This window comes from Bacillus sp. SH5-2 (assembly GCF_008368905.1).
Lineage (GTDB): Bacteria > Bacillota > Bacilli > Bacillales > Bacillaceae_G > Bacillus_A > Bacillus_A luti.
The window spans coordinates 115,343-173,013 of record NZ_QOSD01000001.1; the positions used below are offsets into that span (position 1 = coordinate 115,343).

Genomic DNA, 57,671 nt, shown 5'->3' on the forward strand with positions numbered 1-57,671 from the left:
CCTGCTTATAATATCGTACCTGCTTTTTCAGCACCTAACATTTCAATAATTTGGTTCTGATCGTCTAACACTGCAATTTTTGGTTCTTGTTTATGAACCTCTTCTTCCGTCACTAGGCCATAACAAATAATAATTACTTTGTCTCCTGGTTGTACAAGCCTTGCTGCAGCACCGTTTAAACAAACAACACCACTACCACGTTCCCCTTTAATAACGTATGTCTCTAAACGAGCACCATTATTATTATTTACAATTTGTACTTTTTCGTTTTCTACAATATTTACCGCATCCATTAAATCTTCATCAATTGTAATACTACCTACATAATTTAAATTTGCCTCCGTTACAGTTGCACGATGTAACTTCGCTCTCATCATTGTGCGAAACATAGATGCTCCCCCTTATTTAACCGTTAATGTTATATTGTCAATTAATCGTACATTTTCAAACTTAACTGCAATCGCTAAAATGATTCGTCCTTCAAGTTTTTCTATTATTTCCAATGAAGGATATGCATATAAATCTGCATAATCTACAGTGCCTTTCGTATGCGTCTCAATATGCTCTTTTACTAGATTTGTAATGATTTCCGGATTACGTTCCCCTTCCTCGATTCGTTCTCTCGCTATACATAGACTGCGATATAAATGAGGAACCTCTGCACGTTCTTCTTGTGATAAATACACGTTACGAGAACTTTTCGCTAATCCGTCTTCTTCTCTTACGATATCGACTGGCACGATCGTAACTGGAATATTAAAATCAGTTACAAACCCTTCAATTACAGCGACTTGCTGTGCATCTTTCATACCAAAATAAGCACGACTTGGCATTACAATATTAAAGAGTTTCATGAGTACAGTCGCAACTCCTGCAAAATGACCTGGTCTTTGTTTGCCACATAATACATCAGTACGTTTTACGACTTCTACTGTTGTTGTTTGTTCTGCTGGATACATTTCTTCTACACTTGGATAAAATAAATAATCAACACCGTTTTCTTTTGCTACACTTTCATCTCTATCAATATCACGAGGATATCGATCTAAATCTTCATTCGGTCCAAACTGTAGCGGATTTACAAATACACTTAAAACTACAATTTCATTTTTTTCTCTTGCCGTACGTAATAAAGTAGCATGCCCTTCATGTAAATATCCCATCGTTGGAACAAAACCAATACTTTTTCCACTTGTACGAAGTTCGCTCGTAACTTGCTGCATCTCTTGCACTGTAGTTATGATTTTCATTATTGTTTTCCTCCATATAACGCTAAGCATTCTTCTTCTTTCATTGTGAACGAATGTTTTTCTTCAGGAAACTGCTTTGCCTTTACTTCCGCAACATATTGCGAAATTCCTCGCACAATCTCCTCCTGAACAGACGTATATTGTTTCACAAACTTCGGAACACGCTTTACGCCATATGATATAAGATCGTGGTATACAAGAACTTGCCCATCTACTTTCTGTCCTGCTCCAATGCCAATTGTAGGAATTGTTAGTTGCTTCGAAATTAGTTCTGCTAACTGCATAGGCACACATTCTAATACAAGCGCTATCGCACCAGCTTCCTCACATTTCTTCGCATCTTCAATTAATTTCCTTGCACTTTCAGCATCTTTTCCTTGCACTTTATACCCACCTAATACTCCTACAGATTGAGGGGTTAAACCTAAATGTGCTACAACAGGAATTCCCGCATTCGTCAAATAGTGAATCGTTGATATAACTTCTCCAGCACCTTCTACTTTCAGTGCATGTGCCCCACTCTCTTGAACGATGCGGCGTGCATTCACCATCGTTTCTTGTAAGGATACGTGATAAGACATAAACGGCATATCAGTTACAATAAATGTTTCTTTTGCTCCGCGGCGTACAGCTTTCGTATGATGAATCATATCCTCTACTGTTACAGGTACTGTTGAATCGTATCCGAGTACAACCATCCCAAGAGAATCTCCAACTAAAATCATATCAACTTCAGCTTCTTCTGCTAATTGAGCAGAAGGATAATCATACGCCGTTAGCATTGTAATCGGCTCACCTTGCTCTTTCATCTTCAAAAAATCTGTTTTTGTTTTCAAAAACTACTCCTCCTTTATACAGGAGAGAGGAGATGGCCGAAATCATATAAAAAACCCCTCTGGCCATAAAAGGGCAGAAGGGTTGTGTGTTAGTCGGCATTATTCATCCCTCTGTCCCAGTCCGTTATTGGATCAAGGCAGAATCCAAATTATTATTTTTTCATACTGCATAAAATAATGGTGCAGTTCGCTTTGATACTGCCCATATTCGAACTAATTATAGCAAACTCCAAAAAGGAATTACTACATTTTTTTGAAAAAATAATTTTTTATTCCTATTACGGTATGTGAAATTTAACTTATGAGTATATATGCTATTAAGTTTTTATCGTTAACTCAATCATGGAAAGATAAGTGGTTTGGTTTTCCATGCACACTAAAAAATCCAAGTTAATTTCTTCTGAACCTCGTTTAAAATGTGAAAAGTTGATTTAAAGATAATGATATTTTATTTGAATGTAAAGTATAACTCTTAACCTAATGATGCAGGTTAATTGAGGAAAAGTACTTAGCAAAGGAGAAGTGCAGATGTCTATGAATAGGTGGTTATTTCGGTTCACCAGTTTGCTTATGATGATTGTATGGTGGGTGCCTTTAGGATCCTCCCATGTATTTGCCTCAGTTAACGGCGTAACACAACCTATTGATTCAACACAAGTGATTGAGGTCGAGCTGAATGATGATTACTTTCATCCAAATGTCATCACGGTTCCGATTGAAGAATCAACAACATTGCTATTGAAAAATAAAGGTAAAAACGAGCACACCTTTACAGTAAAAAAACTCGGCATTGACGTCGTAGTCGAGCCAGGAAAAGAAAAAAACATTACCGTAAAACCTAAAAATGCTGGTACATATGAACTAATATGTCGGTACCACCTCCTTAAAGGAATGGAGGGCAAAGTAATCGTCAAATAACATGCACGGCCAACTAGACGAATGATAATAAGAATTTATTATCAATTTACAAATTCAACTCAAAAATATTGAAATAAAAAGAAGTTCCAAAAGAGGAACTTCTTTTACTTAATTTCGATATCCGCAGAATGAATATGATGTACTTTTCCTTCATGATCCTCCAGAAGCAATACACCATCCTCTGTAATCCCTTTTGCTACCCCCGTAATCGTCTCTCTCATCGTTCGAGCGGTAATTTCTTTCCCGATGCTCACAGCGTAACTTTCCCAAAGAATTTTAATAACAGAGAAACCATTTTGTAAATACTCTTCATATAATTTTTCTAGTTGTAAAAAGATTTGTTGCATAAGCTCTGCACGAACAATTGGCTTACCAGATTCAATCGCTAAAGAAGTAGCAATATGCTGAATTTCTTCGTCAAAATGTTCCTGCTTTTGATTCGCATTAATACCAATACCCATAATGACAGCATTAATTTTATCAGGATCCGCTTGCATTTCTGTTAATATGCCTACAGCTTTTTTACCTTGGATTAAAATATCATTTGGCCATTTTATTCCTACAGCTACACCCGCACATTTTTCAATTGCTTGTGCAACACTAACAGCCGCTAATAAAGTAAGCTGCGGTGCATGATGAACCGGGATCGATGGACGCAAAATAATACTCATCCAAATTCCCGTTCCTTTTGGTGAATGCCATCTTCTGCTTAAACGACCTCTTCCTGCTGTTTGCTCTTCTGCCACAACAATCGTTCCTTCTTCTGCACCTTCATAAGCAAGTTTTGCCGCAATATGCTGCGTAGATTCAACAGTTTCTTCAAAATACACTGTTCTACCAATTCGCTTCGTTTGTAGCCCTAACTGAATTTCATTAGCGGTCACTTTGTCAGGCTTACTCGCAATGCGATAACCTAATCGACGCACAGCTTCAAGTTCATACCCCTCATTTCGAAGGTCCTCCATATGTTTCCATACAGCGGTTCTCGAACAACCAAGTTTATCACTAATCGTTTGGCCAGATACAAACTCTCCATCCGCTTCCGAAAAAACTTGCAATAACTGCTTTCTTATAGTAGATTGCATTCTTGCAGCCACTCCCTTATACACTCTTTCTCATTAACTACGTTTCCTTGTACGATTGCTTCTTCAATTTTTTGAATCATTTCTGCAACCCATGGACCGGGCTTTTTACTTGCCCAGTTTAACAAATCATTCCCAGTCACATTCATCTCTTGTCGACTCTTGATTGGCAATGCTTGAAACAACGTTTGTACCCGGTTAACAGATGTATTATCATAGCTTTCAATCATCGCTTCATATACTCTTTCTGCCATTTCAGCTATATGAATTCCCGTTTTATAAAGAAGAACTGTATCCCAATCCTTCTCCTTTCTCTTACGGATTGTTAATAAAACTGCGACGATATCTTTTATTTTTTTATTCGAAAACTTCCATTGACGTAAAAAGACAGATGGATGTTCTTCCCCAATACAATATAAGAAAAACGCCCATGCCTCAATGTCTGTTTCAAAAGAATCCCAGTTATACTGCGTAGCTTTTAATAATCTCTCTTCTGACATTTGTAAATATGGTAAATGAGAAAATAGCTTCGTCTCTACTAACTCTTGGAGACCCTTCACACAATATGTGCCAGTTAACAGTTTTTCAAACTCCACTGTAATTCTCTCAATTGCTATATGTTCCAGCAAATGTCCATACGTTTCAATTGCTTGTTTCGTTTTTGTTTCTAAAGCAAATCCTAACGTACTTACGAATCGAATACCGCGCATCATTCGTAAGGCATCTTCTTGAAAACGATCTGCCGCATTTCCAACTGTTACAATTTCTCTTTTTTGAATCGCTTCCTGCCCAGCAAATAAATCAACCATTTCGCCTTCTTCTGTCATGGCAATCGCATTCATTGTAAAATCACGACGCTTTAAATCCTCTTCTAATGAACGAACAAATTGAACACTACTAGGTCTTCGAAAATCTTCATATTCGCTTTCTGTTCGAAAAGTGGTTACCTCATAAGGTTCACCATTTTCTACAACAATTACAGTTCCATGCTCAAGACCAACAGGAACATGCCTTGGAAATATTCCCATCACTTCTTCTGGTAAAGCAGATGTCGCAATATCAATATCTCCAATCGGTCTGTCGATAATAAGATCTCGTACGCTCCCGCCAACAAAGTAAGCCTCATGCCCTTGTTGCTTTAATGTCTCAATAATAGAACTAGCTTTTTTAAATCTTTCCATTTTTGTCATCCCTTAGTACGTCATAGTAAATCGTTTCATATTGTGAGACGATTTTTTCTGAGCGAAACTGCTCGTAAACACTTTCTCTCGCTCGTTCTCCCATATTACGGTGAAGTTCCTCATCCTTTAATAGCTGAATAGCTTGATTTGCCACTCCTGTTATATCGCCAACTTCACATAAATACCCTGTTTCACCATGTTGAATGACCTCTGGAATACCTCCAACCCTTGTTCCGATACAAGGTACACCACACGCCATCGCTTCTAATAAAACAAGGCCAAAACTTTCCTTCTCTGATAGAAGCAACATTAAGTCACTCATCGCAAGTAACTCTGCAACATTATCCTGTTTTCCTAGGAATAAAACGCGATCTTCAATATGTAAATTCTTCACTAACTGTAAGATCGTACAAAATTCTGGTCCGTCCCCAACAAGAAGCAACTTTGCATCTACTTCTTTAGCCACTTTAGCAAATGCCTGAACAACGTCCTGTACACGTTTCACTTTACGGAAATTTGAAATGTGAATCAGTATCTTTTCACTCTCACTTATACCGTATTCTTTCTTTAATTGAGACATATCACGCTTGAAATATACGCGTTCATCTATAAAGTTATATACCGTTTGAATGTCTTTATTTGGTTTTACAAGCTCATGCGTTTCATCAATTAATGAATGTGAGACAGCGGTAACAACATCCGACTGCTCAATACCAAACCGAATTAAATTATTTAACGAAGGGTCGGAACCTAACACAGTAATATCTGTTCCATGCAAGGTTGTAACAATTTTAATGCGCTCTCCAATCATTTGTTTTGCTAAATACGCACAAATCGCATGTGGTATTGCGTAATGCACATGTAAAATATCTAAGTTTTCTCTTTGGGCAACCTCTGCCATTTTACTCGCTAACGCTAAATCATATGGTGGATATTGAAATACAGAGTATTGATTTACCGTCACTTCATGAAAATAAATGTTTGGATACACTTTATTTAACCGGAATGGTAAACCCGATGTAATAAAATGAATTTCATGCCCGCGCTCCGCCAATTGCTTTCCTAATTCTGTTCCAACAACTCCAGAACCACCTACAGAAGGATAACATGTAATACCTATTTTCAATTTCATTTACATCCCCCTATTAAATCAGCATGTAATAAAACCGGTTTCTTACTCATAAATCCTTCGGCGTACAAGACTCCCACTTCTTTTCCAAACATCTTCTCACGAGCGACCACAGTTTCAACGTAACCTTCTGTTAACGGCGTCTTAACACCATCACTCCCTGTTGAAAACTGACTTTCATACGCTTCTAATGCTTCCACTTTTTGCGATAGGTACTCACTAATATCTATACAAAAATTCGGTTTATGAAAACCATTAATCATATAATTATAAAATGACTCTACACGATGCGGTGGAAGTTCTGGCATATATTTTCGGATTCCTGCCGAAAATATAGCTTCTTCCACAAGCTTTGCACAATTTGCATGATCTGGATGACGATCTTCATAATACGGTGCAAAAACTAGTTTTGGCTTATATGTACGGATCACCTTTACAATTTCACGTATATATTCTTCTTTCATATACAAACCACGGTCTGGCATCGCTAAATTCAGTCTCGTCTTTACTCCCATTATACGAGCAGCGGCCTTTGCTTCTTCTTTTCTCAACTCTACCGTTCCATTTGAAGAAAGATCAGCTTCTGTTAAATCACAAATACCTACTTCATACCCTTGCTTTGTATATTTAGCAATGGTACCAGCCATGCCTATTTCAACATCATCGGCATGAGCACCAAACGCTAATATATGTAATCCACTCATAATTGTTCCCCTCATTTTCTAAACTTGCGGTAATCTAAATCTCCTCGCTCTAATGCGTGCATTAGCATTTCAGCACTTGCCATATTCGTTGCAAGTGGAATCGCATATACATCGCATAAACGAAGCAACGCATTCACATCAGGTTCATGCGGCTGTGCTGTTAATGGATCACGGAAGAAAATCACCATATCCATATCATTTTTTGCAATCATCGCACCAATTTCTTGGTCACCACCAAGTGGACCCGATTGATATCTTGTTACAACTAAGCCAGTCGCTTCCATAATACGAAGTCCTGTCGTTCCTGTTGCAAATAATTCATGTTGTTCAAAAATTGGTTTATATGCGTATGCGAACGAAACCATATCATTTTTCTTTTTGTCATGTGCGATTAAGGCAATTTTCATCCGTTGTCTCCCCTTTAGTCGATAATATTTTCTAAACCGTACACAAGATGATCCAGGTTCATTACTGTCTCAATTGATAGTTTGACACCTGACATAAATGATGCACGATTAAATGAATCATGACGAACTGTTAACATTTGCCCATCCCCACCGAACATTACTTCTTGGTGTGCAATAAGTCCTGGTAAACGCACACTATGAATGTGAATACCGTCTACATTTGCACCACGTGCTCCTGCTAATTGTTCCGTTTCATTAGGATGTCCTTGTTCTTTTGGCACACGATTTTGACGGATTAACTCTACCGTTTTTACAGCTGTACCCGATGGTGCATCTAATTTTTGATCGTGATGCAATTCAATTACTTCAACATCTTGGAAGTACTTCGCTGCCATTTGTGAGAATTTCATCATAAGAACTGCACCAATTGCAAAGTTTGGAGCGATAATTGTTCCTACTTCTTTTTCTTTTGCATTTTCTGTTAATTGCTTTAGTTCTTCTTCAGTAAATCCAGTTGTACCAATAACAGATCGAAGTCCACGTTCAACTGCAAGTGTCACATGTTTCTTTCCAACTTCTGGTGTTGTTAAATCTAATAATACATCTGCTTCTACCTCATCTAAACAAGTATGTAAATCTGCGTAAACTGGTGTATCTAACTTCGGCATACCAGGTAAATCAGAAATCTTCTCTCCGCCATGCTTATAGTCCACTGCTGCTACTAAATTGAAATGTTCTGTTCTTTCCATAAGAAGGACTGCTTCATGTCCCATACGTCCTCTTGGTCCAGCGATAATTACTTTAATTTCTTTCATTATTCTTTCTCTCCCTCATCAATACGTGTCCAACGATCTTTATCACGTGTATTAAATTTCTCCATTACAATGTTATGCGCTGTTTCTAAATCAATATTTAAACTATTTGCCATACAAATCATAACAAACAATACATCTCCAAGCTCTTCTTCAATACTTCGTTCTTTTTCAGTTGTTTTCTTCGGTTTCTCACCATAATAATGGTTTACTTCCCTCGCAAGTTCTCCCATTTCTTCTGTTAAACGAGCCATCATTGCAAGCGGGCTGAAGTAACCTTCTTTAAACTGACCAATATATGCATCTACTTCTTTCTGCATATCCTTCATCGTTTTTGCTTCCATACAATTCACCTCTAATCCTTCCTCTTTCATGTTAGCCAATTCATCGCGATTTGACAAATATTATTCCCTGTCAAACACCTATTTGCGACCCTTTTTTGGATAGACTATAATAAAGTGAAACTTTCTTTTGCGGTTTTTGCAAAAGATTAGTTGAACCAATCGGGTTCCTACGGCTGGTTCGCCTTTCTTCAGAGCTTTATCTCCTACCAGCCGTTGGAACGGGGTAAAGTGAAACTTTCTTTTGCGGTTTTTGCAAAAGATCAGCCCGCACCAATCGGGTTCCTACGGAATTTCACTATTTTCACCAACAACTAGAAATAACTTTTTATTATGTTTTATCGTTTCAGCGGAGCACTGCCAATCATTACATAATTAGGGGGATTTCTATATGAAAGCAAACTTGAAGATTCGAAATATCATTTTCATTTTAATCGGTTCCGCTATTTTCTCTTTCGGTATTGTGAATATCAATATTGAAAACCACCTTGCAGAGGGTGGATTTACTGGTATTACGCTATTATTATATTTTCTATTTTCTCTTGACCCTTCCTATACAAACTTAATTTTAAATATTCCTATATTTTTTATCGGTTGGAAGTTACTCGGTCGAACGACATTTTTGTACACATTAATAGGTACCTTTAGCGTATCTTTATTCCTATGGATTTTTCAGCGTTACGAAGTACTCAACTTACATTTAAACTTGCAAAATGATATGACACTGGCTGCTTTATTCGCTGGGGCATTTATCGGTATCGGACTTGGAATTATATTTAAGTACGGCGGTACTACTGGCGGTGTTGATATTATCGCAAGACTAGCTCACAAATATTTTGGATGGAGTATGGGAAAAACGATGTTTATGTTTGATGCCGTCGTTATTGTCGTCTCTATTCTTACCTATTTATCATATCGCGAAGGCATGTATACGTTAGTTGCTGTTTTTATCGGAGCAAAAGTCATTGACTTTATGCAAGAAGGTGCTTATGCAGCTAAAGGAGCGACTATTATCTCGGATAAAAACGATGAAATTGCTGCAAAAATTTTATCCGAAATGGAGCGCGGTGCAACCTTTTTAAAAGCTGTTGGATCCTATACAAAAATAGAACGTAACGTATTGTATTGCGTCGTTGCAAAAAATGAAATCGTGAAATTAAAAAATATCATTACTTCTGTAGACCCTCACGCCTTTGTCGCTGTAAGCGATGTACATGATGTAGTTGGCGAAGGATTTACATTAGATGAAAATAAAAAACCGTTACATAATTAATATAACTAGAAAAGCTGCTTAGCTTTTCTAGTTTTTTATTGATATATGTTGCTTCAGCTTCTCTAAATCCTCATAAATCAACTCCAATAAACTCCGGTTATAAAAAATTGAAGCTGGATGAAAGGTCGGAAAAATATGATATTCTTTCTCTGACCATGTAAACTCTGCACTTTGCATATCCTTTAATTTTTGAATGGGCTGTTTTAGTAATTGTCCATGTACATTTGTTATTTTTTTATTTTTTCCTGTTAAACGTTGAAGGCCGATATTTCCAAGTGTGACGATAAGCTTCGGGTTTATTTGCTCTAATTCATAATCTAACAACGGTGCATGCGCAATTATTTCCCCTTGATTTGGCGTTCTATTATACTTTTTCTGTATGATTTCACCATTGCGTTCTTTTTTCTCTCGCCATTTATAAGGTCTACTCCGAACAGCGCTCGTAATATATACTTCTTCCCTTGTAACTTGAATCCGTTCTAAAAAACCCATCAATTGTTTTCCCGCCCTCCCGCTAAACGGTATCCCATTATGAATTTCTGTTTCACCAGGCGCTTCTCCTAACAACATAAATTTTGGATTTTCAGGACCTTGTCCACTTAAAAAACCTTCTAATTGATAAGAATTACTACGCTCTTTCACTTGTTTTACTAGATCGTCTGGATATTGCACCATCTCCACCTGCCTTTCTCATACGCTGTTTATATGTATTTTGACTTTCTTACAATGTTTCTTTCATTTTATCCTATCCATTTATTACAAATAATAAAAAAAGACTATCATAATTGATAGTCTTTAGTCGTCGCTACGCTGCATACCAGTATACATTAATACGAGACGTAATAATTCAAATACCGCTACAGCTGCAGCTGCTACATATGTTAATGCTGCCGCATTTAATACTTTGCGAGCTTGGCCATATTCATCTGTTGATACGATACCTAGCGCTTCGATTTGTTGCATTGCACGTTTTGATGCATCAAACTCAACTGGTAATGTAACGAGTTGGAACACAACACCTGCTGCCATTAAAATAATTCCTAATAACAATAGTTTTGACATTGTCGCAAATATACCAATCATAATAAATACCCATGATATATTCGAGCCAAAATTGGCTACAGGAACTAATGAATGACGAATACGCATAAAGTTATAATCTTGTGCATCTTGAATCGCGTGTCCTACTTCATGTGCTGCAACTGCTGTACCAGCAACTGAATGACCGTAATAGTTATCTGTTGATAATCGAACCGTTTTGGCAGTTGGATCATAATGGTCTGATAAATGACCTGGTGTTTCTTCCACAGCTACGTTGTATAATCCATTTTCATCTAAAATTTTTCGAGCCACTTCCGCTCCTGTCATACCTGATGTTGAATAAACTTGTGAATACTTGCTATAGGCACTACGTACTCTTGACTGTGCATACAACGGTATGATCATTATGATCGCGAAGTAAATTAAATAAAACATCATGAACCTCCATTGAAGTTTTAATTATAGTACTTCTCATTCTATTTTCTTCTGCCATTATTGTCAATGAATAAACCTTACAATCCGTATCTTTATTTATCCATATTATCTATTTTTAGAATGCATATTACTTTTTCGTTTCTCTCTCTCTCCTTTATACTTTCTCCATCCAACATAAGTTAATGTGAATAAAATAAGCCCTCCAGTAATTGTCATAAACCAAATGAGAGAAGAGGAAATTTCATCCTTTTTTACTGTGTGAAATATCTTTTGCAAATCCCCTTTAATAATTCCTAATTGCATTTGACCGCCTTTCGTTTTTAACATAACGTTACGAAATTCGTCCAAATAAGATAAATGAACATTTACACGTTGCACCTCGTTTTCCGGCAGGGCAATCATTAGACTTGGGTAAATAATATTAAATTCCTTTAAAAATGTATTCAAAGTTTGTTGAAACTGCCCAGCATCTTCTTTTTTCATCGCTTTTTCCATTTGAGAAAAGGCATCCATTACTTTCCCTTCCCTTTCCATCCAAAGTGGTTGATATTTCGATACTTGCGCATCAACAGCAAGTTGCAGGGCTAACACATTATCAATTTTTACTTGCTTACTTAAACCCTCTTCCGAGAGAGATTGTTTCGCCTTGTCATAAGCTAAAGAAATAACTCTAAATTGATCTGGTGTTACCTCTTGCTTTTTTTCATTTCCCTTTATTACAAACTGCTCCGAGAAATTTTGTAATACTTGTACTGCTTTTGCATCTTCATTACGCTTCACCAACTGCAATGAGTCGTCTAACAACCCTGTTAGTTCATTCCACTCTTCAGCATATATACGTAACGGAAACATTATAATTAGAAATGCGATCAATCCAATTAATGTTCTCTTCATCCCGGTCCCCCCTATAACTACTAGTACAAAATATGTTGAATTGGACAAGAATAGAACAGAACTGGGCTGAAAAATATATTATCGTTTTCAAAACAAAAAAATTCTCTTTAAACAGAGAATTTTTTCTTTGAACCCCTTTTCTTTTTTACGAAATACCTATATAAACTGAAACAAAGTATACTACCGCTTAAAATGAATAATAAAATAGCACATGCAGCATGCATAAAGAACTCTTCCGGTAGCATTAATATAATTGGATCCGTTTCAATATCAAACATCCAATAATCATTACTGAATAAAAGCTTATGGAATAATACAAAACTCTTTTCAAAATTAATAGCAATTGGTAACATCAGTGCTATCGGAAATATAATCGTTAAAATCGATCCGTGCAGTAAAAACTTTTCGTTTTTTCTTTTTAATAAATAAACGCCGCCTATCACTGCTATCATAATTGTCGCATACATCACATATTGAATCTTTACTAAAATATTTTTAACATCAACAAAATGTATACGCCCATTTGTAGACATATCTAATGTTGGTAATTGTAATGCCCCATCATAAAACGGAGATAAATATGTAATAAGCACATCATAATTTCTCTTAATTTCATCCTTCGTCATATCCGCTAAATCTGGAATATTTAAAAAATCAATTTCAAAATAATACAGCCATTTTCCATATACAACCGCCATTGTTGCAAGTGCAAAAATAGAAAATGCTATGCTATATGAAACAGCTATCGTAATTAATCGATCCAATATTTTTGTACCACTCTTATTTTTCTTCATTTTCTCCCCCTAAATGTTCTCACTACCATAAAGAAAACTGTTTTCGACGCTCACGTAGGCAATAATAATATGTGATGCACAACACAGCAATACTTAACCAAAATGTAAAATAACCAATTTTCTCTACAAACAAATGCATAATGCCATATCTCGGCATTTGCCAAAATAAATAATCAATTGCGTCATTATGTAATGTCCATATACCCGCCACTACAAAATGCCATTTTTTTATACGGTAAAACGGCGCATATAACACTCCCTGCACTGCCATTGCAAAATGCGATAGCATTAACATATATCCCATAAGACCAATAGGACCTTTTACATAAATCATAATCCCATTTACAACAACAGCCCATATACCATATTTTATTAAAGTAACAATTGCTAGCGCCTCTATTAATCCCCAGTTTCTCTTTATTAAGAAACCAATTAAAACAAAGACAAAAAAGAGACTCGCCATAGGACTATCTGGTACAAACGGCCAAAATATAGGTGAAGTTTCTTTTAATTGATTTCCATACCATATAAATCCGTAAATTGTACCTAATATATTAACAACCAACAAAAATAATAATACCGAGCGTTGCCTTAACATTGCATACAAGTAAACCAAGCTGTACATCCAACACCTTTCATTCTTTCATCAAACTCTACTCTATTATATAGTAAACTTTCTATCATCAAAATAAAAAGCTGACTACAAATTTTGTAGTCAGCTTTTTATTATTTTTTATTATACTTTGCAACGAATTCCGAAAGCTTTTTCAGTTCCTCATCTGTACCTTTAAATACCCCTTTAGGCATTGAACCTTTTCCTTCTTTCGCAATTTTAGCGATTTCTTCTGGTTTTAAAGTTAAGTTTTGTAAAGCAGGTGCTGCCGCCCCGCCCTGTAAATTGTCACCATGACATGTTAAACAAGTATTTTTTTGCATTAACTTGTATCCATCATCATTTTTATCAACTGGTGCCGTTTTTACAATTGCTCCTTGTTTTTTTGCAGCTTCCCAGTCGTGGTGTGCTACAGATTCCCAAGTTAAAAAGATAATCGATGCAATTGCTAAAAGCATAAACCCAGTTGCCACAGGTCGCTTCAATGGGCGTCTTTCTGGGCCTCGATCAAGAAATGGGGCTAACAATAATGCTCCAAACGCAATCCCTGGCATAATAAATGCTCCAATTACAGTAAATGAACCAGAAGCATAAGAATACTTTAATAACTGATACAAGAATAAGAAATACCAATCTGGAAGTGGTATATATCCTGCATCTGTTGGATCCGCCATTCTCTCAAGCGGTGATGGATGCGCCACTGTTAAACATAAATAACCGATTAAAAAAACTGCACCAACCATCCATTCTTTTAACAAAAAGTTCGGCCAAAATGCTTCTGTTTTTCCTGGGTATTCAGAATAGTCTTTTGGAATATTTGGTTTCCGAGCTACTGGTACCCGAGAATCTCCTACAAACTTCATCCCTTTGCCGCGATGCATAATCTCCCTCCTTTAGTTCTTTCCCCTTTAATTTAGCAATCTCTTATAGCGGACCGGAAATACCTTGTTTGCGAATCATGATGAAGTGGAAGGCCATTAAACCTAGAAGTGCTGCTGGTAAGAAGAAAACGTGAATAGCAAAGAAGCGAGTTAATGTTTGAGCGCCAACAATTTCGGAATGACCAGCGAGTAATGTTTTTATATAAGGACCAATGAGCGGCGTTTGCTCTGCAATTTGAATCCCTACTTTCGTAGCAAATAACGCTTTCATATCCCATGGTAATAAATATCCGGTAAAACCAAGACCTAACATAACAAAGAAAATAAGAACACCAACAATCCAGTTTAACTCACGAGGCTTTTTATACGCACCTTGGAAGAAAACTCTGAGTGTATGTAAAAACATCATTACAATTACGAGACTAGCACCCCAGTGGTGCATACCACGAACAATTTGTCCGTATGCAACTTCATTTTGCAAATAATACACCGATTCCCAAGCATTTTTAATATCAGGTACATAATACATTGTCAAAAACATTCCAGATAAAATTTGAATTACAGTAACGAAAAAGGTAAGTCCTCCAAAACAATACACGAATGCAGAAAAGTGATGTGCTGGGTTTACATGTTCAGGCACTTCATGATCAGCGATATCGCGCCATATTGGTGTAATATCTAACCGTTCATCTACCCAATCATAAATTTTATTTAGCATCTACTTTGCACCCCCTTTTGGCTTCGCTTTTCCTAAATAAAGCGTTCCATCTTTCACTTTAGATTCGTATACATCGAGTGGAGCAAGGGGCGGCGTGCCTTTAATGTTCATTCCATCTTTTGTATAACGGCCCCCGTGACATGGGCAAAAGAATTGATTCGGATGTGCTTTGTCCGAATTCCAGTTAACTGTACATCCTAAATGTTTACATACTGGAGAGAATGCAACAATGTCTCCGCTTTCATCTTTATGAACCCAAGCTGATTTTGGCTCTTCAGACTTGTACCAACCATCAACCTGCTTCACCTTAAAGTCGAAACGTTTTGGTTCTGTTGTAATATCCTTTACTTGTGCAACAGCAACCATATCTGTTCCTGCTTCTTTTCTTAACACCGGATCAAGCGCAAATCGCGTCATCGGCATTAGAATACCTGCTGCCATAAAGCCTCCTACCCCTGTAAGTGTGTAATTTAAAAATTGTCTTCTTGACACACGATGTTCTTTCTCGCTCACGAAAATTTCCCCCCTCTATCAGAAATTGTCCCCTCGTGATAAATTATATAAAAAATAAAAACTAGGACACTATCATGATATAATACGCTCATGCACAGGTCAATATCATACTACTCATAATAATAAGAACTTTCTGTTTATTATTATTTTCCCCATTTTTCTTCTAACATCACCATTATATTTTTTATATGTGCATGAATCAGCTCTCTTTTTGCTTGATCACTAAATTGTTCTAGCGCTAATGACGGAAACCAAAATAAATCTCCCTGCATATCTTGCATATCTTCTTTCCATGAAAAATCACTTGTAACATACGCAATATGCTTAAAACCTTGCCTTTGTAAATGATCTGTCCATTCTTGCAAACGACCTTTTTCCTTCTTTTGACTTTCTACTAAATACGTAAATGCTGGTAGTAAAAGCACTCTTCCTTTATATTCTCTTTCTAACTCCATACTCAACAATTCAATAAATTCACCTTGTTCTACAACCATTTTCATTTCTTTTGCTGCCGAAACTGATAACAGTGGTATAACTCCTGTATCTACATACTCCCTTGCTTGCTCAAACTGTTCCACATCTTTTACAATCCATTTCAAGTCTCTTCCCTCCTCCACTCAGAAATAACAGAACTTTCACTTTATATATATTAAACCATACTAAAAGAGGTAAAAAAAGAAAAACTACCTATATTAGGTAGTTTTTCTTGAAAAAATTCTGAAACTTTTAAAAATTTAATAATCCAAATGAATTCTATAAAGTTTTTAACTCTGCTGTTAACCGATGAAACGTTTCCTTATCTTGCTTATCCAACGCTTCATCAATTTGTTTCAAAAGACGTTCTCTTCTAAATGAAAATACACTCTCTTCTAAAAACCTCTCTGCCAGCAAACGGTCTTTTTCATTTACCTCAATATGCTTTGGTAAATATGGGTTTTCTTCTAATACAGCTACATAGTTTGCATTTTGAAACGATGATTTAAAGTTGAGTTGAATATAAATATCTTCATCTCGATTTAAACGAATATCATGAAACGATTTTTCAGCATCTGTTGTCATAACATTTTGTTTAAAAAAGTGAAACGGTGTGTCTTTCACACAATTCGCTGACATCACTAAGCCACGCGGACAATATTTTGCATGCTCTACGAAGTGGACTTTATGCATTAATTGGTCGTGACTCATTAAATAATTCAAAATCCATACACATTCACGCTGTTTCAGTTGGTAATTATTCAAAAACCATTTTACAAAATCCTTCTTCTCGTTTACAGAAACAGGGGTATTCATAGCAATTAAGTCCCTCCTCTGTCTTTCTCTTTTCTTTTTAGATTCAAGAAGCGGCATTCAGTTTCCTTCCAACTTATGAAAAATCCTCTAAATTATATAACAAATCTTCAATATGAATTTGTGTCGGGTCTAGTTGTATTAACTGGGTAAATACTTCTTTCGCCTCTTTTCGCATTCCTTCTTCCAATAAGAAATAACCGTACTCTTCCAAGAAGTCTGGATGATTCTTAAAAGAAGTATATGCACTTTCATAGTGTTTTAATGCATCCGAATACATTTCTAATTGTTTTTTTGCAAACGCCAGGTCCCAAAGTAGTTGTGTATCTGGCTCTCCGCTATCAATAGCACGCTCTACAACTGCAATTAACTCTTCATACTTTTCCTGTTCTTTTAAGATATACGCATATTTCAATGTTGCACCTAAATGACCAGGATCTAACTCAAGCGCTTTTTGAAGTACTTCTTCTGCTTCTACTAATTTTCCTAATTTAGCTGCAATGTTCGCTAATTCTACATAAAATGGAACTGAAAGCTCATCTACTTTAATTCCTTCATGAAGCGTTTCATAGCTTTCTTGAAGCATTCCTTCTTTTTCATAGCTTTTCGCTAAATACATGTACAGTGATGCGTACTCAGGGTCTAATTCTTTTAGTTCTTGCCAAGCACCAATTGCTCTCTGATATTCTTCACCTTGGTATAATGTGAAGGCATATCCAAATAATGAGTGAATATCTTTTTGTTCCTCTAGGCCTGCTTCATAATAAGAAATCGCTTCTTCCCAGTTTCCGATCGCGCTTAACGTTTCTGCGAGACGAAGTGCGATCACAACACCACCCATTACTTTATGTTCCGCTAATAGCGATTCATAATAAGTAATTGCCTTTTGTTCTTCACCTTTACTACTATATAATTCTGCTAATCCAAACGTAATAACAGGTTCATCAGGCATCATTTCTTTCGCCTTTAATAGTTTTTGCTCTGCTACATCATCAAAACCTTGCATTTGGAATAAATCTGCAACAAGTAATAACGATTGAACATATAAATCGTCATTTTCTGGAATATCATGAAGCACTTCAATCGCTTCATCTTCTTTATCTAGATCAATATATAATTCTGCTAAAAATACCGTAAATTCACTTTCTTCTGGATACAGTAGGCGTAAGTCCTCAGTAATAGCTAACGCTTCATCCATAAATCCAAGTGTATGATAATAACGAGCGATATCATACTTCTCTTCATCATTTGCAATTTGTAATTGTTCTTTTAATAATTGTAATCCTTTTTCCGCTTCACCATTTTCAATATATGAAACAGCTTGTTCAAACTTTTGCATAAACGTCTCCTTTAATTCTAAAAAATATTCTCTTCTGTTCATTTATCATAAGCAACTCACTGTTAGAACGCAACCTTTAGAATGAGCATGCTTCTTCTTATACTTCTTCTTACAGAGTAGCTAATTGTTCAAAAGGTTCGGATATGACACCGATACCTTATCATCATCTTCTATTGTACTGCTTTCTTTTATGACCGTGCAAATAACTTCTCTCACTAATTATCGAGCCATACAAACCGTGGTTTACAGAACAACTTAATTACCAGTCTTCAACCTTTATTTTTAATGCGATAAAAAAGGCTCCTATAATAGGAGCCTTCACAATCTCTTAAGAATATGTTTCTTCTTTCTGTACTTGCTCATTTACAAGCTCTTTCAGCAACTCTATAATTTCATCATTTTCTTCCTTCAAACCGACAGTAATACGAATACCATCATGTATGCCAAATGCAGCACCTGAACGAACAATATATCCTTTTTTCATTAATCGTTCGAAAGCTTCATTACCAGGAATACCAAGTTTTAAGAAAATGAAATTTGTTTGAGATGGATAATAGAATACGTTATATTCTTTACAAAATGCATAGTATTGATTTAAACCTTCAGCGTTTTTCTGCACACATTCTTCTAGAAACTTTTGATCTTCTAATGCAGCTATTGCTACAGATTGCGCTACAGTCGATGTATTAAATGGTAACCTTGCTACTTCTAGCTGTCCAATTAACTTCGCATTACCAACCGCGTACCCGATACGAAAAGCAGCTAAACCATACGCCTTTGAAAACGTGCGTAAAATCATAAGATTTTCATACTTTTCAAGAAGTGGTAATGTTTGCGGATAGTCTTCCGCTCCCGCATACTCATAATATGCTTCATCCATAATAACGAGTGCTGACTTAGGAACTGATTCTAAGAATGAAAGCAACTTTTGTTTTTCTACGTATGTACCTGTCGGGTTATTCGGATTACAAATCCATACAATTTTCGTTTTGTCATCTACTTGCTGTAACATTGCATCTAAATCATGAATGCCCTCTTTTAGTGGTACTTCACGAACTTCTGCTCCTTCAATAACAGCATGGTGATGGTATTGTGAGAACGTAGGATTCGCCATTACAACATTTGTGCCTTCATGTAGTAATGCACGGCTAATCATTTGAATGACTTCATCTAATCCACTACCAAATAATAGTTGTTCCGCTTTTACACCTACATGCTCTGCTACTTTCGTTCGCAGGTCAAAGGCATATCCATCCGGATAAAGAGCGTATTGGCCCGCTAAAGAAGTTAACGCTTCTGTCACACGTGTTGAGCAACCAAATGGATTTTCGTTCGATGCTAATTTCACAATTTTTGATAATCCATATTCCCTTTTTACTTCTTCAATATTTTTCCCAGGTACATATGCTCTTAAAGTTAACAATTGCTCTTTCACTCTCATTTTTCTTCCCCCAGTCATTTGATTCAATTCAATTACAATACGGTTATAGTTCCTTACTGCAATCTCTTTTTATAACTGTCATTTACGAGAATACCTCTACATACGCATTCCATACCTCTCCTATAACCCTTTATACCATATCCTTTTGAAATGCCTCTAACGCAATATGAACAGTCTCATCTGAAATAGATACGACATTTACTACCCCATATTCCTGCATAAGTACCATATGAATTGTTCCTGCATTTGCTTTCTTATCTTGTTTCATCAATTGAACGAGGCGCTCTACATTCAAATCACTTGGCATTTTTGGATAGCCGTACTTTAAGAACCACTGTTTCATCTCTTCATAAGCAAGATCGATCTGGTACACTTGTTCACTTAAGAATATAGCAAATAACATGCCAACAGCTACTCCATCACCGTGAGTAATATTTCCATACCCAATCTCTTTTTCAAGAGCATGACCTAACGTATGTCCAAAGTTCAAATGGGCACGTACACCTTTTTCTGTTTCATCTTGCGCTACAATATTTGCTTTTACAGGAATCGCCTTCATTAATATATGAATTAACTTCTCATCACGAAGTTCTGCTAATGTTTGTACTTCTTTTTTTAACCAATGATACAACTCAACATCACCAATAAGAGCATGCTTTATCACTTCTGCATAACCTGAACGCCACTCTTTTTCAGGAAGAGACTGTAAAAACGGCGTATGATATACAACCGCTTCTGGCTGATGGAATGCACCGATCATATTTTTTCCTAATGGATGATTAATTGCTACTTTCCCGCCTACTGCACTATCATGAGCTAATAAAGTTGTTGGAACCTGGACAAAACGAATACCACGCATAAACGACGCAGCGACAAAGCCCGCCAAGTCTCCAATCATTCCGCCCCCAAGTGCAATAATTAAAGAATTCCTATCTAATTTATTTTCAAGAGCTGAAGTATGAGCCCCGTAGAAGTTCTCAAAAGATTTTTCTTTTTCACCACTCGGTACAACAAATGAAAATACTTGTTGCTCTACTTGTAATGCATCAACAACTGTCTGTAAATGTAGAGATGCAACAACTTCATCTGAAATGATCATTACGTTAGATACAGCTGGCTGCATATTTTGAATGATTGTCGTCAAATGTGACAACGCTTCTTTTCCAACATGTACATCATATTCTTTTGATTTCGTTTGAATATGTATATTCCCCATTAAAATCCCCTCGCATATTCATTATGTTTCTCAATATTTTCACGGATAAGATCCATGCGATCTACTCCAAATTGTTCTAGTAAAGCTGTCGCTAATTCCCAAGCAACAACTGCTTCTGCAACGACACTAGCTGCTGGTACAGCACAACTATCTGAACGTTCAATACTCGCTGAAAACGGTTCTTTCGTATCTATATCCACACTTTGAAGTGGTTTATATAGTGTAGGTATCGGTTTCATCACACCGCGCACAACAATTGGCATACCAGTCGTCATACCGCCTTCTAACCCACCTGCATTGTTCGTTCTTCTTGTATATCCATGCTCCTCATCCCACAGGATTTCATCATGAACTTCACTTCCCGGTCTACGTGCTGCTTCAAAACCAATTCCAATCTCCACACCTTTAAAGGCATTTATACTCATCATTGCCGCTGCTAGTTTCGCATCCAATTTTCGATCATAATGCACATAACTACCTACTCCAATTGGCATGCCTTCCACAACTACTTCAACAATGCCACCGATTGAATCACCATTTGATTTTGCATCATCAATTGCTTTCATCATTTGTTTACCAGCTTCGTCATCTAAGCAGCGTACAGGTGATTCTTCTGTTATACTTTTCAATTCTTCAATTGAGCTATATGTAATCTCCTTAGCCAGTACACCGCCAATCTCAATTACATGTCCTGCCACTTTAATACCCAGTTCCGCCAAGATTTTTTTCGCAACCGCACCAGCAGCAACTCGTACTGTCGTTTCACGTGCTGACGAACGTTCAAGTACATTTCTCATATCCCTATGACCATATTTAATTGCGCCATTTAAATCAGCATGCCCAGGTCTTGGTTTTGTCACTTTCCTTTTCATTTCTTTTTCTTCTTGCTCAGTTAAAGGCTCTGCCCCCATAATTTTCGTCCAATGCGCAAAATCACGATTTTCAACAACAAGTGCAATAGGAGAACCTAATGTTTCTCCATGTCTAACACCACTTACAATTTGCACTTGATCTGTTTCAATTTGCATGCGTCTACCACGACCATATCCCTTTTGTCTTCTAGCTAACTCTTCATTTATATCGTCCGCAACTATTGATAGTCCCGCTGGAACACCTTCTATAATCGTTGTAAGTTGTGGACCATGAGATTCACCAGCTGTAATATATCGCATACGTTATTCCTCTTTTCGTATATGTATTTATCTCACTATATTAAGCAATAATATGAACTTTCGTTATTCTAAAAATATGAAAGAAATTATATCGCAAATCGACCATTTACTTATTCTCATTCTATACTTCCATTGGGCCTTTTACTTTACATACCAATATATCATAACAGCTTTAACTTCGTAACTAATTGAAATAAAAAAAGTGCAAGAAGAATACCCCTATTCTTCTTGCACTTTTTACTATTATCACAGTGATTAAAGCGTTTACAAATTATTTCGAAATAATTAGTAAATCCATTCATTCATTAATTTTGAGTAGTCTACTAATTCTTCTTCTTTAAAGAAAATAGCAATCTCGCGCTCTGCGCTTTCTAAAGAATCAGAACCGTGGATAATGTTTTTCGCAACAGTTACACCGAAATCTCCACGAATTGTTCCAGGAGCTGCTTCATGTGGTCTTGTTTTACCCATCATGTTACGAGCTGTATCTACTACACCTTCACCTTGCCATACCATTGCGAATACAGGGCCAGATGTAATAAAGTCTACTAATTCACCAAAGAAAGGTTTTTCTGTGTGCTCAGCATAATGTTGTCCAGCAATTTCCGGAGTGACTTGCATTAATTTTGCACCAACTAATTGAAAGCCCTTCTTCTCAAAACGAGCTACTATTTCCCCAATGAAGGCACGTTGTACACCGTCTGGTTTAACCATTAGAAATGTTTTTTCCATAAAAAATCTCTCCACTTCTGAATTATGTATGTAATTGTATATCCCCACACACATATTAACACCCTTATCACAATTGTGCAATAGTTTTGAAATAGAGAGATTATTTTATTTTTTAGAAAAAACACTAAAATTTTCGTTTTCCAATATACTTTGCTACGTTTTGTAATGCATACTTCGCTTGTCCACGTGGGAGTGGTTTTATAATTTCTAATGCTTTATGTAAATAACGTTCACTAAACGCAAATGCTTTATCAATAGCATCACTATTCTTTACAGCCTCAATAATTTCTTTCATTTCGTCCGCTGTTGTATTTTCATGTACAGATGTGATTTTCTTACGAAGTACTGGATCTTCCATAGCATATAGGGCAGGAAGAGTAATGTTTCCTTGTAATAAATCACCACCAGCAGGTTTTCCAAGTTTCTTTTCCGTTGAAACAAAATCTAGAATATCATCAATAATTTGATAAGACATTCCTACAAAATACCCATACCAAAACAGACGATTTACCGTTTCACGATTCGCACCAGAAGCGATTGCTCCCAACTGACAACTCGCAGCAATTAATAATGCGGTTTTTCGCTTTATCCGTCTTAAATACGTTCGCAAATTTTGGTCGTAATTATATTTATCTTTAATTTGTTCAATTTCACCTTTACAAACTTCTAAAATGGTATGCGATAGCGCCTGATGTGCCTCTGGAATTTCGATATTTGTTACACATTCAAGAGACTTAGCGAATAAATAGTCCCCTGTATACATTGCAATACGATCTCCCCATTTCGCATTCACAGTTGCACTACCACGTCGTAAAAACGCAGCATCAATAACATCATCGTGAACAAGAGAAGCCATATGAATAAGTTCTAATGCAACAGCTACATGCTTAATTGCGTCTAACTTATAATCTCCAAATTTCCCTGCAAGTAACACAAATACGGGCCGAATTCGCTTCCCACCAGCCTCAATAAGTTGTAATGCCGCTTCTTCTACTAATGGCTGTTCAGAAGCAACCGTCTTTTTTAATTCTTTTTCTATAACATTAATATCCGATCGTAAAAAAGAGTACATAAGTTGTAACTTCATATTGTTCACCTTAACCTAAAACGTCTTTTTTCTATTTTGATTCTGGTTTCATACCTAAATGCATCGCTGCTACCCCAAAAGTAAACGGCTTCACTTGTACACGTTCAAGTCCAGCTTCCTCAAACATATGAGCCAATTCCTTCATCCCCGGGAATGTACTAGCCGATTCCTGAAGCCATGAATATTCTTTATAACTTTTCGCAAACATCTTTCCAAATAACGGCATGATATACTTAAAGTATAAAATATATCCTTGTCGAAAACCAATCATTGTTGGCTGCGATGTTTCTAAACAGATTACTTTTCCACCTGGCTTTACTACACGCGTCATTTCTTTTAATACGTGCATATAGTCTGGCACATTACGCAAACCAAATCCAATCGTTACGTAATCAAATGTATTATCCTCAAAGGGAAGTTCCATTGCATTCCCATGTAGAAGTTCTACTTGCTTTAATTGTAAAGCCTCTACCTTTTGCTTACCGACAGATAACATATTTTCACTGAAATCTAGTCCAACAACCTTCCCCTGCTCTCCTACCGCTCCAGCTAACGCAATTGTCCAGTCCGCTGTCCCACAGCATACATCAAGCGCTTTACTGCCCGGTTGTACATCCATAATACGCATTGTCTCTTTACGCCATGCCTTATGTCTTTGAAAACTGATTACAGAATTCATCACATCATATTTATCAGAGATTTTTTCAAATACATCGTGTACTCTTTCTTCTTTTGATTGTTGCATGCTCGTACCTTCTTCCAATGTAAAATTGCTTATGTCTTCGATTTATCTTTTAACACAGAATTTATTTTACTTATGTCTGTGTGATTTTCTAAAAATTGATTTTCTTGCTTACTCAGTTCCATCATCCAGCCATTAATAACGGTTTCTGCATCTACTCCATCCCTCAAAATCCCTTGAACTGCTTGAAAAACAGGTGAATGCTGTTTATCAGCGTGCAATTGATATTCTTTTTGGAGACGATTTTTTCCTAACACATACGTTATAAATGGCTTCCAATGTGATAAATGAAAATGATCACACGTTTTCTGCAATAGCGCAGACTCAATCGTTATCACACTTTTCATTATGTCCTCAATTGTTTTATGTGCTTTTTGATATAGCATAATTTTATGCTCATTGATTTCTTTAATTCCTTCAGCAAGCGCACGAATTAAAACAATATCACGATTCATGGACAATAAATAATAATATAACCCACTATAGTAATCACCTGCAAGTACTGTTAATTGGCGACATTTATGCGATTCAATCGCTTCTTCGCCTGCTTTATTTGATACTCTTTCATGCGTATCAAGCGCAATTTGTACTAGCATAATCGTTACTACATAATGCTCAATTTGTTCTATATGTAAATTCGCACTCTTCAAAGCCCCATATAGCAATGCTATTTTTTCTTCATCAATAAATGGTTCTTCAATATAGTTTATAAAATAAGGATGGCGTAATTTCTCCATCAATTTCTCTTTTATACCCGCATACCCTCCGTAGATGTCACACACAAAAATCACCCTTGTTTTCTAATTCATAAAACTTATTATAACACATACATTCTATTTTCTATAACCAAAACTTGGCTACTCCTTCCAAACCTCCGCTGAATTAAATAACATCTTCCATTCTCAATCTTTCCAACTAAAACTATATCATTTATTCACATAAAAAAAAAAGAAAAGCAGTTTCCCGCTTTTCTTTACTTCGTTTTAATAAAAGATAAAATTTCACTACGTGCGGCAGCATCATTTTCTAGCACACCACGTACTGCTGTCGTTACTGTTTTCGCACCTGGTTTTTTCACACCACGCATAGTCATGCACATATGTTCTGCTTCTACTACTACCATAACACCATGCGGCTCTAGTACTTCCATAATAGAGTTTGCAACTGTTGAAGTAATACGTTCTTGCAGTTGTGGACGACGCGCAATTGTATCTACAGTGCGGGCTAATTTACTTAAGCCTGTCACCTTTCCGCCTTGCGGAATATATGCAACGTGAGCAACTCCATAGAACGGAACTAAATGATGCTCACACATCGAATAAAATGGTATATCTTTTACTAATACAAGCTCTTCGTGATCTTCTCCGAATACTTTATGCAAATGTTCTTTCGGATCTTCATGCATGCCCGAGAACACTTCTGCGTACATTTTTGCAACACGCTTTGGTGTATCAAGTACTCCCTCGCGATTTGGGTCATCTCCGATTGCCTCTAAAATAAGGCGTACTGCATGTTCAATTTGTTCTAAATTAACTTTTGCCATCCGCTAGCCCTCCCGAAAACCTAAAAGTGATACGAACACATTCTAGCATATTTATGTTTTTAAAAGCAAAAAGAAGAGTTCCCAAAAAGGAAACTCTTCTTCCCTGTTAATATGTAAGGATTATTTAACCGCATCTTTTAACGCTTTACCAGGTTTGAATGCAGGTACTTTACTTGCAGCGATTTCAATCTCCTCACCTGTTTGTGGGTTACGACCTTTACGAGCCGCACGCTCACGAACTTCGAAGTTACCGAATCCGATCAGTTGTACTTTATCACCTTGTTTTAAAGCTTCTAAGATAGAATCAAAAACAGCGTCTACTGCTTTTGTTGCGTCCTTTTTAGAAAGGGAACTTGCTTCTGCAACAGCATTGATTAAATCTGTCTTGTTCATGCCATTCACCTCCTCCCAAAGATAAGACTGTATAATGATCATAAAATGAGTCTTACTTTCATTTGTAGGCAATTTTTGCAAATTCTATACTACAAAGATGTAGATAAATCATTATCAACGCCTATATTATACGATTCTCCTTTATAATTCAATATTTTTAAGGAAATTGTTACTCTTAAAATGTGAAAATCTGATGAAACTTGACAATTTACAACAATATATTAGATAATGACTGTTTATTTTGCTATTACATACGTAAAAATAAAAAAATCCCTCTACAGTGAGAGGGATTTTTTCTTACAATATAATTGCAATTAATCCGCCAGATCCTTCATTAATAATTCTTTCTAACGTTTCTTTTAATTTATATCTAGCATTTTCTGGCATTAAAGATAGTTTCGCTTGAATTCCTTCTCGAACAATGGAGCTAAGCGAACGTCCAAATATATCAGAATTCCAAATTGATAACGGATCATCTTCAAAATCTTGCATTAAATAACGAACTAATTCTTCACTTTGCTTTTCAGTACCTATAATTGGCTCAAACGTTGACTCCACATCTACTTTAATCATATGAATAGATGGAGCTACAGCTTTTAACTTCACACCAAATCTGGAACCGTGACGAATAATTTCCGGCTCATCTAAGCTCATGTCTGCTAATGCAGGCGCTGCTACACCATATCCTGTTTGCTTTACCATACGCAAGGCATCCGCCACTTGATCATATTCTATTTTCGCATGAGATAAATCGAGCATAAGCTTCAATAAATGATCTTTCCCTCGAATTTCTACTCCTACTACTTCTTTTAAAATTTGATCATACAATTCATCTGGTGCATATAAGTCAATCTCCGCCACACCTTGCCCCATGTCAATACCAGCTAGGCTCGCTCGATCAATAAATTCATATTGACTAAACTGCCAAACGACACGGTCCACATCGCGAAGACGTTTTATGTCCTTCACAGTCTCTTGAACTGCTTCCTGATAGCTTTGGCGTAACCAATGCCCTTCATTTAGCACCATTACCCAGCTTGGAAGGTTCACATTCACTTCTAAAACCGGGAACTCAAATAGCGCTTCTCGAAGCACATTATATACGTCTGTCTCTCTTAAACTCTCTACACTCATCGCAATTACCGGGATATCATACTCTTCTGATAAACTTTGGCGTAATTGCTCTGTATCTGGATGATACGGCTGTACAGTGTTTATAATCATAATGAAAGGCTTTCCAACTTCTTTTAACTCATTTACAACTCGTTCTTCTGCCTCTATATAATCTCTTCTTGGAATTTCACCAATCGTTCCATCTGTTGTGATTACAACACCAATTGTTGAATGTTCTTGAATGACTTTACGTGTTCCGATTTCTGCAGCTTCATGGAACGGAATAGGTTCTTCATACCAAGGAGTATTAATCATACGCGGGCCATTCTCATCTTCATAACCTTTTGCTCCTGGAACCGTATATCCAACGCAATCTACTAATCGAATATTCACTTCAAGCCCTTCATCTACTTCGATAGAAACCGCTTGGTTTGGAACAAACTTTGGTTCCGTCGTCATAATTGTACGACCAGCAGCACTTTGAGGCAGTTCATCCTGCGCTCTTTGACGGTCAGACTCATTCTCAATATTTGGTATAACTACAAGCTCCATAAATTTTTTAATGAATGTTGATTTTCCTGTTCGAACAGCTCCTACAACTCCAAAATAAATATCACCGCCTGTGCGTTCCGCAATATCTTTAAAAATATCTACCTTTTCCAAGTGATTCCCTCCCTCAAAATTTTTGGGAATAATTCCGCGTTTATAGTCAACTAATACCTTCTCTAACGTTGCCTATAATATCTGATATAATATAATGGTATTCTAGAAGTTCGGACAATATATCATATAATTTTGTCCAATTTCATATGACTATTTAAAAATATCTTTTGTTTGCATCACAAGTTGTATAACATAAAAAACCTTTCTTCTAGAACTTATTCGCTAAAAGAAAGGTTCATGACTTATGATTTAAAAAAAATTGGTTCTCCATCCTTTACCGTATACGGCAGAGAATAGGCAGGAACAAATGGAGAGTCTTTCAATAGTATATTCCGAATATCTTCCCCTTCCTTAAATTGACCTTCATTTTTTTTCAAGGCTTCATATAAATCGATTCTATAATCAACGAAAACTTCTCCTTTTTCATTGATCACGAAAGGTAGCCCTTTACCAGAATACGGACTTGTCACTTGCGGTACATCTTTATATCCTAGTTTTTTGAAATCTAATTCATAGACACCATCTGTAATTACTTTTTTAAAAGGTGGATATTGATGTTCATCACGATACATTTTAAGTTTCAATGTCAATTCTTGAATTTGGTCAGCCATCCTTACGTCAATTAACTTTACGGTGGGATTTGTTTCAACATCTATTAATACATATTGATATACTCCACCACTTTCATATGCGTTCCCTGGCGCTTCTTGTATGTAACGCGGAGCAATCTTTTGAAAATCGATTGGATACTTCTGATAAATTGGCGTGCTCATATCCCGCGTCTTAATTGGTAATAAACCCGTATTTTGCTCCTTAAATGTCGAAACAGCTTTCTGAACTACTTGCAACTGATCTTCATAAGGAACAGCATTTTGTTTCATATTTTCTCGCGGGTACATGCATCCTGTTAAAATGCTTATGCAACAAAATATTAAAATAATATAGATTTTTTTCATTGACAATCACCTTTTCACGCTAGTATTTACTGTTCCTTTTGTAACTTTTATAATTATAAAATCTTTACTGCTGAACAGGACCACTAAATACAACAAGGAAAATCACTATCCCTGATACAATCATAAGGGTGTATGCTACTAAAGCCGTAACCCCTTTCAAAAATTTATTCTTCATTTTATGTCTACTCAATAAAATAAAAGCTACCGCAAAAAACATAAATCCAATTGCCCCTAAAGCAAACCACATTTTTATAAGTCCTTCCGACATATATACCCCCCTTTATTTTAATCTATTTTTATATTATTTTAACAAATTAAAATCTTTAAACAAATACAAAAAATGATTTTATATCAAATTAATACAAAATAAAAACCGAAGCGACTATATTTTTCGCTTCGGTTGACCAAATATGCCCAAACCAGCTCTATTCCCATACTTTCATGGCTATCATATGCAATCCACAAACTCTTTGTTTCTCATATTTTATTTTTTAAACATTTTACTTAACGAGCCAAAATCCGCTGGCATATTATTATTAACAATCGCTTTTACAATTTGATCCTCTTGTTCTTTCGGCACTTCACGTCCTGCCATTAGAGCGACTTGATGAATCAATTGACGAAGCACTTTCTCATCACGTAAATTCGCATTTTGTACAGATGATGCTAATTTAAAAATATCTTCTTTATTCACTTTCGCTTCTTTTTCAATGTTATTAAAAATATTATTATCCATTCTTTTCACCCTCTCCTCAAGTTACTCTTCATCCTATGCAAAAAGGAAAAAATGGTGAAAAGACCCAAAAAAAATAAAAAGCGGCAGAAGTACTTTTGTACTCCTACCGCTTTTATTTACAGTAAATCAGGTATAGCTTCTACTTCATGTTTTTTCACACGTCCCATCAATGAGCCTACTGCATCTTTCACATTATTCCCATTGAACAGCACGTCATATAAAGCAGCTGTAATCGGCATTTCAACTTCCATTTTCTCTGCTAATTCATGAGCAGCTTTCGTAGTTCTTACACCTTCCACAACCATACCCATGCTTTCTAACACTTCTTCTAAAGAGTGTCCTTTTCCAAGTAAATTCCCAGCTCGCCAATTTCGGCTATGAACACTTGTACAAGTTACAATTAAGTCTCCCATACCAGTTAAACCAGCAAATGTTAACGGATTTCCGCCCATTTTTCTTCCTAAACGAGCAATCTCTGTTAAACCACGTGTCATTAATGCCGCTTTTGCATTATCACCTAATCCAAGTCCATCAGTTATTCCAGCAGCTAATGCGATAATATTTTTTAACGCACCACCAAGCTCAACTCCAACGATATCTGGATTTGTATATACACGGAAGTAACTATTCATAAACAAATCTTGTACTTCCTCAGCCGCTTCCATACGCTTTGCCGCAGATGTAACAGTTGTCGCTTGGCGTAAGCCTACTTCTTCAGCATGACTCGGTCCAGACAGTACAACAACATCTTTAATCAAGTTCTCTGGAATTTCTTCCTCAATCATTTCCGAAATACGTTTTGACGTACCTGGTTCTATTCCTTTACTCGCATGAATCCAAGTAATTGGTTCTGTAACAATTTCTTTCATCTCTTGTAATACATCTCTGTACGCTTTCGTCGGTACTACTAGCAGTACTGTATTTACATCTACTAATGCTTCTTCTAAAGAAGAGTAGGCTACGATTGTGCTTGGCAATGTAATTCCTGGAAGGTATCGACTATTCTCATGTTTCGTATTAATCTCATCCATAAGTTCAGAACGATTTCCCCAAATACGTACATCATGCCCATTGTCAGCTAATACCATCGCTAACGCTGTTCCCCAGCTACCTGCTCCAACTACTGTGATTTTTGTCATAAAATCACATCCTCTCCATTAGTCTCTTGCTCTAGCGATAATGTGAATCGGCGTTCCTACAAAGCCAAATGATTCACGTAAACGGTTCTTTAAGAAGCGCTCATATGAGAAGTGCAATAATTCTGGATCGTTTACAAACACAACAAATGTTGGTGGTTTTACCGCAACTTGTGTTGCATAGAAAATCTTCAGACGACTACCGTTATGCGTTGGCGTTGGATTCATCGCTACCGCATCCATAATTACATCATTTAATACATTCGTCTGAATACGGATACTATGGCTTTCATTTACTTCATCGATAACCGGTATTAACGTTTGTGTACGTTTTCTCGTTTTTGCAGATAAGAACACAATCGGTGCGTACTCTAAAAATTGGAAATGAGCACGAATATTTTCTTCAAATGCTTTCATTGTTTTCTCATCTTTTTTCACAGCGTCCCATTTGTTTACAACGATAACAACAGCTCGCCCTGAATCATGAGCATATCCAGCGATTTTTTTATCTTGTTCAATAATTCCTTCTTCACCGTCTAAAACGACTAAAACAACGTCAGAACGTTCAATCGCTCTTAGCGCACGAAGTACACTATACTTTTCTGTACTTTCATACACTTTCCCTTTTTTACGCATACCAGCTGTATCGATAATTACATAATCTTTTCCGTCTTTACTATACGGTGTATCGACAGCATCACGAGTTGTTCCTGCTACGTTACTAACAATTACACGCTCTTGACCAAGAAGAGCATTTACAAGTGATGATTTCCCTACGTTTGGACGTCCAATTAAAGAAAAACGAATTGTATCTTCATCATATCCGTCTTCTTCAATCTTTGGAAAATGCTGTGCAGCTTCGTCTAATAAGTCACCTAATCCTAATCCGTGTGTACCTGAAATTGGGAATGGTTCACCAAATCCTAACGCATAAAAGTCATAAATGTCACTGCGCATTTCCGGATTGTCCACTTTATTTACTGCAAGTACAACCGGTTTATTTGAACGATATAATATTTTCGCAACTTCTTCATCAGCTGCTGTTACACCGTCACGACCGTTTGTCATAAAAATGATAACATCTGCTTCATCTATCGCTACTTCAGCTTGTTGACGAATTTGTGTCAAAAACGGCTCGTCTCCAATATCAATTCCACCTGTATCAATAATGTTAAATTCATGATTCAACCATTCTCCAGCGCTATAAATACGATCGCGCGTTACACCTGGAATATCTTCTACGATTGAAACTCTTTCTCCAACAATTCTATTAAAAATAGTAGATTTCCCTACGTTCGGGCGGCCTACTATCGCTATTACTGGTTTCGGCATATACATTCATCCTTTCAACTTGCTTCTGTTTATTATGTAAAAAACCCTTCTTTGTGCAAGAAGGGATTTGCATTCCAGAATATTTCTCAACGTATCAAAACACCTCACATTATAACACACGTTGCTAATGTTTCACAATAATATATACATTCTCTTGTAAGCGATGCGCAATCCCATCTAAAATTGCCTCTAAATTATTTGCAACAAATTCTAGTTCCTCTGTCGAGTCACAAGTAAATAAAGGCGCGCCACCTGCAAACTTCTCTGGCGTTGTTGTAATAACTGCAAGAATAACACTTTCTAACATCATCTCTTATCTCCCCTTCCTTTCGGGGCTTCCGATGACATATGGACAGCACTTTCTAACGTCGGTACATTTCCTATGACACCTATCGCTTTCTCTGCATCTTGATCTTGCGGCAAGACGAAGATTCCCACCCTGCCATCCTCTAAATCACGCTTTGCTAACGGTACAAGCGCAGGTGTACCTGAATCTCTATAAATCCCTAACGCCACCGAAACATCATGTAAAATAGCTTGCCTTTGCCCCAAATTTGAGATTGTTACCATCGCATCAATTGTTTTTGGTTTTAAAATAAATCCCATGCCATATTTCATAATCTCTTCTTGCCTTGCCGGCAATCCAATATTCATAATATAAATGTTATCAATATAAAGTCCTGCTCCTTCAAAACGTAGCGGAACATGCTCAATATCTACAAGATCATGAAGTCTTCTGCCAGACATTAATTTTTTCGCAATAAAAAACGCGATGATAGCCATAATTACTCCAGCAATCCACGAACGGAATCCTATATACGCAAACGTCGTTGCAAACGATGTTAACATCGCCAAATAGTTGCGACTTTCAAAAACTAATGCAATCCCTTCAATGTATGTATTTCCACGCGGTACGAGCTCATATCCATCTAATTGTTGAAGTGTATTTCTTTCCATGTTACGTACATCACGAAATTGCGTCGCTGCTAACGTAAGAAATGTAATGGCAGAAAAATCTTTTTTCAAAATTGACGGAATAGCAATCGCTCCTAAAGCAGCTGCTATTAATCCCATTGCAATATGAATAATTTTTCCGTGAAGCCTCGTCGGATATTGCCTCGTATCCGTACGAAGCATTAACAGCCTCGTTACTGTCCCCGCTATTACGCCGCATAAAATGGCCGGTGTATATTCAGTCATGTATTACCCTCGCCTTTCTTTTACGTGTTTTTCTCTTAAACTGCTCCATGTATACTGATGCTTTTGCAATCCAAAACAAAATTGCCATAAAAAATGTAGAAACGGCGATGATATCCCAAAACGCTAGACTACCGTAATCATAAGGAAAATGTAGTTTTCGAAAAATAAGTGTCACTAACAATTCACCTTGTAACATTCCGATATAAAGGGAACATAATCTTAATATGCGATCACCATGCAATAAAACCGATGCATACACAAGAGCACTACTTAACAAAAACAATCTGTCCATCACAATCCAAATTGGATCATATACTTCTAACAAATGAAAACTTGTATATAACATTGCAATAATAAGTGCCGAAAGTAAGCCATATAATTTTTTCCAAATAGAATATAGCGTGATCCCGAAAAAAGAAATAATACAAAGCAATAGAGCATTTACTGATACCGTAAATGAAGCAATCGTCACCTGTAATGGAGAGCAAATTATAAACACCAGTATACAAACGCTTAACTTCCACCGAACAGAGTCCTTTTTCATAAAGAAAGTTACGATAGTCCACCCTATCCAAGCTACAAAATAAAAAGTATTCCCATCCATCATTTCACCTCCTATGTTTTCCATTATGGGAACTTTTTATGAAAGTTAATCCCCCTTTCTTTACGCATAGTTTTTTCATATAACAGCAACACTTTTAATAAGGAGGTGCTATTCACAATGGGTAAAGATCGCCAAGAAAAAAAACTAAGAGAATCACGCCGCGTTGAATCGGATCGCGACCAATCACTACAATATCCAGGCGCAACTGGACTTGATACACCTGAGCAAGCTCGAAAGCAGAATCAGCACTAATCATACAAAAAGACGGTTTCGATATTGTACGAAACCGTCTTTTACATTTTTTTCATAATTTCTATTTATACCGAAATAACATTTCACATACAAATCTTGCTACAATTTATTTTTACCCTTGACCATTTCCCTTGGCAAAATTAACCCTTCTTCAATCGTTTAGTAGCACACTATCCACATTTTTCAGGCGCAACTTTTACAAGATAATGTTTATACATAGGAACAATTTCATTTTTATAGAATATCAATTCCATTTCTCACCTTATATTACTAAAACGAATAGAATACAAAAAAATCAACCGTTTGGTTGATTTTTTATCTTCTACTATAATGCGTCGTATCAATTCCACGCTGCATTAACCAATGATACGTTTCACCCTTTATAACAAGTGGTACAGATTGTAATTCTTCTATCGTCTTTGCCCCAAGAGCTGTCATAATAAATTTCAAATCTGTATGTAGAAGATCAATTTCATCCACTAACTTCTCGATGCCATCTTGCATTAAAATGCGTAAAAAGTATCCAGCAAAAGCAGTAGTATTTGCCCCTAACGCAATCGCCTTTGCTACGTCTAGCGCTGTTTGTATGCCCCCAGATGCAATAAAAGAGAGGTTATTATTTGTAGAGGTTGCTTCAATAATCGAGGTAGCTGTTTGTATGCCCCAGTTATTAAAATAAGAGAGCATGCGCTGTCTTCTTTCATTTTCAACTGCAGCAAAATTGGTACCACCTTGTCCGCCAATATCAATTGCTGTTACACCTATACCCGCTAACTGTTGCATTGTTTCCTTGCTCATCCCAAATCCAACTTCTTTTACAATGACCGGAACTTCGCTCTTTAAAACAATTTGCTCAATTCGCTGAAGTACACCAGTAAAATCACGGTCTCCTTCTGGCATCGTTAACTCCTGTATCACATTTAAATGAATTTGCAGTGCATTCGCTTCAATCATATCAACGGCACGATCTGCCTGTTCGGTAGTTGCCTCACTACCTAAATTGGCAAAGAAAATACCATTTGGATTTATTTTTCTAATAATCTTATACGAAGCTACTTCATTCTCATCCTTTAATGCTGCCATTTGCGAACCAACAGCCATAGCGAGATTATGATGTTTCGCTACATATGCTAACTGTTCATTAATATGTAACGTTTGCTCTCCCCCACCACCAGTCATCGCATTGATAAAAATCGGCGAACTTAGTGAAAGTTCGCCGATTTTTGTTTCACATGTTATCGTATCATAACTTGAATTTGGCAAGCTTTGATGCACAAAATCAATATCATGAAAGCCATGCGTACGAGACTGACCAGTAGAAAGAGCGTATTCAATATGATCTAATTTACGTTTTGCCCTTACCACTTGTACCCCTCTTTATTTCTTTAATTTTTTCAGTTGTTCACCAATAATATCACTTAATTGGAAAGTAGCAGAATCAGCATTTGGTTCATACTGACTGTAATCTTCAGTTACATTATTTTCCTCAAGCGCTTCTTTTATACTTAAAGAAATTCGTTTCTCTGCTACATGGACTTCAAGTACCTTTACTTGTACTTCTTGTCCCATTTCCAATACTTCATTTGGATTTTTCACGTGACGATTTGCAATTTGAGATACGTGAACAAGTCCTTCTACACCAGGTAAAATTTCAACGAATGCACCGAATGTAACAAGACGTTTTACTACTCCCTCACGAATATCTCCAGCTTTTATTTCACCCGCAACTTTTTCCCAAGGGCCTGGCTGAGCTGCTTTAATTGATAACGAAATACGTTGTGTATCAGCATCAACAGATAGCACCTTTACCTTTACTTTTTGACCTTGCTCTAATACTTCAGAAGGTTGTTCTACACGCTCGTGAGAAATTTGTGAAATATGAACTAAACCGTCCACACCACCAACGTTAACGAATGCACCAAAATCCGTTAATCGTTGTACTGTTCCTTCAACAACGTCCCCTTCTTTTAATGAAGAAATTGCTTCTTTTTTCTTAGAATCTAGTTCTAATTCTACTACCGCTTTATGCGAAAGGATTACACGATTTTTTTCACGGTCTAATTCAACAATTTTCACCGCTAATGTTTTACCTTTATAGTCAGTAAAGTCTTCTACATAATGCACTTCTACAAGTGAAGCTGGGATAAAACCACGAACGCCAAGGTCCACAACTAATCCACCATTCACGATATCTTTTACAGTAACATCAAATACATGACCAGAAGTAAACTTTTCTTGTAATTCTATCCATGCTTTTTCTGCATCAACTGCACGTTTCGATAAGACAAGATCATCTTCTTCTAATTTAATAATTTTCAATTCTAGTGTTTGATCTAATTCTACTACATCGCTTGCTTTTTCAATATGAACGTTAGCTAATTCACTAATCGGAATTACGCCATCTGTTTTGTATCCAACATTTACAAGCACTTGCTTCTCTTCAACTTTCGTTACAGAACCTGTAACAACGTCACCAACTTGTAATTCTTTTGAATCCATAACTTCTTCATTCATTTTCTCTACCATGGAAATACCTCCCTACAGAATTGACAAAGCATTTTTATGTATATACGAAATGAAAACAAAAGTTTTCATTTGCATGTTTAAGAATTTATCATCACATACTCTGTTTCAATACCATTCACAAGAAAATATATTAATCCTATATAAATAGTATACAGCAAAATCATCTTGAAAAAAGTATGTTTTGAAATATAATAGCGAATATATTCTGAAAGTTTTATCCTTCTCTAACTAACTTCTTACAAATCAGCCCATTTGTCAAGAAAAGAGACTCATAATTCACGTATCCTTTACATTTCTATATAAACAAAAAAGAAAGAGGATAACCCCCTTTCTTTACTTCGCAAATACTCCTGAAACAATACCCATAATTTTTTGGACAACTTCTTCAATTGATAAAGAAGTTGTATCTAATTCCAATGCATCATCAGCCTTTTTTAAAGGAGAAACTTCGCGTTCTGAATCTAACTTATCACGCTGAGCAATTTCTTCTTTTAACTGCTCTAAATTAGAATCGAAACCTTTATTTATATTTTCTAAATGTCTTCTTTCCGCTCTTTCTTCCACAGAAGCAAGCATAAAGATTTTCACTTCAGCATCCGGCATTACATGTGTACCAATATCACGGCCATCCATTACAACGCCGCCTTTTTTCGCTAATGCTTGTTGACGACGTACCATTTCTTCACGAACAAGGCGATGCTTCGCTACAATTGATACTTGATTCGTCACTTCTGGTGTACGAATTACTTCAGAAACATCTTGTCCATTTAAAAATACAAGTTGTGAATTTTCCCCTTGCTGAAATTCAATATTTACATTCCTTACAACTTCCATTAACTTCTCTTCATTTTCAATGTCCACTTTTCGCTCAAGGGCTGCATATGTAATTGTACGGTACATTGCGCCTGTATCAATATAAACGTAAGAAAGTTTCTTTGCAACAACTTTTGCAACTGTACTTTTCCCAGCTGCAGCTGGACCATCTATAGCAATTGAAATTCGTTTATCCATTGTAACACCTCATTTTTTCACTTATAAAACAAAACGAAAAGCAGGTATTCATCCCTGCTTCTTCTCATTTGCTTCACGTCATTAAATCCTCAATTATTGTAGCATACTCCTCCATAGAAGAAAATGAAAACTACCTATTCACCGGCAAGATTTCTACTTTATTTTTCGCGACGACGCCTTCATAATAAACAATTTTAGATAAATATTTCACTGAAGACTTATGTATAAATAACAATTGCACAACACAAAGACAAATGAATTGTATTATTAAAATACGAATAAAAAATTTCTCCACTTTTTTCAAAGCATTCGCTCCTTTCTACCTTCTATTTACATATTGCATTCCTCATTTTATAAAACATGCAGAGAATCCCTATATTTATTGTCATTTTCCAAGCACACTTTTATACATTTCCATTGTCGAATTTACTCAAAACATGTTATGTTCTAAATGTATTTTTTACTTGAAAGGGGTATAAACATTGAAAAAAATCCTAGTTTTACACACAGGTGGAACAATTGCAATGGAGGAAGATAAAGAAACTGGGGTCGTACAACCAGGTGAAAAAAATCCTCTTTTAAAATTCATTCCTGATTTAGAAGGCGATGTTGATTTAATCGTGGAAGATGTGTTCCATCTACCATCTCCTCATATGACACCGAGTGAAATGCTACAATTACAAGTCATCATTGACGAAAGAGCAAAACAAGACGACATTCATGGCGTAGTCATTACGCATGGTACTGATACATTAGAAGAAACAGCTTATTTCTTAGATTTAACAGTCCAAGCAACTATTCCAATCGTTGTTACAGGTGCAATGCGTTCTAGTAATGAATTAGGTGCTGACGGTCTATATAACTTCTTATCCGCTGTAAAAGTTGCTAGTTGTAATGAAGCTGCAGAAAAAGGCGTTCTCGTCGTATTAAACGACGAAATTCACTGTGCTACAAACGTAACGAAAACACATACAAGTAATGTCGCGACATTCCAAAGCCCGCAATATGGACCAATTGGAATGGTAACAAAACGCGGGGTTGTCTTCCATCACGCTTTAGTACATCACGAAACATATACAGTAAACAAAGTATCTAAAAATGTAGTTGTGCTGAAAGCATATGCTGGCATGGATGGTACATTATTAGCAGCAATCGAAAACCTTCCTGTAGATGGAATTGTTATTGAAGCACTTGGACAAGGTAATTTACCTCCAAGAACACTTCCTAGTCTAGAACGATTAATAAACAAAGGAATTCCTGTCGTATTAGTTTCTCGCTGCTTCAACGGTATCGTTCAAGACGTATATTCGTATGAAGGCGGAGGCAAACACTTAAAAGATATGGGCATTGTATTCACATACGGTTTAAATGCTCAAAAAGCGCGCATTAAATTATTAGTCGCACTAGAGAATACAAATTCTCATGAAACAATTCAAAATATGTTTATGCACGAATAAAAAAATCTGTCGAGGTTTCTCGACAGATTTTTTTATTCTTCTCTTGATGCAATGGTTTGCGCAATCGCATCTCCATGAAATCGACCGTTCTCAATAAATATTTCATTCGCATTATTTCCAGCAGCAATTACACCTGCAATGAAAATATTTTCAGCGTTCGTTTCCATTGTATCCTCTGCATAAATCGGACGTCCTGTTTCTTCATCAATTCGAACACCCATCTTCGTTAAGAAGCTATGATCAGGATGGTAACCAGTCATCGCAAATACAAAATCATTTTGGATTGTATATGCCTCACCATCAACTGTATACGTTAATGTATGTTCAGTAATTTCTTTCACATGAGCACCGAAATGCATTTGAATTGTGCCGTTTCGCACTAATGCCTCAAACTCCGGCAAAATCCACGGCTTTATGCTTGGTGAATACTCACTTCCGCGATATAGTACCGTTACACGCGCACCCGCTTTAACAAGTTCTAACGCGGCATCTACACTCGAGTTTTTCCCACCTATAACTACTACATCTCGATCAAAATAAGGATGTCCCTCTTTAAAATAGTGAGCTACTTTCTCCAGTTCCTCACCCGGAACATTCATATAATTTGGATTGTCATAATATCCAGTCGCTACAACAATATATTTCGCTATATATATTTCTTTACTTCCGTCACGTTTTGTCGTCTCAACTTTAAAAACTTCTCCATCTTTTTGAACGTTCTCCACTCGTTCAAAAGCATTCACTCGTACAGATTTGCGCTTCACTACTTCACGATAATACGCAAGCGCTTGATTTCGAAATGGTTTACGATTTTCGGTAATAAAAGCCACTTCACCAATTTCTAATTTTTCACTAGAGGAGAAAAATGTTTGATGTGTCGGATAATTATAAATGGCATTTACAATGTTTCCTTTTTCAATTACTAACGGATTTATCCCTACCTTTTGCAACGAAATTGCCGCTGCTAAACCGCACGGACCGCCTCCAATTATGATAGCTGTTTCTTTCTGCATCTCGGTTCACTCCTAGTCTTCTACCAATACACTATTTATAAAAACAAGAAAAAACCTACTTACAGCAGTAGGCACCTATCTTTATTGTATTCATTTTTCATATATTTGTCATCTAAACGAAACGTACATCCGATAGACATCTGCTAAAAACTGCTGAAATTTAATACCTTGTTTCCCTAATACATTTTCAGGATCAATCTTTCTTGCTGGATCAAGTGTTTTATGTGATACGATATCTTTTTTCGGATTCAAGCCGAAATTTTGGCATAAATATGCATGATACCACGTAAAACGGGTATATGCTTCCCAAAAGTTAACATCACCGCCATAACAAAGTTCCACTCCAATGGCAGCCTTATTGGCATCATAACCGTATAAGTCATTATCTGTCGGCACACCATATCGAACATGATAGGCAACTTCATTTATAGGAATAATTTCTAATATTGTTTTGTCATCTATAAATGTATGTGCCGAGGCTTTCGGTTGTATCTCATTAAAATAATCCCGATTCCCTATCGCATTGCTACCAGGATTCCCCGTATCATGACTTACAATAAACCTTACTTTAGAAAGAGGAATTCCCGGTCGTGAACTTCCATATCCAATATAGTTACGCTCTATAGGAAACATCGCCATTACTACCAACTCCCGCTTCAGAAGATTACCTTACTTCCTTATATATGTATTCGGTAGCAATGTCCTTATCGCATATTTCTTACGCGAAGAGAAAATCGAAAATATTTGATGTGAATACCATAAATAATAAAATACTTACAGCAACTCCATAAAAACCGTAAAACCAAACACAATCTTCTTTCGTATCTAAGCCGAAAAATTTATTTACTGATTGTAATAATGTGCCGCGCTTACTTTGTTTGTTTCGTAATACTTCCACTCGTTCTACAACATCTGCTGGCATCATAAATCTTTGGTCTACTGTCATTTTCATCATTTATCTCTCCTTAAAATCATTTCCGTTTTGTTTATCTAAGGAAAGTATAGCACATTTGTTCGTGTAGAACAAGCGTTCTTTTTATTTTTGTTTTATTTTTCAGCAAACCAAGTAAAAATTGAGATTATAAAGGCGATAATCGGCCCTACTACAACCGCACCAAATATTAAAAACAGTAATCCTTCCCCGAACACCCGAACGATACTTGTTTTTGGGGCTCTCATCGTTCTTGCGAGTTCTCCCTCTAACCTCTTAACCTTTTCTTCTAATTGTTCTACTCGTTCAATCATTTCATTTTCCATATGCAACACCTCACTCTAATACTTCAACAAAAAAAACGTGATTCCCTCGAAAGGAATCACGTTTTCTCACGTTATAATATTATACCCAACCTCTGAAGCGACTTGCTTCAGCCATTTTACGAACACCAACCATATACGCTGCTAAGCGCATGTTCACTTTACGAACTTGTGCTGTTTCATAAATAGAATCAAATGATCTTACCATTACTTTTTCTAAACGTTGTTCTACTTCTTCTTCAGTCCAGTAGTAACCTTGGTTATTTTGCACCCACTCAAAGTAAGATACTGTTACACCACCAGCACTTGCTAATACGTCTGGAACAAGTAAAATTCCGCGATCCGTTAAAATTTTAGTTGCTTCTAATGTTGTTGGGCCATTTGCAGCTTCAACAACGATTTTCGCTTTAATATTGTTAGCATTTTCTTCTGTAATTTGGTTCTCAATTGCAGCTGGAACTAAAATGTCGCAATCAAGCTCTAACAATTCTTTGTTTGAAATTGTATTATTAAATAGTTTTGTTACTGTACCGAAGCTATCACGACGGTCTAATAAATAATCAATATCTAATCCGTTCGGATCATGTAATGCACCGTAAGCATCTGAAATTGCAATAACTTTCGCACCTGCATCATGCATAAATTTAGCTAAGAAGCTACCCGCATTACCGAACCCTTGAACAACAACGCGTGCACCTTTAATATCAATGCCACGTTTTTTTGCAGCTTCGCGAATACAAATTGTTACACCTTTCGCTGTTGCTGTTTCACGTCCATGTGATCCACCTAATACAAGTGGTTTACCTGTAATAAATCCTGGTGAATTAAACTCATCAATACGGCTATACTCATCCATCATCCACGCCATAATTTGAGAGTTTGTGAATACGTCTGGAGCTGGAATATCTTTCGTCGGCCCTACGATTTGGCTAATTGCTCGTACATAACCGCGACTTAATCTTTCTAACTCACGGAATGACATTTCACGTGGGTCACAGATAATTCCGCCCTTACCTCCGCCATATGGTAAATCAACAATACCACATTTTAAACTCATCCAGATTGAAAGTGCTTTCACTTCATTTTCTGTTACATTCGGATGGAAGCGAATTCCACCTTTCGTTGGACCAACAGCATCATTATGTTGTGCACGATATCCTGTAAATATTTTAACAGTCCCGTCATCCATACGAACTGGTATTTTCACTGTCATCATACGAATTGGTTCTTTTAATAATTCATACACTTCGTTTGGATAACCCAATTTTTCTAATGCTTCACTAATAACAATTTGTGTTGAATTCAATAGTTCAAAATGTTGTTCCCTTTGTTGTTGTGTTTTTGTTTGAGTTCCCTTTTCGGCTACCATAGTAAGTAAACCCCCTGTAATTTCACTTGTTTAGTAAACCTTCATTGCCTAGTATACACCGTTAAATTTGGAATGCAATAGAAAACGCTAACAAATATATACAAACTATTTTCTGTTGCAAGCGTTTTCACTATTATTATAGTCCTTTTATTGCTTTTAGAAAAGTAAAATACTTAAATATTTAAATATTTTTCATTTTCATCAAATACATTACAAAACAAATGAATCTATTTGACGAAGAAAAACGTAAACAAACATTTGTAATCAGCTATATTTTCAACACTTTAGATTTACTACCCTTGGCCAAATAAAAAGAAAACCTCAAGCTATTCTACTTTAGCTGAGGTTTTCTTTCTTCACGAAATAGTTGTGTATTTGTTCAATCGCTTGATAAGCCATCAATTCCTTACCATACTCCATTATACGGTAAATGGTCGCTGTAGACGGATTACCGTATTCCGCTAAAATGGCTATAAAATCCGCTTTCAGTAATTGAATTTGCTCCTCTTCTTCCATCCAAAGATAAAAGCGCCCATCCCACGTATACAACTTTCCGCCAGTTACACCAAGGTTATATAAGCGATTCGACAGGTTAATTACGTCGTCTAGTGTAGCAAATTCATATAGTATATGTTCGCTTTCATCTAGAGTGACTTGCATTTCAATAAACTCGTCACGGAACTCATCATCTGTATCCATTTCTTGATTTTCTTTCGTTACAATTACAACCATTCCTTGTGCTTGTAGAGAAAATACTTCCACTGCAATCGGACCATCTGCTTCAAATCCTAATTCCTTATTTGCTTCTTGCATCATATCACGAAATAATTGCTGTACTTTCGGTGCATTTCTCCACAAATCTTCTTTCGTTAATCCTCGTTCAGATAAATCGTCAAATGTTAAGAAAATTTTTATCTTATTGTAATTTAATCGTTCCAGCCTCATCTCATACCCTCCCTACGTAACCAATGAATCTAATTTTTATTATATGAAATAGAAAATAGATGGTTCTTTTCGAACAACTATTCTGACACTTTTAACCATTCATCCCATTCTTTTTTCGTATCACCGATTAGGATCGCTTGAATGTTCAACTGATCTCGAGCACCTATTTTTCCTATAAGTCCAACAGAAAGGTCTCTACTTTTTTCTTGTAACAAATTAACAAAATTCATCGCCTGTTTACATTCTCGTCCATCTTCAAAAGATACAAATAAATACTTTGTCTGTATTTGTTCAACAGCTGACAAAAGACCATCTTCCTCAAAACATGTCCTAATATATATCGCCTCATATCCTTTTAAGCGCAAATACATTGAGAAGACAAATCCTTTCAACATATTATTTTCTAAAACAATAACTTTGTGTAAAGAAGAAAACGATGACGCGTTATGATATACCATTCCTAAACGAGTTTGCAAAAAAGATACTACATATTGAAACTGCACCATTGTAATCTCATTATTATTTTTTAACGTTTGTAATTTGTTTGTCACTTGAAGAATAGTACTTGCTACAACTTTTTCTGTTGAATATATACTAAAAGCCTCGTTTAATAATGCAGAAGTTGTAATTTCATCAAATTTTAACAAAGCTTGTAGTAAATCGTCCACTAAAACAACTTCTTTATCAGAATATAATTCTTTTTGAACGTTACTCTGCAAACGATTCCCTTCTAATAATTGAACTGCTTGTCCAATCATCATACCGGAAGAAACCTTCTCCATTAACCATTGTAGAGTTTGAATATGCTCCTCTGTATATAAACGATGCCCCGCATGATTTCGCTTTGGGGCAATAATATGATAACGTCTTTCCCATGCACGAAGTGTACTCGGCTGAATTCCAATTATATTCGAAACAGCTTTTATATTATATTTTCCATTTAGAGCTGGCATCATTTCCCTCCGCATAAAGTAATAATATGAGTTTGAGCAGGTGCTCGAAAACGAAGTGGGACCAATGTTGTTCCATACCCATTGCTAACAAAAAGAGTCATATTTGAATGATTATATACGCCACCCTTTAAATACTTTTCAGATGGGAATAATCGAATCTGTCCTCCATGCGTATGTCCACTTAACACAAGTGAAATTTGTTCTTTTCCAGACATTTTATTTATTATATCAGGGTTATGGCTAATTAGTATGCGAAAACCATCTTCTTTACAATCTGCCAACGCTAAATCTAAACGATCACGCTTCAACCCAACATCATCTACACCGAGTAAGCAAATCTTCTCTCCTAATTCAGACTCAAATACAACTCTTGTATTATCTAAAACTTTCACATTATTTTCTAATAACAAAGCATCTAATTCATGATATTCAATCTCATAATCATTATTTCCCCATACAAAATATACAGGAGCTATCTCTCTTAATTTTTGAATATTGGCAGAGATTTTCGATAAGGGTACACCTTTTTCGGCCAAATCACCACCAATAATGACGAGATCTACTTTTCCTTTTACTTGTTCAATTATCGAACTTGAAATGACTCTTCTATGAATATCAGAAATAAAAAACACATTCACTTTTTGAAAACTTTTCGGAAATTCTTTAAATACTAAAGTATGTTCCAATACAGTATTACGCATCGCTTCTTTATACATTACAAGAAGGAATAGAATACCAATACATATGAGAGTACTTAATAATATAACCCATATCATATTTTTTCCTCTCCTCCTTATAAAGGTAATCTTCGTTTTTTGTAACAAACTATAAGTCACTTATTTTACTAGCTTTCTTGCTCCGCGGACTTATCTTTTATTGGAATTTTTAATTCTTGCCCTACACTTACTTCATCTTCTTGTAAATTATTATATTTTTTAATCACTTCAATCCCACTTTCATCTGAAAAATACTGCCTCGCTATACTTTCTAAAGTTTCTCCCTCTTTCACCGTATGCGTTGCCACTTTTTCAGACTGTTTTGGCGATTCGGATTTAGCTGAATCAAAGAAAATTACTTCAAATGCACTTTTCCCAGCATTATTACTATCACTTTTCACCTGAATATATTTATCTGTATACCATAATATACTAATCGGAAGCAATATAAATAGAAATGTTAAAACTCGGACGAAAATATGATTCATTTTAAACTTTTGTTTTTTCTCTTTATTTCTATGAATTTCACTACGCGGCGGTAAACTTTCATCTTCTTCCACTCGCTCAACTTCTAGTTCCTCTTCAAAATCAGGAATTCGTTTCCTCATGTTGTTCACCACCACCTTCCATTTATTTTCTTAATTGGAGTCCCATTATAAAATCTACAAGAAAGTGTGCAAAGATTGTTATAAACAAATTTCCTGTCCATTCAAATACATACCCAAAGACAAAACTAATGAAACAGACGAAACAAAACAAAAACGGCTTTTTTATATATCGAATATGTAACACTGCAAATACGAAACTCGCTATTACAATTCCAAAATGAGTCTGCACTACGCCTCTAAATAAAAATTCTTCTGCAAAGCCAATCACGAACGTAATAACGAGCAATTGCATGACTGACATTCCTTGAAACATTTTATCGTTAATACCCCCATCATCAAACCACGACTCTGGAAATACTCGCATTGCAACATAATCTAATAACACAATACCAATCGCTAACAAGCCACCTATTATAAGTATAGACACTGGTTCCCATTTCCAAAGACTATATACTACTTTTATATCTTGAAATAATATATATGCTAGTAAACAGCCAATACCAATAATAATTAACTGTGTTATATACAAGTTCAGTCTTATTTCCTTTGGACTCATATCTTCAATATTATGCCTTTGAATGTTCATCATTCCTCCATCTTTTCTAGACCGAAAAGCTTTTGTAACTCTGTTTCCCAATTATAGTCGAAATCCGATTGTTGCGCTTGTCTTTTTTTATAATCTGTTTTTGTAATACTACAGTAGTCACAGCAATTTTTTATTTCTTGCTCTTTTCTATAACCGAACTGTTGCAGCAAATATTCACGTCTACATCCTTTCACTTGTATCCATGATTTCATGTTTTCTAACTCACTATATTTATTACGTAGCCTTAATTCTACTTCGGCTATTATTCTATTCATAATTTCATCTGACAAGCTCTCCAATATTAATTTTCGCTGTTGTATGATTTCAAGGTGTTCGAGGTGATAGCGGATAAAACGCCAATATTGTTCATTAAATCTTGCTGCATTATAACAAATTTCCTCTACCTCTTCTATTGGTAATTCTTTCGTTTGAAACATTCTTTCTTGTAGTAAAGAAAATAAAAATTGTATTTGCGACTTACTTGGCAATTCATCTTCAATTATTGAAATTGGTAAATCGTGATCTAACGGACTACATAGTAATATAGCTATACTCGGTTCACCATCTCTTCCAGCTCTTCCGATTTCTTGTAAATAAGAAGCTATATTAGTCGGATAATGGAAATGAATAATATATCTCGTATTCGCTTTATTTACTCCCATGCCAAAAGCACTTGTACATATTACAAGCTGCAACTGGTCATTCATAAACTGCTGTTGAATTAACATACGCTCTTCATGTTCCATACCACCATGATAAAAAGCGACACCAGTAACGCCTTTTCCTCTTAAGTATTCTGTTAAACGCTCTGTCCACGCTCTACTTGAACAATATACAATCCCTGGACCTTGTAAATACATCACCTGATCAAAAAGTGCTTCTTTCTTCTCTTCTATCGTATCCATAAATTGTACTTCCATTGCAATATTCGGACGATCAATGGAGTATACATGCTGCGTCACATTCTTTAAATCTAAACTCTCTGCTATATCTCGGAGTACATCTTTCGTCGCTGTTGCCGTTAATGCTAGCACCGTAGGAGACCCGATATTTTCAATAACTACATTTAGTTTTTTATAATCTGGTCTAAAATCATAACCCCATTGCGAAATACAATGAGCTTCATCCACAACAAATAATGAAATATGAACTTTCTTCAATTCTCTTATTAACAATTCCGACTGCAACATCTCTGGTGAAACAAAAATAAATTTATAGGAAGCTAATCTTTTCATCGCTTCTCTTTTTTCATGTAATGTCCGAAAACTATTAAATGCTATCACTCGGTTTTTCACAACATATTTTAATTGTGTAACCTGATCTTCCATCAAAGATAATAATGGCGATACAACAAGTACTGTCCCTTCTTGCATGAGCCCTGGAAGTTGATAGCACATAGACTTCCCTCTTCCGGTCGGAAGCATCGCTATAACATCTTTTCCTTCCAATAAATCTGTAATTACTCCTTTTTGACCTGGACGAAATTCAGAATATCCAAACCACCTATATAAATATTCCTCAAGTTTCATTTATACCCTCCATCCGTGCCAATACAAGACGAACTTCAAAATAAGAGATATCCTCTCCAACCGCTTGTTTCAACTCACGCAGCTTACGTGTTTGTAATGTATCAATTACTTCTGTTACTTTATCTATTTTGTCTTTTTCCATAAACATCTCGATAGAAAAATCTCTTTCTCGCAAAGCAATTTCAACAAAATGATCTTCTATCGTTGCAACCTTTAAATTTCTAATTGTTGCTATTTCTTCTAATGAGCGCCCTTGCCTCCAAAAATTATATGTTTTTTTCGTTGATAAACTAAATAATTCAGCTCTCTCATTTGGATAAGAGATAATCTCAGCTAATAACGGAAATTCATTTTCTTTATCGCGAACTTCTTGTATAAGGAAATGAATTGTACCCCAAAATAAAAAATACACCCTGAAAATATCTCGTTTCGTAATTTCCGCTAACTGCTGCAATGTACAACCGATACGTTCATATCCCGTTAATCTATACGTTACAATCGTCGCTTCTATCACATCACATTTCCCTAAAAGATTATGTATTTCTTTCCATAATCTTTTCGCCAATTCACTTCGCCTATACGGCATACCTGTTAAAAATCGCTTCACCCACACCATTATTTCTGTATCTTGTTGAATAGGAATAAACTTCGTATTATTCTGTTGTAAATTAGATACAGTTTGAATAATTAAAGATAATCTTTTCCAAAATGTTTCACCTAATTCACCATAGTGCAAACCATGTAAATGCGCTGGAAAAGCATACCCTTCCTCCCATGTATGTAACTGCATTTTACCTTTAGGTGTTAACAAATATGTATTTTCATGTATCTCTTGAATCAGATCTGCTTGCAACAACTTTGCAACTTCACGATCATATTCAGTTCTATTTAACGATTTATATATTCCAAACAAAAAAGAAATTCGGAACATATTTCCATCTTGTAACGTTTGCGAAGAACGTTTTCCCTTTAATAAATAATAAATAGAAGAAACGGTCCTTTCACCATTCAATTGTTTTAAACAATACAATACAGTATATTGTAGTTGCATTACCGCTTCCACCTTTCAATCTAACTTAATTACTTTTTGATATGATCACACCATCTACCGTTACTCATTAAACTTATCATATGGGCAATATATACTTGTATATATTCTATTGTACCAAACGAAATAACATTTACGTATTTTGAAAATCTTATGACATAATGCAAAAATTAGTTGACACTCTAATTGATAAGGATTATCATTATAATTTTATGTTGAAAAGTTTTAAAAACCGTTTTACAATAAGGTTATAATTTTTATGGCGAGCTTTTCACATACATATTATCAGGAGGGAAAAAAGATGGCAAAATATACAATCGTTGATAAAGATACTTGTATCGCATGTGGTGCTTGTGGCGCTGCTGCACCAGACATTTATGACTATGATGATGAAGGTATTGCATTCGTAACATTAGACGATAACCAAGGTATCGTTGAAATTCCAGATGTATTACTTGAAGATATGATGGATGCATTCGAAGGTTGTCCAACTGACTCAATTAAAGTTGCTGACGAATCATTTGACGGCGACGCTTTAAAATTCGAATAGTCTTTTATTAACTTCAAAAAATGCCCCTCATATTAATGAGGGGCATTTTTTGTTTCATAATACTTAATAAAAAAACCATTAGTAGTTCCATACTACTAATGGTTTTATTTTACCCCGCTATTCGCCGGGCAGTCCGATTGGTGAGGGCTAATAATCAGTGGGGGATGAACCCCCCATTTATCTTTTATGCATTCTTCATTTTTGCAAACACCCATACTTTCAGGCGTGAAAATAACGCTACAAATACAATTGTCACAACAATTCCTTTAATCAAATTAAACGGTAAGATTGCCGTTACAACTGTTGTTCTTATCGCCTCACTAGACATAGCTGGTGAATTTAAAAACCAAGTGTAAGCTGGGAATATGATGATGTAGTTTAATACACTCATGATAAGCGCCATTGTAATTGTCCCTAGCATTAATCCTGACGTTAAACTCTTTACAGTACGATACTTTCTAAATAAGAAAGCCGCTGGTCCAATAAATAAACATCCTGCAATAAAGTTTGCAATTTCTCCAACTGGTACTCCCGTTAAACTTCCTTGAATCCCGTAATGTAAAATATTCTTTATTGCCTCTACAATTACTCCCGCAATTGGTCCGAAGATAATCGCTGCAATTAGAGCCGGTACATCACTAAAATCAATTTTTAAAAATGGCGGAAGCCCTGGGAACGGGAAATCCAACATCATCAGTAAATATGCAATACTACTTAGCATCGCTACACTCACCATCTGCACTACACTGTTTTTTTGTTTCATCTTTCTCTCTCCTTTTCCATCGATCATCTCATGGAAAGTGGAAAGGTTCTGCTATGCCTACTTTTTCATAGAACGAAAAAACCCTTTGTGTTTTACACAAAGGGAGAATTTAAGGCACATCAAACAGACGTTCAAATACCTATCTTTTTTGAACGCTTGAACCTCCATCTTCTCCCATCCAGACTATACTGTCGGCTTTGGAATCACACCAAATCCTGCCTTAACGGCTCGCGGGCTTAGAACAAAATCATACATAGTTCATCACCGCCGGTCGGGATTTTCACCCTGCCCCGAAGATAGACCGATATTCTATTTTCCCCTTCATTATACAACAACCTCATAACATTGTGAACTAAAAAATTGTAACTTATTAAAAATTAGTTATTTATTTTTCATAACCACATAAAAATGACGAAATATTTTACAATACAACCCATATTTTTTATTATTCGGCATTTCTCTTATGAATTCCCTAGTCATATATTATTAAAAGTGATAAGATGTTGAATTGTTAAGATAAGAACATTTTCTGAATTATGGAGGAAATGTCATGAAGAAAGATAAGAGACACTCTATTCGAGAAGCAATGAAAAAAAACTTAAGAAAAGAATACTTTTATTTAAAAAAAGAATTACTTTTCTGCTGCCCAATCGATTTAGGCACATTCTCAAGTGAGACATACTATGCAGCTTTCGATGAAGATGGCATCAGTATTTATCAGTATGATAAAAAGACAGAAAGTAAATTAAAATTGTGCGAACGTCATCCATGGAAGAATTGGAATAAAGTGAAAGTTGATCACTATTTGACAACGTCTCAATTTATTTTTCAAGGTGAGCGAAACTGGATTTTATCCCTTTTCCAAAAAGGAAAAGAAGCTCAAAAGATTATCGAAGAGCATACAACTTTACAAACAGAAGTTGTTTCCCGCTCTTTCTTAAAAAAACTTCCTGGCTTTCGTTCTAATACACCGTTGAATAAATACATCGGCAGCATTTGCTACACTGCACTTATTGCATTTTTATTAAAATGGATGATTCCATTTCAAGCACCACAAATCGCCCTGTACTCTGTTTCAATTGGTTGTATGCTTCTTGGCCTACTCTGTCTGACAATCGGTTTAATTGAACCGACTATTGTACTGTTTCGGACAAATGAGAAAACAAGAACAAAAGTCTTTTACTTATATAGCTACTTAGCTATTTCTGGATTTATATGTGTCTTTATTTTTTGGTAAAAGAAGCCGTCCCAAAATATATTTTGGGACGGTTTTCTGTTAGAAATAAGTTACTCTTATTATAATAGTTCATTGCTAAATCGATATCTTTTTTCAAAACATCGATACAATTTCATTTCCTATCGCAGTCTTAAGAAAATAAATCTATTCAAAAATTTATACTTTCGGAACGTTTCCTTTACTTAACATATAATTGTTGATTTGGATAAATCCGCTCTTGATGCAATCCATTTTTCTCTTTAATTTCATTAACTGTCATACTAAATTTCCGCGCAATACCGACTAAAGTATCTCCTTTTTGCACGATGTATAATGATGAAGAAACGACTTCATTTCTTTGTTCATTTAAAACAAACAATGGATTCATCGCATTCTTTTTCGCCATCGTCCATCTTCCTTGATGAACTTCTAAATGTAAGTGCGCACCTCGTGATTCTCCTGTATTCCCTACTTCTCCAACTATTGCTCCCTTTGAAATATGATCCCCTTGAACTACATATCTCTTATTTAAATGTGCATAAACAGCCTCATATTCTCCATGTTTAATAAATACAACATTCCCGTAACTACTTGAATAATAAGACTTTGTAACCTTCCCATCTTGAATGGCTGCCACAGGCGCTCCGATCGGTGCAGCTATATCAATACCATAATGTTTTCCATTTCTTGTCCCAAAATAATCACTTATCTGACCTTCAACAGGCCATGTCCATCGATTTTCTTCTGCGTAAACATGTAATTGAGATAAATACAATACAGTCAATAACAAGACGCCACATTTTAACACTTTCATATACATCCTCCGTTTTCTAATCACCGCCATACCTTCTCTATTTTGGTATATTACAGAAAAAAGTATACAAAAAAAGAAAGTGAATTACTCCACTTCCTTCTCTTTCTTATCACGAAAAACTAATGCACTGCGGTTATACTCCACATCTTTTACTTGTAATCGAGCGTTTATTACTCTAGCTACTGCAAACAAATAATCAGATAATCTATTTACATACTTTAAAACAACTTCATTTATTTCCCCTTCTTTTTGTAAGGACACTATACATCGTTCTGCCCGCCTTACAACTGTACGTGCAATATGAATAGCAGCTGCCGACTCACTTCCACCTGGTAAAATAAAGCGCTCTAGCGGCGGTGCTTCTTCTATATACGAATCAATCTTTTTTTCTAAGCTTTCTACCATTTCGATTTTTACTTTATAAGGAATTTTCCCCGCTACTATCGCCAAGTCTCCCCCGCAATCAAATAGTTCATGTTGAATATTTTCAAGTTCATTGTAAATATCTCCAAAAGACTCGCCTTGTAGCTTAGTCATCGCATATCCAATATGAGAATTCGCCTCATCTATCGTGCCATATGCTTCAACTCGAATATCATCTTTATCCACTCTGCCGCCTATTACACTTGTTGTCCCTTTATCTCCTGTTTTTGTGTATAATTTCATCGCTTCACGACACCTCTTTTATTTTTCTTTCTTCGACTACGATAGAAAAAAAGTTCTACTATTATTTATTTAATTGATTTTACAAAAAAATAAAAAACAGTAGAACTTTATTCATTATCAACTTTAAAAACGCATATCTAAATTATACGATTCGGTAAATATACAGAGAATGTAGTTCCTTCTCCAACAACACTTGAAACAGCAATTTTCCCATCATGGCCTTGCACAATATTTTTTGCAATCGCAAGTCCGAGTCCTGTTCCACCTTTTTTCCCACGTGTCCTTGCTTTATCAGCTTTATAGAAACGATCAAATAAAAATGGAATATCTTCTTCTGGAATACCAGCACCTGAGTCTTGCACTTCAAAAATAAGACCATTATTTTTCGTATCAATTACAAGCGTTACATGTCCGCCTGCATTCGTATGACGAATTGCGTTATCAATTAAATTCGTCAATACTTGTTCCATACGATCTGCATCAAACGGGTATTGCTCAATTGGATTTTTGAAATCAACCGTTAATGCGACTTCTTTATCCTTTGCAATCCCTTGGAATTTACGACCTATTTTTTCAACGAAAGGATGAATATCAACTTCACCTATATGTAACTCTACATTACCACTTTCCATACGCGCTAAATCTAATAATTCATTTACAAGTTTACCTAAACGAACAGATTCATCATAAATGATTTGAACAAATTCATTAATTTCTTCTTTCGTTTGTACAATATCATCTAAAATTGCTTCACTATACCCTTGAAGCATTACCATCGGTGTACGAAGTTCATGTGATACGTTCGCAATAAAGTCTTGACGCATCTTCTCAAGACGGCGTTCTTCTGTCATATCACGCAATACAGCTACAGCCCCGCGGATTTTCGTTTGGTTGTAAAGCGGCGTCATAAGAACTACGTAGTTACCTTTTTGTAAATTAATTTCAACCACTTGTTGTTGTTCACTTTCTACAACGAGATGGAATAGCTCCACAAGTTCAGAAGGTAGCTTTTTACTTAGCTCTATCTCTTTTTCCTCTTGCCAAACTTGTAAGAAATGTTCAGCCGGCGGATTGATTACAACGACTTCACCCTCTTGATTTAATGTAATAACCCCATCTGCCATACTACTTAAAATACTAGCTAACTGTTCTTTCTCTTGCTGCAGGGCATTCATATTAAACTTCAACTGTTTTCCCATTTGATTTAAGGCCGTTGCAAGCTCACCAATCTCGTCCTGAGATACCATAGGAGCTTTCGCATCAAACTTCCCACGCGCCACCTCAAAAGCAACCTCACGCATTTTACGAAGTGGTGCTGTAATTCGAGTAGATAGGAAGAATGCAAAGAACGTTGTTAATATAATCGCAATCCCTGCTGATAAGAATATAAAATCAGTCGTTCTCTCCATACCTTGTATAGGTACTTGTAAAGATTCGTATACGAACACTGCACTTTGATTTTTTGAATGTACTGGTTTTCCGACAATCATAATATCATTTTCGGTGTTTTTATTCTTTCTACTATTAGAAGCTTTTCTAATGTTATTCTTAATTTCTTTTTTGTCTGTAAAAACAGCCGCTAATTCTTTATCTTCTTTCAAATCATCCATTGTAAGAGTGACTAGCCCTTCTTGTTTCGGCGAAGAAGATATTTCTTTACCATCTTCTACAATAATGATCCTTGAAAGTGGATCAGAGAATTTGTACGCGATATTCTCAATCGTTTTTACATCGGCACCTTCTTCAATTAACTCTGAAACACTTGTTGCGACTTTTTGAAGCCTAGCTTCACTCATATCAACATAATATGTTCTAAAAAACTGTGAAAGTAAAATCGCAACAAATCCAAGCACAAACGAAACGAGAAGTAATATGGTCATCCATAACTTCCCTACTACACTTCTCCAAAGCATCAGTCGTTCACAACCTCAAACTTGTAACCTACGCCCCAAACGGTAACAATCATCTTCGCAGCATCTGGTGATTTTTTGCTTAATTTCTCACGTAAACGCTTTACATGCGTATCAACTGTACGTAAATCTCCGAAGAATTCATATTGCCATACTTCTTTTAACAATTGCTCACGATCGAATACTTTATCAGGCGCTTTCGCTAAGAATAATAGTAATTCGTACTCTTTCGGTGTTAAGTTCACCTCATTACCATCTGCTGTTACACGGTGTGCATCATTATCAATTGTTAAATGAGGAAACACAGTAACATCTTTTGTCGTTGTATCTTGTGTAAAGAATGTTGTCGGTACAGAACGGCGTAAGACCGCTTTCACTCGAAGCACTACTTCACGTGGGCTAAATGGTTTCACAATATAATCATCAGTTCCTACCTCAAACCCTTGTACCCGATTTACTTCTTCACCCTTTGCTGTCAACATAATAATCGGCGTCGCTTTCTTCTCACGAACCCCTTTGCACACTTCAATACCATCTTTACCAGGCATCATAAGATCTAATAGGATTAAATCATAATCATTTTGCAGTGCCATTTCTAAAGCTGTATCACCATTGTCTGCTTCATCAATTGTGTATTGTTCTCTCTCTAAATACATTTTCAACAAACGACGAATACGATCCTCATCGTCTACAATTAAAATTCTTGATTCATTTTCCATTTTTACCCGTTGCGTACTTTTACCACAACGGTTCACACCTACCCTTCTACACTATTATGTTGCGCTATTCTCGTTTATTTAAGCAATCTTCTAAATGTTTCACTTCCCATATTATGCTTCACAAGAATAATAAAGTTTGTTCAATTTTTTTCCAAAACTATGTATTTTTTTTGAACGGTATATAATGTCCTCGACATCATTTTACAAAATCAACCGCTACTTTGTCATGTTTTTCTCAAAAAAGAAGAAAAGTTGACAAAAATAAAATAGGAAAGTGACATTCACTCTCCTATTTTATTTCTCTATGCATATGAATGTAAACCCGCGATAATTAAGTTTACTACAATAAAGTTGAACATAATGATTGCAAAACCAATTACCGCTAACCAAGCTGACTTCTCTCCGTGCCACCCTTTTGATAAACGTAAATGTAATACCGCAGCATAAAAGAGCCAAGTAATAAGTGCCCAAACTTCTTTCGGATCCCATCCCCAAAAACGTGTCCACGCTATTTGAGCCCAAATCATCGCAAAAATTAATGCACCTAATGTGAAAACTGGGAATCCAATTGCAATAGAGCGATATCCGATTTCATCTAGTAAATCACTATTCGTATTCTTTACTAGCGGCTGAAGTGCTGCTGATACTCGTTTCCGTAAAACAAGTCTTAATACAATATAAAGTAATGTTCCAACTAACACTGACCAAATAACAGTATTTAATTTTTTCGCATTTACAATCGCTGGAACTTCAACTGTCGGCTCTAATTTATTTTCTGTCAGTAACTTCCCTTCATGCGGTCCAACTAAAGCCGGAAGATGGTACTTCATTTCCACTTGTTGTTCATTTTTATCAACCCATTGAAACTTCGCTTCATATTTCATACTAGAAAATACCGTTGTCACTCCAATAAATCCAACTGTACAAACAAGTGTGAACACGACCGTTTCCAACCAAAATGTACGCTTACTTTTCACTGATTGATCTACATTTTTCAATAAATACATAACGCCCGTAATAAAACTAATTGCTAAAATTGCTTGTCCTGCAGCCGCAGTCGTCACGTGAATATGTAACCAATTACTTTTTAAAGATGGAATAAGCGGTGATATTTCCCTCGGAAACATACTTGCATAAGCAATTAATAAAAGCGCAACTGGTAATGCAAATAGTCCGATTATACTTACGCGGTACATAAAGTACATGACAATAAATGCACCGACAAGCATCATGCCGAAAAATGTACCGAATT

67 protein-coding genes and 1 riboswitch (1 of these 68 cut by a window edge) are annotated in these 57,671 nt (G+C 36.0%); of the genes, 6 read left to right on the forward strand and 61 right to left on the reverse strand.

Annotated features, from left to right (window positions below; genetic code table 11):
- Positions 1–5: 5 nt before the first annotated feature.
- Genes panD through panB form a run of 3 tightly spaced genes read right to left on the reverse strand, consistent with a single transcriptional unit; the run spans position 6 to position 2,086 of the window.
- Positions 6–389, reverse strand: a complete 384-nt coding sequence (gene panD / locus DN410_RS00595) for an aspartate 1-decarboxylase (RefSeq protein ID WP_000490187.1) — start codon at positions 387–389, stop codon at positions 6–8.
- Between the two features lie 12 nt (positions 390–401).
- Positions 402–1,250 (reverse strand): pantoate--beta-alanine ligase, encoded by an 849-nt coding sequence (panC, locus tag DN410_RS00600; RefSeq protein ID WP_149174905.1) that lies wholly within the window; start codon positions 1,248–1,250, stop codon positions 402–404.
- Positions 1,250–2,086 carry a 3-methyl-2-oxobutanoate hydroxymethyltransferase gene (gene panB / locus DN410_RS00605; protein WP_149174906.1) on the reverse strand — a complete coding sequence of 279 codons (837 nt, stop codon included), beginning with the start codon at positions 2,084–2,086 and terminating at the stop codon, positions 1,250–1,252. Before panB ends, panC begins: the two co-directional genes overlap by 1 nt.
- Before the next feature lie 528 nt (positions 2,087–2,614).
- Here panB and DN410_RS00610 point away from each other — a divergent pair.
- Positions 2,615–3,004: a cupredoxin domain-containing protein gene (locus DN410_RS00610; protein WP_149174907.1), complete on the forward strand. Its 390-nt coding sequence runs from the start codon at positions 2,615–2,617 to the stop codon at positions 3,002–3,004.
- 104 nt (positions 3,005–3,108) lie between these two features.
- Here DN410_RS00610 and DN410_RS00615 read toward each other — a convergent pair whose 3' ends face one another.
- The 7 genes from DN410_RS00615 to DN410_RS00645 are packed head-to-tail and all read right to left on the reverse strand — an operon-like array spanning position 3,109 to position 8,663.
- Positions 3,109–4,089 (reverse strand): biotin--[acetyl-CoA-carboxylase] ligase, encoded by a 981-nt coding sequence (locus tag DN410_RS00615; protein ID WP_149174908.1) that lies wholly within the window; start codon positions 4,087–4,089, stop codon positions 3,109–3,111.
- A complete protein-coding gene (locus tag DN410_RS00620; RefSeq protein WP_149174909.1) occupies positions 4,074–5,267 on the reverse strand; it encodes a CCA tRNA nucleotidyltransferase in 1,194 nt (397 codons plus the stop codon). The genes DN410_RS00615 and DN410_RS00620 overlap by 16 nt, the downstream gene beginning before the upstream one ends.
- The gene (gene bshA, locus DN410_RS00625; RefSeq protein WP_071709764.1) at positions 5,254–6,399 is read right to left on the reverse strand and encodes an N-acetyl-alpha-D-glucosaminyl L-malate synthase BshA; all 1,146 of its coding nucleotides are present in this window, start codon (positions 6,397–6,399) and stop codon (positions 5,254–5,256) included. Before bshA ends, DN410_RS00620 begins: the two co-directional genes overlap by 14 nt.
- Positions 6,396–7,100 (reverse strand): bacillithiol biosynthesis deacetylase BshB1, encoded by a 705-nt coding sequence (gene bshB1 / locus DN410_RS00630; protein ID WP_149174910.1) that lies wholly within the window; start codon positions 7,098–7,100, stop codon positions 6,396–6,398. The genes bshA and bshB1 overlap by 4 nt, the downstream gene beginning before the upstream one ends.
- An 11-nt stretch (positions 7,101–7,111) precedes the next feature.
- Positions 7,112–7,507, reverse strand: coding sequence for a methylglyoxal synthase (mgsA, locus tag DN410_RS00635; RefSeq protein WP_000684766.1), 396 nt, complete (start codon positions 7,505–7,507; stop codon positions 7,112–7,114).
- Between the two features lie 14 nt (positions 7,508–7,521).
- Entirely contained in the window at positions 7,522–8,322 is an 801-nt protein-coding gene (dapB, locus tag DN410_RS00640; RefSeq protein ID WP_149174911.1) for a dihydrodipicolinate reductase, read from the reverse strand.
- Complete coding sequence (locus tag DN410_RS00645; protein ID WP_050427491.1) at positions 8,322–8,663, reverse strand: nucleotide pyrophosphohydrolase; 342 nt, start codon at positions 8,661–8,663, stop codon at positions 8,322–8,324. The genes dapB and DN410_RS00645 overlap by 1 nt, the downstream gene beginning before the upstream one ends.
- Positions 8,664–9,051: 388 nt before the next feature.
- Between DN410_RS00645 and DN410_RS00655 the strand changes: the two genes are divergently transcribed.
- The gene (locus tag DN410_RS00655) at positions 9,052–9,933 is read left to right on the forward strand and encodes a YitT family protein (RefSeq protein ID WP_149174912.1); all 882 of its coding nucleotides are present in this window, start codon (positions 9,052–9,054) and stop codon (positions 9,931–9,933) included.
- A gap of 27 nt (positions 9,934–9,960) precedes the next feature.
- Here the strand turns inward: DN410_RS00655 and DN410_RS00660 are convergent, their stop codons facing one another.
- From DN410_RS00660 to DN410_RS00800, 29 genes are all read right to left on the reverse strand, one after another.
- Positions 9,961–10,605 carry a uracil-DNA glycosylase gene (locus tag DN410_RS00660; RefSeq protein WP_149175050.1) on the reverse strand — a complete coding sequence of 215 codons (645 nt, stop codon included), beginning with the start codon at positions 10,603–10,605 and terminating at the stop codon, positions 9,961–9,963.
- A gap of 123 nt (positions 10,606–10,728) precedes the next feature.
- Positions 10,729–11,412 (reverse strand): zinc metallopeptidase, encoded by a 684-nt coding sequence (locus DN410_RS00665; RefSeq protein ID WP_011109966.1) that lies wholly within the window; start codon positions 11,410–11,412, stop codon positions 10,729–10,731.
- Between the two features lie 102 nt (positions 11,413–11,514).
- Positions 11,515–12,303: a sporulation protein YpjB gene (gene ypjB, locus DN410_RS00670; protein ID WP_149174913.1), complete on the reverse strand. Its 789-nt coding sequence runs from the start codon at positions 12,301–12,303 to the stop codon at positions 11,515–11,517.
- 107 nt (positions 12,304–12,410) lie between these two features.
- Positions 12,411–13,097, reverse strand: coding sequence for a lipoprotein intramolecular transacylase Lit (lit, locus tag DN410_RS00675; RefSeq protein ID WP_149174914.1), 687 nt, complete (start codon positions 13,095–13,097; stop codon positions 12,411–12,413).
- A gap of 22 nt (positions 13,098–13,119) precedes the next feature.
- The gene (gene lhaT, locus DN410_RS00680) at positions 13,120–13,713 is read right to left on the reverse strand and encodes a lipoprotein heptaprenylglyceryl N-acetyltransferase LhaT (RefSeq protein ID WP_149174915.1); all 594 of its coding nucleotides are present in this window, start codon (positions 13,711–13,713) and stop codon (positions 13,120–13,122) included.
- A 110-nt stretch (positions 13,714–13,823) separates the two neighbouring features.
- On the reverse strand, positions 13,824–14,591 hold the full coding sequence (qcrC, locus tag DN410_RS00685) for a menaquinol-cytochrome c reductase cytochrome b/c subunit (RefSeq protein WP_000554603.1): 768 nt from the start codon (positions 14,589–14,591) through the stop codon (positions 13,824–13,826).
- A gap of 43 nt (positions 14,592–14,634) precedes the next feature.
- Positions 14,635–15,309: a menaquinol-cytochrome c reductase cytochrome b subunit gene (gene qcrB / locus DN410_RS00690; protein WP_000932700.1), complete on the reverse strand. Its 675-nt coding sequence runs from the start codon at positions 15,307–15,309 to the stop codon at positions 14,635–14,637.
- Positions 15,310–15,822 (reverse strand): menaquinol-cytochrome c reductase iron-sulfur subunit, encoded by a 513-nt coding sequence (qcrA, locus tag DN410_RS00695; protein WP_001290419.1) that lies wholly within the window; start codon positions 15,820–15,822, stop codon positions 15,310–15,312.
- Positions 15,823–15,965: 143 nt separating this feature from the next.
- Positions 15,966–16,421: a YpiF family protein gene (locus DN410_RS00700; protein ID WP_149174916.1), complete on the reverse strand. Its 456-nt coding sequence runs from the start codon at positions 16,419–16,421 to the stop codon at positions 15,966–15,968.
- 154 nt (positions 16,422–16,575) lie between these two features.
- A complete protein-coding gene (locus tag DN410_RS00705) occupies positions 16,576–17,112 on the reverse strand; it encodes a ReoY family proteolytic degradation factor (protein ID WP_001095928.1) in 537 nt (178 codons plus the stop codon).
- 73 nt (positions 17,113–17,185) lie between these two features.
- Positions 17,186–18,448, reverse strand: coding sequence for a tetratricopeptide repeat protein (locus DN410_RS00710; protein WP_149174917.1), 1,263 nt, complete (start codon positions 18,446–18,448; stop codon positions 17,186–17,188).
- Positions 18,449–18,776: 328 nt separating this feature from the next.
- Complete coding sequence (gene hisC / locus DN410_RS00715; RefSeq protein WP_149174918.1) at positions 18,777–19,889, reverse strand: histidinol-phosphate transaminase; 1,113 nt, start codon at positions 19,887–19,889, stop codon at positions 18,777–18,779.
- Positions 19,890–20,019: 130 nt separating this feature from the next.
- Positions 20,020–21,105 carry a 3-dehydroquinate synthase gene (gene aroB, locus DN410_RS00720; protein WP_149174919.1) on the reverse strand — a complete coding sequence of 362 codons (1,086 nt, stop codon included), beginning with the start codon at positions 21,103–21,105 and terminating at the stop codon, positions 20,020–20,022.
- A complete protein-coding gene (aroC, locus tag DN410_RS00725; protein WP_149174920.1) occupies positions 21,105–22,277 on the reverse strand; it encodes a chorismate synthase in 1,173 nt (390 codons plus the stop codon). The genes aroB and aroC overlap by 1 nt, the downstream gene beginning before the upstream one ends.
- 285 nt (positions 22,278–22,562) lie before the next feature.
- Positions 22,563–23,009, reverse strand: coding sequence for a nucleoside-diphosphate kinase (gene ndk, locus DN410_RS00730; protein WP_000415885.1), 447 nt, complete (start codon positions 23,007–23,009; stop codon positions 22,563–22,565).
- 124 nt (positions 23,010–23,133) lie between these two features.
- The gene (gene hepT / locus DN410_RS00735; RefSeq protein ID WP_149174921.1) at positions 23,134–24,096 is read right to left on the reverse strand and encodes a heptaprenyl diphosphate synthase component II; all 963 of its coding nucleotides are present in this window, start codon (positions 24,094–24,096) and stop codon (positions 23,134–23,136) included.
- Between the two features lie 31 nt (positions 24,097–24,127).
- A complete protein-coding gene (gene menG / locus DN410_RS00740) occupies positions 24,128–24,841 on the reverse strand; it encodes a 2-heptaprenyl-1,4-naphthoquinone methyltransferase (protein WP_149174922.1) in 714 nt (237 codons plus the stop codon).
- Positions 24,842–24,870: 29 nt separating this feature from the next.
- Positions 24,871–25,620, reverse strand: a complete 750-nt coding sequence (locus DN410_RS00745) for a heptaprenyl diphosphate synthase component 1 (protein WP_149174923.1) — start codon at positions 25,618–25,620, stop codon at positions 24,871–24,873.
- A gap of 191 nt (positions 25,621–25,811) precedes the next feature.
- Positions 25,812–26,381: a GTP cyclohydrolase I FolE gene (folE, locus tag DN410_RS00750; RefSeq protein ID WP_001151482.1), complete on the reverse strand. Its 570-nt coding sequence runs from the start codon at positions 26,379–26,381 to the stop codon at positions 25,812–25,814.
- Positions 26,382–26,501: 120 nt separating this feature from the next.
- Positions 26,502–26,774 carry an HU family DNA-binding protein gene (locus DN410_RS00755; protein ID WP_001043860.1) on the reverse strand — a complete coding sequence of 91 codons (273 nt, stop codon included), beginning with the start codon at positions 26,772–26,774 and terminating at the stop codon, positions 26,502–26,504.
- Between the two features lie 297 nt (positions 26,775–27,071).
- Complete coding sequence (gene spoIVA, locus DN410_RS00760) at positions 27,072–28,550, reverse strand: stage IV sporulation protein A (protein WP_000416519.1); 1,479 nt, start codon at positions 28,548–28,550, stop codon at positions 27,072–27,074.
- A 242-nt stretch (positions 28,551–28,792) separates the two neighbouring features.
- Positions 28,793–29,506, reverse strand: coding sequence for a hypothetical protein (locus tag DN410_RS00765; protein ID WP_149174924.1), 714 nt, complete (start codon positions 29,504–29,506; stop codon positions 28,793–28,795).
- 64 nt (positions 29,507–29,570) lie between these two features.
- A complete protein-coding gene (locus DN410_RS00770; RefSeq protein WP_149174925.1) occupies positions 29,571–29,774 on the reverse strand; it encodes a DUF2768 domain-containing protein in 204 nt (67 codons plus the stop codon).
- A gap of 216 nt (positions 29,775–29,990) precedes the next feature.
- A complete protein-coding gene (locus DN410_RS00775; RefSeq protein WP_000369752.1) occupies positions 29,991–30,242 on the reverse strand; it encodes a stage VI sporulation protein F in 252 nt (83 codons plus the stop codon).
- A gap of 116 nt (positions 30,243–30,358) precedes the next feature.
- Entirely contained in the window at positions 30,359–31,381 is a 1,023-nt protein-coding gene (locus DN410_RS00780; protein WP_149174926.1) for an NAD(P)H-dependent glycerol-3-phosphate dehydrogenase, read from the reverse strand.
- An 18-nt stretch (positions 31,382–31,399) separates the two neighbouring features.
- Entirely contained in the window at positions 31,400–32,710 is a 1,311-nt protein-coding gene (der, locus tag DN410_RS00785; RefSeq protein WP_001125893.1) for a ribosome biogenesis GTPase Der, read from the reverse strand.
- Positions 32,711–32,834: 124 nt separating this feature from the next.
- Entirely contained in the window at positions 32,835–33,020 is a 186-nt protein-coding gene (locus DN410_RS00790) for a capping complex subunit for YIEGIA (protein WP_000979050.1), read from the reverse strand.
- The gene (locus DN410_RS00795) at positions 33,017–33,910 is read right to left on the reverse strand and encodes a YIEGIA family protein (protein ID WP_149174927.1); all 894 of its coding nucleotides are present in this window, start codon (positions 33,908–33,910) and stop codon (positions 33,017–33,019) included. The genes DN410_RS00790 and DN410_RS00795 overlap by 4 nt, the downstream gene beginning before the upstream one ends.
- Positions 33,903–34,514, reverse strand: a complete 612-nt coding sequence (locus DN410_RS00800; RefSeq protein ID WP_149174928.1) for a YphA family membrane protein — start codon at positions 34,512–34,514, stop codon at positions 33,903–33,905. Before DN410_RS00800 ends, DN410_RS00795 begins: the two co-directional genes overlap by 8 nt.
- A gap of 117 nt (positions 34,515–34,631) precedes the next feature.
- Here DN410_RS00800 and DN410_RS00805 point away from each other — a divergent pair, with 117 nt between their 5' ends.
- A complete protein-coding gene (locus DN410_RS00805) occupies positions 34,632–34,766 on the forward strand; it encodes a YpzI family protein (protein ID WP_000513898.1) in 135 nt (44 codons plus the stop codon).
- A gap of 315 nt (positions 34,767–35,081) precedes the next feature.
- On the opposite strand, the gene DN410_RS00810 is transcribed toward DN410_RS00805, so the two are convergent.
- The 4 genes from DN410_RS00810 to DN410_RS27755 all read right to left on the reverse strand — a co-directional run bounded on the left by DN410_RS00810 (position 35,082) and on the right by DN410_RS27755 (position 38,607).
- Positions 35,082–36,131 (reverse strand): type 2 isopentenyl-diphosphate Delta-isomerase, encoded by a 1,050-nt coding sequence (locus tag DN410_RS00810; RefSeq protein ID WP_149174929.1) that lies wholly within the window; start codon positions 36,129–36,131, stop codon positions 35,082–35,084.
- A gap of 12 nt (positions 36,132–36,143) precedes the next feature.
- Complete coding sequence (rpsA, locus tag DN410_RS00815; RefSeq protein WP_149174930.1) at positions 36,144–37,292, reverse strand: 30S ribosomal protein S1; 1,149 nt, start codon at positions 37,290–37,292, stop codon at positions 36,144–36,146.
- A gap of 333 nt (positions 37,293–37,625) precedes the next feature.
- Entirely contained in the window at positions 37,626–38,303 is a 678-nt protein-coding gene (gene cmk, locus DN410_RS00820; RefSeq protein WP_149174931.1) for a (d)CMP kinase, read from the reverse strand.
- 130 nt (positions 38,304–38,433) lie between these two features.
- The gene (locus DN410_RS27755) at positions 38,434–38,607 is read right to left on the reverse strand and encodes a YpfB family protein (protein WP_179958556.1); all 174 of its coding nucleotides are present in this window, start codon (positions 38,605–38,607) and stop codon (positions 38,434–38,436) included.
- A 178-nt stretch (positions 38,608–38,785) separates the two neighbouring features.
- Here DN410_RS27755 and ansA point away from each other — a divergent pair, with 178 nt between their 5' ends.
- Positions 38,786–39,760: an asparaginase gene (gene ansA, locus DN410_RS00825; protein ID WP_149174932.1), complete on the forward strand. Its 975-nt coding sequence runs from the start codon at positions 38,786–38,788 to the stop codon at positions 39,758–39,760.
- Positions 39,761–39,792: 32 nt separating this feature from the next.
- On the opposite strand, the gene DN410_RS00830 is transcribed toward ansA, so the two are convergent.
- The 12 genes from DN410_RS00830 to DN410_RS00885 form a co-directional block, all read right to left on the reverse strand.
- Positions 39,793–40,773 (reverse strand): YpdA family putative bacillithiol disulfide reductase, encoded by a 981-nt coding sequence (locus DN410_RS00830; RefSeq protein ID WP_149174933.1) that lies wholly within the window; start codon positions 40,771–40,773, stop codon positions 39,793–39,795.
- Positions 40,774–40,881: 108 nt separating this feature from the next.
- Positions 40,882–41,412 carry a peptidoglycan recognition protein family protein gene (locus tag DN410_RS00835; RefSeq protein ID WP_001240643.1) on the reverse strand — a complete coding sequence of 177 codons (531 nt, stop codon included), beginning with the start codon at positions 41,410–41,412 and terminating at the stop codon, positions 40,882–40,884.
- Positions 41,413–41,491: 79 nt separating this feature from the next.
- Positions 41,492–41,728 carry a DUF3961 domain-containing protein gene (locus tag DN410_RS00840; RefSeq protein WP_001983018.1) on the reverse strand — a complete coding sequence of 79 codons (237 nt, stop codon included), beginning with the start codon at positions 41,726–41,728 and terminating at the stop codon, positions 41,492–41,494.
- A 92-nt stretch (positions 41,729–41,820) separates the two neighbouring features.
- The gene (locus tag DN410_RS00845; RefSeq protein WP_149174934.1) at positions 41,821–42,030 is read right to left on the reverse strand and encodes a hypothetical protein; all 210 of its coding nucleotides are present in this window, start codon (positions 42,028–42,030) and stop codon (positions 41,821–41,823) included.
- Positions 42,031–42,109: 79 nt separating this feature from the next.
- Complete coding sequence (gudB, locus tag DN410_RS00850) at positions 42,110–43,396, reverse strand: NAD-specific glutamate dehydrogenase (protein ID WP_000225174.1); 1,287 nt, start codon at positions 43,394–43,396, stop codon at positions 42,110–42,112.
- Between the two features lie 336 nt (positions 43,397–43,732).
- Positions 43,733–44,341: a genetic competence negative regulator gene (locus DN410_RS00855; RefSeq protein ID WP_001235403.1), complete on the reverse strand. Its 609-nt coding sequence runs from the start codon at positions 44,339–44,341 to the stop codon at positions 43,733–43,735.
- A gap of 77 nt (positions 44,342–44,418) precedes the next feature.
- Positions 44,419–45,294 carry a MerR family transcriptional regulator gene (locus tag DN410_RS00860; protein WP_149174935.1) on the reverse strand — a complete coding sequence of 292 codons (876 nt, stop codon included), beginning with the start codon at positions 45,292–45,294 and terminating at the stop codon, positions 44,419–44,421.
- On the reverse strand, positions 45,294–46,070 hold the full coding sequence (locus DN410_RS00865) for a metallophosphoesterase (protein ID WP_149174936.1): 777 nt from the start codon (positions 46,068–46,070) through the stop codon (positions 45,294–45,296). Before DN410_RS00865 ends, DN410_RS00860 begins: the two co-directional genes overlap by 1 nt.
- 68 nt (positions 46,071–46,138) lie before the next feature.
- The gene (locus tag DN410_RS00870; protein ID WP_001231539.1) at positions 46,139–46,618 is read right to left on the reverse strand and encodes a LysM peptidoglycan-binding domain-containing protein; all 480 of its coding nucleotides are present in this window, start codon (positions 46,616–46,618) and stop codon (positions 46,139–46,141) included.
- Between the two features lie 22 nt (positions 46,619–46,640).
- On the reverse strand, positions 46,641–47,204 hold the full coding sequence (locus DN410_RS00875) for a CPBP family intramembrane glutamic endopeptidase (protein ID WP_149174937.1): 564 nt from the start codon (positions 47,202–47,204) through the stop codon (positions 46,641–46,643).
- On the reverse strand, positions 47,204–48,733 hold the full coding sequence (locus tag DN410_RS00880; RefSeq protein WP_149174938.1) for a RecQ family ATP-dependent DNA helicase: 1,530 nt from the start codon (positions 48,731–48,733) through the stop codon (positions 47,204–47,206). Before DN410_RS00880 ends, DN410_RS00875 begins: the two co-directional genes overlap by 1 nt.
- The gene (locus DN410_RS00885; RefSeq protein ID WP_149174939.1) at positions 48,723–49,784 is read right to left on the reverse strand and encodes a YpbB family protein; all 1,062 of its coding nucleotides are present in this window, start codon (positions 49,782–49,784) and stop codon (positions 48,723–48,725) included. The genes DN410_RS00880 and DN410_RS00885 overlap by 11 nt, the downstream gene beginning before the upstream one ends.
- A gap of 298 nt (positions 49,785–50,082) precedes the next feature.
- Here DN410_RS00885 and DN410_RS00890 point away from each other — a divergent pair, with 298 nt between their 5' ends.
- Positions 50,083–50,331, forward strand: a complete 249-nt coding sequence (locus DN410_RS00890; RefSeq protein ID WP_001151996.1) for a ferredoxin — start codon at positions 50,083–50,085, stop codon at positions 50,329–50,331.
- Positions 50,332–50,515: 184 nt separating this feature from the next.
- Here the strand turns inward: DN410_RS00890 and DN410_RS00895 are convergent, their stop codons facing one another.
- Positions 50,516–51,094, reverse strand: a complete 579-nt coding sequence (locus DN410_RS00895) for an ECF transporter S component (RefSeq protein ID WP_000810847.1) — start codon at positions 51,092–51,094, stop codon at positions 50,516–50,518.
- A gap of 162 nt (positions 51,095–51,256) precedes the next feature.
- Positions 51,257–51,396: riboswitch (FMN riboswitch) on the reverse strand.
- A 248-nt stretch (positions 51,397–51,644) separates the two neighbouring features.
- On the opposite strand from DN410_RS00895, the gene DN410_RS00900 reads away from it, so the two are divergent.
- Positions 51,645–52,331 (forward strand): hypothetical protein, encoded by a 687-nt coding sequence (locus tag DN410_RS00900; protein WP_149174940.1) that lies wholly within the window; start codon positions 51,645–51,647, stop codon positions 52,329–52,331.
- A gap of 178 nt (positions 52,332–52,509) precedes the next feature.
- Here the strand turns inward: DN410_RS00900 and DN410_RS00905 are convergent, their stop codons facing one another.
- From DN410_RS00905 to resC, 5 genes are all read right to left on the reverse strand, one after another.
- Positions 52,510–53,124: a peptidoglycan DD-metalloendopeptidase family protein gene (locus DN410_RS00905; RefSeq protein WP_149174941.1), complete on the reverse strand. Its 615-nt coding sequence runs from the start codon at positions 53,122–53,124 to the stop codon at positions 52,510–52,512.
- Positions 53,125–53,208: 84 nt separating this feature from the next.
- Positions 53,209–53,790: a cob(I)yrinic acid a,c-diamide adenosyltransferase gene (locus DN410_RS00910; protein ID WP_149174942.1), complete on the reverse strand. Its 582-nt coding sequence runs from the start codon at positions 53,788–53,790 to the stop codon at positions 53,209–53,211.
- A 137-nt stretch (positions 53,791–53,927) separates the two neighbouring features.
- Entirely contained in the window at positions 53,928–55,703 is a 1,776-nt protein-coding gene (gene resE, locus DN410_RS00915; RefSeq protein WP_149174943.1) for a sensor histidine kinase ResE, read from the reverse strand.
- Positions 55,703–56,419, reverse strand: coding sequence for a DNA-binding response regulator ResD (resD, locus tag DN410_RS00920; protein WP_002017976.1), 717 nt, complete (start codon positions 56,417–56,419; stop codon positions 55,703–55,705). The genes resE and resD overlap by 1 nt, the downstream gene beginning before the upstream one ends.
- A gap of 302 nt (positions 56,420–56,721) precedes the next feature.
- A protein-coding gene (gene resC, locus DN410_RS00925; protein ID WP_149174944.1) for a cytochrome c biogenesis protein ResC crosses the window boundary here: on the reverse strand, positions 56,722–57,671 show its 3' portion. 208 nt of this gene lie beyond the right edge of the window; the window shows 950 of its 1,158 coding nt (coding positions 209–1,158); its start codon lies beyond the right edge, outside the window; it ends in the stop codon at positions 56,722–56,724.

What these genes read in the sequence shown, in the direction of transcription:
- panD (WP_000490187.1), bottom strand. Translation starts at nt 389, where the DNA reads ATGTTTCGCACAATGATGAGAGCGAAGTTACATCGTGCAACTGTAACG.
- panC (WP_149174905.1), bottom strand. Translation starts at nt 1,250, where the DNA reads ATGAAAATCATAACTACAGTGCAAGAGATGCAGCAAGTTACGAGCGAA.
- DN410_RS00610 (WP_149174907.1), top strand. Translation starts at nt 2,615, where the DNA reads ATGTCTATGAATAGGTGGTTATTTCGGTTCACCAGTTTGCTTATGATG.
- DN410_RS00615 (WP_149174908.1), bottom strand. Translation starts at nt 4,089, where the DNA reads ATGCAATCTACTATAAGAAAGCAGTTATTGCAAGTTTTTTCGGAAGCG.
- DN410_RS00620 (WP_149174909.1), bottom strand. Translation starts at nt 5,267, where the DNA reads ATGGAAAGATTTAAAAAAGCTAGTTCTATTATTGAGACATTAAAGCAA.
- bshA (WP_071709764.1), bottom strand. Translation starts at nt 6,399, where the DNA reads ATGAAATTGAAAATAGGTATTACATGTTATCCTTCTGTAGGTGGTTCT.
- bshB1 (WP_149174910.1), bottom strand. Translation starts at nt 7,100, where the DNA reads ATGAGTGGATTACATATATTAGCGTTTGGTGCTCATGCCGATGATGTT.
- mgsA (WP_000684766.1), bottom strand. Translation starts at nt 7,507, where the DNA reads ATGAAAATTGCCTTAATCGCACATGACAAAAAGAAAAATGATATGGTT.
- dapB (WP_149174911.1), bottom strand. Translation starts at nt 8,322, where the DNA reads ATGAAAGAAATTAAAGTAATTATCGCTGGACCAAGAGGACGTATGGGA.
- DN410_RS00645 (WP_050427491.1), bottom strand. Translation starts at nt 8,663, where the DNA reads ATGGAAGCAAAAACGATGAAGGATATGCAGAAAGAAGTAGATGCATAT.
- DN410_RS00655 (WP_149174912.1), top strand. Translation starts at nt 9,052, where the DNA reads ATGAAAGCAAACTTGAAGATTCGAAATATCATTTTCATTTTAATCGGT.
- DN410_RS00665 (WP_011109966.1), bottom strand. Translation starts at nt 11,412, where the DNA reads ATGATGTTTTATTTAATTTACTTCGCGATCATAATGATCATACCGTTG.
- ypjB (WP_149174913.1), bottom strand. Translation starts at nt 12,303, where the DNA reads ATGAAGAGAACATTAATTGGATTGATCGCATTTCTAATTATAATGTTT.
- lit (WP_149174914.1), bottom strand. Translation starts at nt 13,097, where the DNA reads ATGAAGAAAAATAAGAGTGGTACAAAAATATTGGATCGATTAATTACG.
- qcrC (WP_000554603.1), bottom strand. Translation starts at nt 14,591, where the DNA reads ATGCATCGCGGCAAAGGGATGAAGTTTGTAGGAGATTCTCGGGTACCA.
- qcrB (WP_000932700.1), bottom strand. Translation starts at nt 15,309, where the DNA reads ATGCTAAATAAAATTTATGATTGGGTAGATGAACGGTTAGATATTACA.
- DN410_RS00705 (WP_001095928.1), bottom strand. Translation starts at nt 17,112, where the DNA reads ATGAATACCCCTGTTTCTGTAAACGAGAAGAAGGATTTTGTAAAATGG.
- DN410_RS00710 (WP_149174917.1), bottom strand. Translation starts at nt 18,448, where the DNA reads ATGCAAAAGTTTGAACAAGCTGTTTCATATATTGAAAATGGTGAAGCG.
- hisC (WP_149174918.1), bottom strand. Translation starts at nt 19,889, where the DNA reads ATGAGAGTGAAAGAGCAATTGTTAACTTTAAGAGCATATGTACCTGGG.
- aroB (WP_149174919.1), bottom strand. Translation starts at nt 21,105, where the DNA reads ATGGGGAATATACATATTCAAACGAAATCAAAAGAATATGATGTACAT.
- aroC (WP_149174920.1), bottom strand. Translation starts at nt 22,277, where the DNA reads ATGCGATATATTACAGCTGGTGAATCTCATGGTCCACAACTTACAACG.
- ndk (WP_000415885.1), bottom strand. Translation starts at nt 23,009, where the DNA reads ATGGAAAAAACATTTCTAATGGTTAAACCAGACGGTGTACAACGTGCC.
- hepT (WP_149174921.1), bottom strand. Translation starts at nt 24,096, where the DNA reads ATGAAGTTACAACTTATGTACTCTTTTTTACGATCGGATATTAATGTT.
- menG (WP_149174922.1), bottom strand. Translation starts at nt 24,841, where the DNA reads ATGCAACAATCAAAAGAAGAAAGAGTACACGATGTATTTGAAAAAATC.
- folE (WP_001151482.1), bottom strand. Translation starts at nt 26,381, where the DNA reads ATGGCAAAAGTTAATTTAGAACAAATTGAACATGCAGTACGCCTTATT.
- DN410_RS00755 (WP_001043860.1), bottom strand. Translation starts at nt 26,774, where the DNA reads ATGAACAAGACAGATTTAATCAATGCTGTTGCAGAAGCAAGTTCCCTT.
- DN410_RS00765 (WP_149174924.1), bottom strand. Translation starts at nt 29,506, where the DNA reads ATGAAAAAAATCTATATTATTTTAATATTTTGTTGCATAAGCATTTTA.
- DN410_RS00770 (WP_149174925.1), bottom strand. Translation starts at nt 29,774, where the DNA reads ATGTCGGAAGGACTTATAAAAATGTGGTTTGCTTTAGGGGCAATTGGA.
- DN410_RS00775 (WP_000369752.1), bottom strand. Translation starts at nt 30,242, where the DNA reads ATGGATAATAATATTTTTAATAACATTGAAAAAGAAGCGAAAGTGAAT.
- DN410_RS00780 (WP_149174926.1), bottom strand. Translation starts at nt 31,381, where the DNA reads ATGACAAAAATCACAGTAGTTGGAGCAGGTAGCTGGGGAACAGCGTTA.
- der (WP_001125893.1), bottom strand. Translation starts at nt 32,710, where the DNA reads ATGCCGAAACCAGTAATAGCGATAGTAGGCCGCCCGAACGTAGGGAAA.
- DN410_RS00790 (WP_000979050.1), bottom strand. Translation starts at nt 33,020, where the DNA reads ATGATGTTAGAAAGTGTTATTCTTGCAGTTATTACAACAACGCCAGAG.
- DN410_RS00795 (WP_149174927.1), bottom strand. Translation starts at nt 33,910, where the DNA reads ATGACTGAATATACACCGGCCATTTTATGCGGCGTAATAGCGGGGACA.
- DN410_RS00800 (WP_149174928.1), bottom strand. Translation starts at nt 34,514, where the DNA reads ATGGATGGGAATACTTTTTATTTTGTAGCTTGGATAGGGTGGACTATC.
- DN410_RS00805 (WP_000513898.1), top strand. Translation starts at nt 34,632, where the DNA reads ATGGGTAAAGATCGCCAAGAAAAAAAACTAAGAGAATCACGCCGCGTT.
- rpsA (WP_149174930.1), bottom strand. Translation starts at nt 37,292, where the DNA reads ATGGTAGAGAAAATGAATGAAGAAGTTATGGATTCAAAAGAATTACAA.
- cmk (WP_149174931.1), bottom strand. Translation starts at nt 38,303, where the DNA reads ATGGATAAACGAATTTCAATTGCTATAGATGGTCCAGCTGCAGCTGGG.
- DN410_RS00830 (WP_149174933.1), bottom strand. Translation starts at nt 40,773, where the DNA reads ATGCAGAAAGAAACAGCTATCATAATTGGAGGCGGTCCGTGCGGTTTA.
- DN410_RS00835 (WP_001240643.1), bottom strand. Translation starts at nt 41,412, where the DNA reads ATGGCGATGTTTCCTATAGAGCGTAACTATATTGGATATGGAAGTTCA.
- DN410_RS00840 (WP_001983018.1), bottom strand. Translation starts at nt 41,728, where the DNA reads ATGATGAAAATGACAGTAGACCAAAGATTTATGATGCCAGCAGATGTT.
- DN410_RS00845 (WP_149174934.1), bottom strand. Translation starts at nt 42,030, where the DNA reads ATGGAAAATGAAATGATTGAACGAGTAGAACAATTAGAAGAAAAGGTT.
- gudB (WP_000225174.1), bottom strand. Translation starts at nt 43,396, where the DNA reads ATGGTAGCCGAAAAGGGAACTCAAACAAAAACACAACAACAAAGGGAA.
- DN410_RS00855 (WP_001235403.1), bottom strand. Translation starts at nt 44,341, where the DNA reads ATGAGGCTGGAACGATTAAATTACAATAAGATAAAAATTTTCTTAACA.
- DN410_RS00860 (WP_149174935.1), bottom strand. Translation starts at nt 45,294, where the DNA reads ATGCCAGCTCTAAATGGAAAATATAATATAAAAGCTGTTTCGAATATA.
- DN410_RS00865 (WP_149174936.1), bottom strand. Translation starts at nt 46,070, where the DNA reads ATGATATGGGTTATATTATTAAGTACTCTCATATGTATTGGTATTCTA.
- DN410_RS00870 (WP_001231539.1), bottom strand. Translation starts at nt 46,618, where the DNA reads ATGAGGAAACGAATTCCTGATTTTGAAGAGGAACTAGAAGTTGAGCGA.
- DN410_RS00875 (WP_149174937.1), bottom strand. Translation starts at nt 47,204, where the DNA reads ATGAACATTCAAAGGCATAATATTGAAGATATGAGTCCAAAGGAAATA.
- DN410_RS00880 (WP_149174938.1), bottom strand. Translation starts at nt 48,733, where the DNA reads ATGAAACTTGAGGAATATTTATATAGGTGGTTTGGATATTCTGAATTT.
- DN410_RS00885 (WP_149174939.1), bottom strand. Translation starts at nt 49,784, where the DNA reads ATGCAACTACAATATACTGTATTGTATTGTTTAAAACAATTGAATGGT.
- DN410_RS00890 (WP_001151996.1), top strand. Translation starts at nt 50,083, where the DNA reads ATGGCAAAATATACAATCGTTGATAAAGATACTTGTATCGCATGTGGT.
- DN410_RS00895 (WP_000810847.1), bottom strand. Translation starts at nt 51,094, where the DNA reads ATGAAACAAAAAAACAGTGTAGTGCAGATGGTGAGTGTAGCGATGCTA.
- DN410_RS00900 (WP_149174940.1), top strand. Translation starts at nt 51,645, where the DNA reads ATGAAGAAAGATAAGAGACACTCTATTCGAGAAGCAATGAAAAAAAAC.
- DN410_RS00905 (WP_149174941.1), bottom strand. Translation starts at nt 53,124, where the DNA reads ATGAAAGTGTTAAAATGTGGCGTCTTGTTATTGACTGTATTGTATTTA.
- DN410_RS00910 (WP_149174942.1), bottom strand. Translation starts at nt 53,790, where the DNA reads ATGAAATTATACACAAAAACAGGAGATAAAGGGACAACAAGTGTAATA.
- resE (WP_149174943.1), bottom strand. Translation starts at nt 55,703, where the DNA reads ATGCTTTGGAGAAGTGTAGTAGGGAAGTTATGGATGACCATATTACTT.
- resD (WP_002017976.1), bottom strand. Translation starts at nt 56,419, where the DNA reads ATGGAAAATGAATCAAGAATTTTAATTGTAGACGATGAGGATCGTATT.